Genomic DNA, 51,870 nt, shown 5'->3' on the forward strand with positions numbered 1-51,870 from the left:
TCGCCGCCGCGCCGCCCCCCCCCCCGGGGGGGGCCACTGTGTCCGCCGGCCCCCCCGGGGGGGGGGCCCCCCCCGTGCGCCGGGACGGTCCGGCGACTGGCCGCCGGGCGGCTTCAGTTGACCGCGTCGGCGTCCACCTCTCCCTGGACCAGCTCCACATCGTGCACCAGCGGCTCGTCGGTCACGGCGACGTGCCGGGCCCGCGCCCCGTACGAACGGGCCGTCGCCGACAGCAGATACGTCCCCGGGGCCGGGACCGAGACGATGTAGGAACCGTCGGCCAGCGAGGTCACCCGGTCGAGCTGCCGGCCTCCCTTGGACAGCAGCGTGAGGACCGCCCCGTCGACGGGCTCGCCGTCCGCGTCACGGACGAAGCCGTGCACGGCCGAGGCACCGCCGCCGGCCGGCGCCGCGTCCTTCGACGGCTCCTCCGCGGGCTCGACCGCCAGATGCGGCAGCCGCTTGTCCAGCCACGCGGGCAGCCACCAGTTGGAGTCGCCGAGCAGATGCATCGCGGCGGGCACCAGGGCCGTACGCAGGATGAAGGCGTCCAGGGCGACCGCGGCCGCGAGGCCGACCCCCGCCATCGCCGCTCCCGCGTCCCCGCTCAGGACGAAGGCGAGGAAGACGCACACCATGATCAGGGCGGCCGAGTTGATGACGCGGCCGGTCTCGGCCAGCCCGACGCGCACCGCGCGCGCGTTGTCCTTCGTGTGCACCCACTCCTCGTGCATGCGGCTCACCAGGAACACCTGGTAGTCCATGGAGAGGCCGAACAGCAGCGAGAGCATGATGACGGGCAGGAACGCGTTGATCGGGCCCTCCTTGCCGAGGCCCAGCAATTCCAGGCCCCAGCCCCACTGGAAGATCGCGACCAGGACTCCGAAGGACGCGGCGGCCGCGATCAGGTTCATCAGCGCGGCCGTCAGCGGGACCACCAGGGAGCGGAACGCGATCAGCAGGAGCAGGAAGCCGAGTCCGATGATCGTGGCGACGAACCACGGCAGCCGGTCGCCGGTGATCGTGGCGAAGTCCTTCGACACGGCGGTGACCCCGCCGACGTGGGCCGTCGCGCCGGCGTCCGGGATCACCCGGTCCCGCAGGGTGTCGATGAGCCGGTCGGTCTTCACCGACTGCGGTGACGTCGTCGGCACCACCTGGATCACCGTCACGCCCTTGGCGGGCGGCAGCGCGGCGACCGCGGCGACCCCGGGCGTGCCCTCGATGCTCTTGGCCAGGGCGTCCGTGTCACCGCCGGTCACGACCACCTGCAGCGGACCGTTGAAGCCGGGCCCGAAGCCCTCGGCGAGCAGGTCGTAGGCCTGCCGGGTCGTCGTCGTGCCGTCGTCGTTGCCCTGGTCGGTGGCGCCGAGGTGCAGCGACAGGACGGGGACCGCGAGGACCGCCATCACGGCCAGCGCGAGGGCGGCGATCGTACGGGGCCGGCGCTGCACGCTCATCGACCAGCGGGCCGCGGCCCCGCTCGCCCGCTCCGGCTCCGGGCCCCGCTCCGCCAGTTTGCGCCGCTGGCGGCGGCTGAGCACCCGGGTGCCGAGGACGCCGAGGAGGGCGGGCAGCAGCGTGGTGGCGGCGAGCACGCTGAACACGACGGTCAGGGAGGTGCCGATGACCACGCCGTCCAGGAAGCGGAGGTTCGTCACGAGCATGCCCGCGAGCGCGATGCACACCGTGCCGCCCGCGAACAGCACCGCCCGTCCGGAGGTGTTGAGGGCGACGACCGCCGACTCCTCGGGCGCCAGGCCCCGCAGAAGACCGCGCCGGTGCCGGGTGACGATGAACAGCGCGTAGTCGATGCCGACGCCGAGGCCGATCAGGGTGGCCAGCAGCGGGGCCAGGTCCGGGATGTCCGTGGTGTGGCTCAGCAACTGCGTGGAGAACAGCCCCGTACCGACCCCGAAGACCGCGATGCCGATCGGGAGCAGCATGGCGAACAGCGAACCGAAGGCGAGGAAGAGGACGACCGCCGCGGCCAGGACGCCGACCATCTCGGCGAGCCCGGTGGGCGGCTCCTGCACCCGCTGGATCGCCTGCCCGCCCAACTCCACCTGGAGTCCGGCCCGTTCGGCACCCTGCGCGGTGTCGACGACGTCCTGCACCAGTTCCTTCGGTACGGCGTTCGCCTGCTCGGCGAAGGTGATCTGGGCGTACGCGATCGTGCCGTCACGGCTGATCTGCGCGGCGCCCCGTTCGCCCTGGTACGGACCCGTGACCTGGCCCACACCCTTCATGCCCGCGATCTCGTCCAGGACGGGCTGGATCCGGTCGCGCACGGAGGCGTCCCCGACCTTGCCGTCCGCGACCTTCCACACCACCGTGTCGGTGTCCCCCGCGCTGTCGGGGAAGGCCTTCTCCATCTGGTCGTACGCACGCTTGGAGTCCGTGTTCGGAAGGGAGAACACGTTCGCGTAGTCCGTGCCCGCGGTGGTCGCCGCGAACCCGAGACCGAACAGCGCACCCACCCACAGCAACAGGACCACCAGCCGGTGCCGATAGCACCACCGCGCCAATGCCGCCACGTTCAACGCTCCTTAGTCGGTCGGTCCCCCAGGTCCTGGTCACCAGGATTCGCGGCCGGGCGGGCGGGTGGACACGACCCGCGCATGACTCTCAAGGAACTCCAAGGAGCGAACGGCCCACGCCGTCAACGGCCCCGCCGATACTGGGGACATGACCGCTCACGAGGCAGCCACCGTGCTCGTCGTCGAGGACGAGCCGAGCATCGCGGACGTCCTGACCATCGCGCTGCGCTACCACGGCTTCGAGGTGATGGCCGCGGGATGCGTCCGCGAGGCCCTGGCACTCGCCGAGCGCACCCGCCCCGACGCGGCCCTGCTCGACGTGATGCTCCCGGACGGCGACGGCCGGGCACTCGGCCGTGAACTGCGCCTGCGGCAGCCGGACCTGGCCGTCGTCTTCCTCACCGCGCGGGACGCGCCCGCCGAGATCGTCGGCGCGCTCGGCTTCGGCGACGACTACATCACCAAACCGTTCAACATCGACGAGGTCGTCGCCCGCATCACCGCCGTCCTGCGCCGCACCCGGTCCGACGACGTCCTGCCCCAGCGCCCGCCCCTGCGCTACGGCGACCTGGAGCTGGACGAGACGACCTACCGCGTCCACCGCGCGGGAACCACGGTCGAACTCACCCCCACCGAGTACGCGCTGCTGCGCTTCCTCGTCCGCAACGGCGGCCGGATCGTACCCAAGGAGCAACTCCTGCGCCACGTCTGGCAGTACGAGCACCCCGCCGAGTCGACGGTCGTCGAGACGTACATCAGCTACCTGCGGCGCAAGCTCGAACCGCTGGGTCCACCGGTGATCCAGACCCGCCGGGGCGTGGGATACGGGCTCGCGTGAACCCGCCCGTCCGGCCCGGCTGCCGCCCCACGCGCCGCAGGCACGGAATCCACTCGCTGCGCGGCCAGCTCACGATCGCGAACGTGGGACTGCTGGCCCTGGGCATCGTGGTGGCGACCGCCGTGAGCCTGATGGGCATGCGGCACTACCTGCTCGACCAGGTGGACGCCCAGCTCATCAAGACCCGTGCGTCGCTGGGCGGTTCGCAGCTCACCATGCGCCAGATCGACTCGCTGAGCGCCCTCGCGTTCGTGCACGAGCGGATCGGACCCGCCGCGGACGAGTCGTCGAAGCCGGAATCGATCTTCGCGGCCGTCGACCGGAGCGGCCGGGCCGTCGAGGTGGCCGGCTACGAACCCACCGACACCCAGCACGCGTTCGCCGCCGCCGTGGGCGACCCCGGCGACCTGGCCCGCGCCGTCGAACCGCGCGACGTCACCGTGCGCGGCGCCGACTACCGGGCGACCGGGACACGGCTCGCCGACGGGACCTACGTCCTGTTCGGCAGCTCGACCGACGGACTGCACAAGGGCATCGCGAAGGCACTCAAGCTCGATCTGGCCGTGGGCACCCTGCTGTTGGCGCTCCTCGCGTGCCTGACGATGTTCAGCGTGCGCCGCCGGATGCTGCCGCTGGAGGCCATGGTGGAGACCTCGTCCGCCATCGCCGAGGGCGATCTGACCCGGCGCGTCCCCTCCAGCCAGCATCCGACCCAGGAGGTCGAACAGCTCCGGCTCGCGCTCAACTCCATGCTGCACCAGGTCGAGTCGGCCTACCGGACGCGCGAGGACAGCGCCGCCCAGCTCCGCCGGTTCGTCGGGGACGCCTCGCACGAGCTGCGCACCCCGCTGGCGGCCATCCGCGGCTACCTCCAGCTCTACGAGAAGGGGATGCTGACCGACCCCGTCGAGCGCAGGCGTGCCTGGGACCGGATGAACGGGGAGGCCGACCGGATGGGCCGGCTGGTCGACGAGCTGCTCACCCTGGCCCGCCTCGACCAGCGGCCCGAGCTGCGCTTCAGGAACGTCGACCTGAGCCGGCTCGTGCGGGACGCGGCCGCGGATCTGCGGGCCCAGCAGCCCGGCCGTCCGGTGACCGTGGAGGCCGACGGCACCCTGCTGGTGCAGGCCGACGAATCGGGGCTGCGGCAGGTGCTGGGCAACCTCGTCGGCAACGTACGCACCCACACACCCGGCGACGTGCCCGTGCGGCTCGGTCTGGAGCGCGCGGACGGCGTCCTGCGGCTGTGTGTCGCGGACAAGGGCCCCGGGCTCTCGGAGGAGGACGCGGCGCGTGTCTTCGACCGCTTCTTCCGGGCCGGCGGCGGCGCGGGCAGCGGGCTCGGGATGGCGATCGTGGAGGGCGTGGTGCGGGCCCACGGGGGAAGCGTCGCGGTCCGGACGGCCCCCGGCGAGGGGCTGGCGGTGACGGTGACGCTGCCGGTGCGGGGCCGGTGACACTTCGGAGTCCGCCGCGGCCGCCGAGGAACCTCTCTCACCCTGCTCTGACCTGCGGAAACGGACTTGGACAGAAGCTGACCGAGGCGGTTGAACACGGGCCGCCGCGGCCCCGTACACCTCGATGAGGGCGCTTCGGCCGCTTCCGATCGGCCCGCCACGCCGCCACCGCGCTTCGCACGGAAGGACCGCCGGGTTGTCGTTCAAAACGAGCTCTCGACAGCTACCGAACACCGACGAGACACCTCCGCGCGACGAGCCGACGCAGGAGCCGCACGCGGACACCGACACCGACACGGACACGGACACCGAGACCGACACCGACACCGAGACCGACACGGATGAGGACGCCGCCGCCTCGGGTGAGGGAGAGGCAGCGGCCGGGGCGGCCCCCGACGTCACCACGACCGAGGAGGCCGCCTCGATCGGTTCGGACGAAGCCTTGGACGCGGCCTCGCCCGCGCCCTCGGACGAGGAGGACGCACCCGGTACTCCGGACGTCCCCGACGCCGTCCCGGGGGACGGGGCCGGGGGCGGCGAGGAGCCTCCGGGGGGCGAGCCGTCCGGGTCCGGCCCGGGGAGCGGGTGGCGGGGCCGGCATCCCGTTACCGCCCGCACCCTCGCCTGGACGACCACCCTCGTCGCCGCCGCGCTCGTCCTGTTCGCGCTGCTCATGCCGAGCCGGTCGGACAGTTTCCGTCCGGCGGAATTCCTGCGGCTCCCCGTGGAGGCGATCTTCGGTGGCGCGCTGCTGATCGTCCTGCCCCGCCGGCCGCGGATCGCGCTGTCGGTGGCCGCCGGGCTGGTCCTCGGCGTGCTGACGATCCTGAACATCCTCGACATCGGCTTCAACGAATACCTCGGACGCGGCTTCAACGTCGTCCTCGACTGGTCGCTGTTCGGTGACGCGCAGGCCTACCTCCAGGACACGTTCGGCCACGGCGGCGCGCTCGGCATCGCGGCGCTGGCCGTGACGCTCGTGATCGCCATCCTGGTCCTCATGACGCTCTCGGTCGTCCGGCTCGGCAACCTGGTGGCCAGGAACACCGAGACGGCGACCCGCACGACCCTGGTCCTGGCCATGGCCTGGGTCACCTGCGCGGCGCTCGGCGTGCAGTACACCGGGGTGCCCATCGCCTCCGAGCACGCCGCGCTGGTCGTCCAGGACAGGGCGGCGCGGGTGCGGAACACCCTGCGGGACGAAGCCGAGTTCGCCAAGATCGCCAAGAAGGACGACTTCGCGAACACACCGCCCGACGAGATGCTCACCGATCTGCGCGGCAAGGACATGATCGTCACGTTCATCGAGAGCTACGGCCGCAGCGCCGTCGAGGACCCGGTCATCGCACCGGACGTCGACGCGACCCTGACCGCGGAGAACGAGAAGCTGACCCGGGCCGGTTTCGCGGCGAAGAGCGGCTGGCTCACCTCGGCGACGTACGGCGGCAGCAGTTGGCTCGGCCACTCGACGTTCCTGTCGGGCCTGTGGATCAACAACCAGCAGCGCTACCGCACGGTGACCGCCGGCGACCACCTCTCCCTGATCAGCGCCTTCAAGAGGACGGGCGACTACGACACCGTGGGCGTCATGCCAGGCATCCAGAAGGGCTGGCCCGAGCAGAAGTTCTACGGCATCGACAAGCTCTACGACGCCTTCCACCTCGGGTACAAGGGACCGAAGTTCAGCTGGTCGACCATGCCCGACCAGTACGCCCTGACCGCGTTCGAACGCCTGGTGCACAGCAAGAAGCACGACAAACCGCTGATGTCGACGATCATCCTGACCTCCAGCCACCAGCCCTGGGCGCCCCTCCCCAGGACGGTCCCCCAGGACCAGGTCGGTGACGGCTCGGTCTACGACGCCATCCAGAAGGCCGGCAAGAAGCCCGGCGACATCATCACCAGCTCACAGAAGTCGAAGGTGGAGTACGGCAAGGCGATCTCGTACTCGGTGACGAGCCTGATCGACTACCTGGTGAAGTACGGCAACAAGAACACCGTGCTGATCTTCCTCGGAGACCACCAGCCGATAGCGCGGGTCAGCGGCAGCCACGCCAGCCGCGACGTGCCCGTCTCGATCGTCGCCAAGGACCCCAAGGTGCTCGACAAGATCGCCGACTGGGGCTGGACGGACGGACTCCAGCCCGAGCACAACGCCCCGGTGTGGAAGATGAGTTCGTTCCGCGACCGCTTCCTGACGGCGTACGGATCCACGCCACACCCCTAGGTCGGACACGGCCTAGGTCCCCCGGCCGTGACGCGGACGGCCCTGGTTCCCGGGGCCGTCGTCATCGTCACAGCCAGTTCAGTCGCCAGAGACGGAAGACCCCGGTCCCGTCGGACAGGTACTGGCCGCCGCTGATGTCCTCGGTGCTGATGACGTAGTCCTTGCGCTGCCACAGCGGAATCAGCGGGACGTCCACCGCGACGCGCGTCTGCAGCCGGTGGAACGCGTCCGCCGTGCGGCTTCGGTCGGCGTCGTCCTGCGTCTCCTTGATCAGCCGGTCGACCTCGTTGTTGGTGTAGCCGTTCTTCATGCTGTTGCCGGTGCCGACGAGCTGCGCGCCGAAGGTGTCCGCGTCGGGATAGTCGGCGACCCAGCCGACCGCCCAGGCGTCCAGCCCGCCCTCCGCGTACTTCTTCTGGAACTCGGTCCACTCGAACCCCTCGGTCGTCACCTTGAAGAGTCCGTCGGCCTCCAGTTGCCGCTTGAGCTCGGCCGCCTCCTCGCCCGCGGCACCCCGTCCCTCGGCGAACCCGTAGGTGAAGCGCACGGGCAGGGAGACCCCGGCCTCGGTCAGCAGGGCCCGCGCCTTCTTGGGGTCCGGTTTCGGGTAGGCGTCGAAGAACGAGGTCGCGTGCCCGGTGATACCCGCCGGGATCAGCCCGTACAGCGCGTCGGTGGTTCCGCGGTACGTCCGGTCGACCAGCTCCTGGCGGTCGATCAGCGAGGCGAGTGCCTGCCGGACCCGCCGGTCGTGCAGCGGCGAACTCTCGCGCACGTCGAGGACGAGGTTGCGGGTCTCGGCGCTGTCGGCCTCCGTGACGCGCTGCGCGGGGTCGCTCGGCGAGAGCGCGGCGAGCACGGCGGGCGGTAGCTGACGGGCCACGACGTCGAGCTCCTTCGCCCGCCACGCCACCTGCAGCGCCTCCGAGTTGGCGTAGTAGCGCAGCACGACGGGGCTGCCGGGGCCGTCGACGGCACCCAGATAGCGGGGGTTGGGGGCGAGGACGGCCTTCGAGCCGTGCGCGTACGTCTTCAGGACGTAGGGTCCCGTGCCGTCGACACCGGAGCCGGTGCGCAGGCTGCGCCTGGGGTAGCGGGTGCTGTCGACGATCGACCCGGCGCCGGTCGCCAGCTTGAACGGGAAGGTCGCGTCGGGCGAGGACAGATGGAAGACGACGGTCCGGCCGCTCGCGTCCACGCTGCCCAGGGTGGACAGGAGTGAGGCGGGCCCGACCTCGTCGTTGATGCGCTTGACGCGGTCGAAGGAGAACTTCACGTCCTCGGCGGTCATCGTGCGCCCGCTCGGGAACGCCAGGTCGTCACGGAGCGTGCAGCGGTACGTGCGCAGGCCCGTGTCGCTGAACGCGCAGCTCTTGGCGGCGTCCGGGACGGGCTTGGCGCCGCCGGGCTCGAAGGTGAGCAGCGACTGGAAGACATTGCTGAACAGAGCCCAGGATCCGGCGTCGTAGGCGCCGGCCGGGTCGAGCGAGGTGACGGCGTCCGTGGTGCCCACGGTGATGGTGCGGTTGTCGTTCCCCTTCGCCGGCAGGAGCTGCCAGCCGGCCACACCCGCGCCCGCGACGACGAGCAGCGCCACCAGAATCCATAAGCGAACCGATCGCATCGGTGCCCTCCCCAGGCGCCCCGCACACCACTCCCTTAGTGGCGCGGATCACCTAATCACAGGAGTTTCGACCGGGGAGGCGAATCGGGAAAGTGCCCAGGACCGACGAAAATGATCTTTTCCGCCCCTCTTTCACAGGGGATTCTCAGGCTTCGCGTGAGGCCAGCTCGACGACCGTGATGTCCGAGGGCGCGCCGACCCGGGTGGGCGGCCCCCAGGCTCCGGCGCCCCGGGAGACGTAGAGCTGTGTGTCGCCGTAGCGGTCCAGGCCGGCGACCGTCGGATTGGCGGCGGCCGCTATGAGGTTGCCCGGCCAGAGCTGTCCGCCATGGGTGTGTCCGGACAACTGGAGGTCGACCCCGTGGCGTACCGCTTCATGAATCTGTACTGGCTGATGTGCGAGGAGCACACAGGCGCGTGTCGTGTCGCGGTCTCCGAGCGCCTTGCCGAAGTCGGGTCCCTGTCCCTCGCTCTCGCCCTGGAGGTCGTTCACTCCGGCGAGGTCGAATCCGGCCAGCTCGGTCCGCGCGTTCTCCAGGGGATGGATCCCCAGCTCCCGCACCTCCTGGATCCACTGCTCGGCTCCGGAGAAGTACTCGTGGTTCCCGGTGACGAAGTAGGACCCGTGCCGTGCGCGCAGCCCGGCGAGCGGTGCGGCGGCGGGGCCGAGGTTCTTCACGCTGCCGTCGACCAGGTCGCCGACGACGGCGATCAGATCGGGCTGCGTGGAGTTGATCGTGTCGACGACCTTCTGCGCGAATCCGCGTCCGAGCACCGGTCCGAGGTGGATGTCGCTCACGACGGCGATCCGGAAACCGTGGGCGGACCGGGGCAGTCTGGCGAGCGGCACGGTGACCCGCTTCACCCTGGGCCCGCGCAGCACGCCGTACGTCCCGTGGCCCACGGTCCCGACGGCGACGGCCGCGGCCGTTCCCCCCACGACCCGCGAGACGAACAGCCGCCGCGAGGGCGCGGGCACGGCTTCCGCGGTTTCAGCGGGCCCCGCCGGTCCAGTCGGCTCAGCCGGTCCAGCCGAGCCCGCCGGTCCAGCCGAGCCCGCCGGTTCCGGCGCCTCCGCGGGTCCGGGCCGCTCCTTCCCCGCCGGTGCCACGCCGGAGGCGGATCGCGCACTCTCGCGCGGCTCCGCACCCTCGGCGGCCACGGCGGCCACGGCGGCCACGGCGGCCACGGCCCCGACGGTCTCCTGCCGCCGGGCCGCCCTGCGCGCGTCGGCGCGGAGCAGGAGCGGTCGCACGAGCTCCCCGGCCAGCAGCGCCAGTACGAGGTAGAGGCTCAGCGGCATCCACAGGAAGCCGGGCCAGGCCAGCGTCCGCTGGAGCGCGAAGGGGGCGCCCGCGCGCTCGGCCACGAGGGCGCCGACCATCAGCAGCGGCCCGGCGACGAAGAGGACCGTGCCCAGCCGGCGGGCCGGTCCGGGCCCGCTCGTGGTGTCCCGTACCAGCCGGCGCCAGGCGTACCAGTGCAGGCCGCCGAGCACGGCCAGCACGGTCAGGCCCACCAACACGAACAAGATGACCATGACGCCGTACCCCCCGTTATGACGTCTGGCGCAAAGCGCGTACGCCGCGCAACCCGATGACCCCGACGGCCGTCCCAAGGACAAACGACACGACGGCGAGCGTCAGATGCACCCAGAAGTACGCGGTCGGACCGCCCGCGTCGTCGAACGCGAGCCCACTGGCGTCTTTCCAGAGATTCTTAGCGAAAGTGACCCAAATGACCCAACTCCACACCCCGAAGGCGAGCAGGAACCAGGACACGGGGCGGCTGAGCTTCATGCGTTCAGTATCGCCGTCGGCCAACGTGATCCGGCGCCGGGGTGGAGAGGGCGAGACGGCTCCCCCGAATGGTGACGGGAATTCCGGTCACAACCCCTGTACTTTCTCGATCGTGCCCGCCTCGAAAAAGACCATTCGACGATCCCTGTTGATCACTTCCGCCACTCTGCTGACCGTTTCCCTCGGCGCGCCCGCGTTCGCCGACACCGATGACGCGAGCCCGACGGCGAGCCCCACCTCCTCCCCGTCGGCCACGCCCCCGGCGAACATGTCGAGCCTCGGCGGCGAGCGGCTCGGCCGGCCGGGCAACCAGGTGGACCTCGGCACCGGCGCCCCCGTCCTGCCTCCGGACATCACCGCCCGTTCCTGGATCGTCGCCGACGCGGAGTCCGGCGACGTCCTGGCCGCGCACAACGCGCACTGGCGGCTGCCTCCCGCGAGCACGCTGAAGATGCTGTTCGCCGACACGGTGCTGCCCAAGTTCCCGAGGAGCACCTCGCACAAGGTGACCCCCGCCGAGCTGGCGGGCATCGGCGCGGGCTCCAGCGTGGTGGGCATAAAGGAGAACCAGACGTACACCGTCCACGACCTGTGGCTCGGTGTCTTCCTGAAGTCCGGCAACGACGCCGTGCACGTGCTGTCCGCGATGAACGGCGGCATCCCCGAGACGGTCCAGGACATGCAGGCGCACGCGGACGACCTCCAGGCCCTCGACACGCACGTGGTGAGCCCGGACGGCTACGACGCCAGAGGCCAGGTGTCGTCCGCCTACGACCTGACGCTGTTCGCCCGTTCGGGGCTCCAGAAGAAGGACTTCCGGGAGTACTGCTCGACGGTGCGGGCCGCCTTCCCCGGCGCGACGACCGGGAAGACGGCCGGGAACAAGAAGGGCACGTCCGCCCGCGCGTCCGCCGAGATCCGGAACACCAACCGGCTGTTGTCCGGAGACAGCGACATCACCCCGTACCAGGGCATCGCGGGTGTGAAGAACGGCAACACCACCAACGCGGGCGCCACGTTCACGGGCGTCGCCGAGCGGGGCGGCAAGGTGCTGCTCGTGACGGTCATGAACCCGGAGAAGAAGGAGCACAACGAGGTCTACAAGGAGGCCGCGCAACTGCTCGACTGGGGGTTCCAGGCCGCGGACAAGGTCCAGCCGGTGGGCGAACTGGTCGCGCCCAAGGGCGTGGACACCACGGCCCAGCCGGGCGCGAACGCGTCGGACGGGTCGAGCCCCGGCACGGGCTCCGGTACGGGCACCGCGCACACCTCCACGAAGCCGGTGGCGGCCTCCACCGCGGCGGCGAAGGGCGGTTCGAGCGGCATCGGCATCGCGCTCGGCCTGACGGGCGGTTTCCTCGCCCTGCTCGCGGCGGGCGTCTTCCTCGTCAACCGCCGCTGGCCGCTGCCGGACCTGATGCGCCGCCGCCGTTGACCGCCCGGGACTCGGGCGGCTTCGTCGCGCTCTTCGGATCCCCCGAGTCCCCCCGGTCCTCCGGGCCCGCCGGTTCGCCGTCGCCGGCCGGTTCGCCCTCGCCGGCCGCCTCCCGGTCCTGGCCCTCGCTGGGTGTCGCCGTCCAGGCGGCGGAGTACAGGAGCAGTTTCGAGGTGAAGTTGATCCACAGGAGCAGCGCGATCGGCACGCCGAAAGCCCCGTACATGCTCTTCGACGCCACACCCCGCATGTAGCCGCTGAGCAGCAGCTTGAGCAGCTCGAACCCGACGGCGCCGATCAGCGCGGCCACGATCAGCCGGCGGCGCGGCGGCTCCACACCGGGCAGCAGGGTCAGCACGTACAGCAGGACCAGGAAGTCGGCGAGCACGGCCACCGCGAAGGCGACGAACTGGAGCAGCGTCGTCCCCCAGCCGTGCTCGTCGAGGCCCATGTGCCGCGCGGACCAGCCCATCGCCGTGGACGCGAGGGTGGAGACGGCGATGGTGAGGAGCACGGCGCCGCCGAGACCGACGAGGACTCCGCCGTCCTTGATCTTGCGCAGAAGCGGGTTCTCCTCGCTGTCGGGCAGCTCCCAGACCGCGCGCAGGCACTCCCGCATGGAGCCGACCCAGCCGATGCCGGTGACGAGCAGCAGGGCACCCGCGACGAGCCCGATCGTGCCGGCGTTCTGCACGAGGCTGTTGATGTCGAGCTGGTCGGAGATGCCCGGCACCTGCTCGGCGAGCTTGTCCTGGAGGTCCTTCTGCTGCTGTGTGCTCAGCGTGGCGGCCCCGACCGCCGCGGCCACGGTCAGCAGCGGGAACAGCGCCACGAAGCTGATGAAGGTCATCGCCGCGGCGAGCCGCGTCCACTTCACGCGGTCGAGCCGCTCGTACGACCGCCACGCGTGCGTCGCCATGAGGCGTACGACCCAAGGTCCCACGCCGGGAATCTTTTTCAGCCAGTCCATGATCCGACTCTGCCCTCGCCTCGGAAAACAAGTGACCGGGTACCCCAGAATCGCAGGACCGTGGCGAGCGCCATACCGACTCCCGCGCCGGAGACGGTGTCCGCGCGCGATGAGGTGAACCCGAGCCCGTAGTGACTGACGGCGATGCACAGCAACTGCACCAGCGCGCCCGCGATGTTCACCCCGAAGAAGATCAGGTATTGCCGCGGTCCCCTCGCCGCCGCGTGCCGGTAGGTGCCGAGCGCGTTCCCGGCGTACGCCACCGAGCAGCCCGCGAGGAAGGACAGCGCCTTGGCCGTCAGAGGGCCGAGACCCACCGGGCCGCGGAGCCAGACGAACAGGCCGAGGTCGGCCCCGTAGGCGAGAACCCCGACCGCGGCGAAGCCGAGGAGCTCCCGCAGGAACCGCCGCCGCGGGAAGGCCTCCTCGCGGGCCGTCACCCGTTCCGCGACGGCGGACTCCGAGGCGGCGGGCGCCCCGGAGTCCGCGCCGTGGCCGGCGAGGAGAGCGGGGCCGGGCCGGTCCTCGGTGACGCTCACCAGTTGGCCACCGCGAGCCCGTACATCGCCAGCCACACCAGACCGATGAGGGCGAGCGGACGGTCGCGCAGGACCACGTCCTCCGGCTCGCCCGCCGTGCCCCGGTCGGCGAAGACCGCGTAGCGCAGGACGGCCAGGATGAAGGCGACCATGGAGAGCTGACGCCACGGCAGCAGTCCGGTGCTCGGCACCCCGCCCTCCTCCAGGGCCCACAGGCAGTAGCCGAGGACGGAGACCCCGGCGGCGAGTTGCCAGACGAAACGCAGGTAGCCGGTCGTGTACTCGGTGAGCAGCGCGCGGGTGGCGCCCGCCGTGCCCGCCATCTGCACGGCTTCGGAGTAGCGCTTCGCCGAGACCATGAACAGCGCCCCGAAGCCGGTGGTGATGAGGAACCAGCGCGAGAGCGGGATGCCGAGGGCCAGGCCGCCGATCATGGCCCGCATCAGGAACCCGGTCGTGACGACGACGAGGTCGACGACGAGCACGTGCTTGAGGCTCACGCAGTACGCGAGCTGCATGCCGAGGTACGCGGTCAGCAGCGCGCAGACGGCAGCCGAGGAGAACCAGGCGGCGGCCGCGGGCGCGAGGACCGCGAGGGCGCCGCCGACGGCGTACGCGACCGGGACCGGGACTCGGCCCGCGGCCACCGGGCGGTCGCGCTTCACGGGATGGGCGCGGTCGGCGGCGGCGTCCCGGGCGTCGTTGATCAGATACACGGCGGCGGCGCAGGCCGTGAACAGCACGAAGACCAGGGCGAGTTGAGCGACCGCGTGCTGCGAGAAGAGCCGGCCGGCGGCGGCCGGGGCGGACACGACGAGCACGTTCTTGACCCACTGGCGGGGGCGCGCGGTCCGGACGAGGCCCCGCAGTATCCCGCTCAGGCTCCGCGGTGGCGGGGCCAGGGCCGGGGTGCGCTCCAGCAGCGCCGTGCGCTCAGTCACGGCCGGCCCCGATCCAGCGGGCGCCCAGTCCGGCCGCCGCGGCGCCGAGGGCCGCGCCGGCGGCGACGTCCGTGGGGTAGTGGACGCCGACGACGAGGCGCGAGAGGCACATCGCGGCGGCGAGCGGCGGGACGGCGTACGCGCCGAGCGTGCCGTAGGCCACCGCCGCGGCGGTGGCGGAGGCCGCGTGGGAGCTGGGGAAGGAGTGCCGTCCGGCCGTACGCGCCCGGGGCGCCACGTGCGTGGGGCGCGGGCGGCGCACGATCCGTTTCACGCCCATGCTCGCGAGGTGCGCGCCGGCGGTGAGCGCCGTCGCGCGCAGCCACGCGCCGCGCCGCGCGCGGTCGGCGGCCGCCCCGGCGAGCCCGGCGGCGAGCCACAGGGCGCCGTGCTCCCCGCTCCGGGACAGCGTGCGTGCGACGGCCGCGACGTGCGGATTCCCGCCGTACGCGTGGAGCACGGACAGCAGTCGGCGGTCCAGGTCGCCAGGTGGACGGTCCACGCCGTCAAGCCGCCGATCCATCTCGTCACGGTCGTCAAGGTCGTCCATGTGAGGCCACTCTTCTAGGGAGCGGTCGCAGAACTACGGCAATCTTGGACGACATCCCATTAATCACCCATTTCGGTGAGGAGCCGGGAGCGGTGGGTAGATTGCCCCGTTGTGCACCCTCGGCGGCGCTACGGTCACGGTCATGCCTGCCGACTCCGTCTCCGTCACGGGTTGGGGCCGCACCGCCCCGACCACCGCCCGTCTGGTCCGTCCGCGCACCTACGGGGAGGCGGCGGCCGCCGTCCGGGAGTGCGGGGCTCGGGGAGGGATCGCCCGGGGGCTCGGACGGGCCTACGGCGACGCCGCGCAGAACGCGGGCGGTGCGGTGCTCGACATGACGGGCCTGGACCGGATCCACGCCATCGACGCGGGCGGCGGCACGGTGCTGTGCGACGCGGGGGTGTCCCTGCACCGGCTCATGGAGGTCCTGCTCCCCCTCGGCTGGTTCGTTCCCGTGACGCCGGGGACCCGCTATGTGACCGTGGGCGGCGCGATCGGCGCGGACATCCACGGCAAGAACCACCATGTGTCCGGCTCCTTCGCCCGTCACGTCCTGTCCTTCGAACTGCTGACGGCGGACGGCGAGATCAGGACCGTCGGGCCCGGCACCCCCCTGTTCGACGCGACGGCGGGCGGCATGGGCCTGACCGGGGTGATCCTGACGGCGACCGTCCGCCTCCAGCCGGTGGAGAGCGGCCTGATGTCCGTCGACACCGAACGCGCGGCGGACCTGGACGACCTGATGGCCCGCCTCACCGCCACCGACCACCGGTACCGCTACTCGGTGGCCTGGATCGACCTCCTCGCACGCGGGTCCGGGACCGGGCGCTCGGTGCTGACCCGCGGCGATCACGCGCCGCTGGACGCGCTGCCCCCGCGGGCCCGCAGACACCCGCTGGCGTTCCGCCCGTCGCGCCTGCCGGCCGCGCCCTCGTTCGTGCCGGAAGGGCTCCTCGGGCGGACGACCGTGGGCCTCTTCAACGAGCTCTGGTACCGCAAGGCGCCCCGCGCGCGGACCGGCGAACTCCAGCCGATCCCGGCCTTCTTCCACCCCCTCGACGGGGTGCCGCACTGGAACCGCGTCTACGGGCGCGGCGGCTTCGTGCAGTACCAGTTCGCCGTCGGACACGGCCGGGAGGAGACCCTGCGCCGGATCGTGCGGCGCATCTCCCAGCGCCGCTGCCCGTCCTTCCTCGCCGTGCTGAAGCGCTTCGGAGAGGGCGATCCGGGCTGGCTGTCCTTCCCCGTGCCCGGCTGGACCCTGGCCCTGGACATCCCGGCGGGCCTGCCGGGCCTCGGCGCCTTCCTCGACGAGCTGGACGAGGAGGTGGCGGGGGCCGGCGGGCGCGTGTACCTCGCCAAGGACGCGCGGCTGCGGCCCGAACTGCTGGAAGCGATGTATCCGCGGCTCGGCGCGTTCCGTTCGCTGCGCCGGGAGCTGGACCCACGGGGAGTCTTCACCTCGGACCTGTCCCGCCGCCTCGGTCTGTAGAGCGCCCGCGCCGTTCCCGGCCCGGCCCCGCCCCGCGCCCTCCCGGCCCGGCCCGTACGACGCTGTTCCCGGCCCAGCCCGTACAACGCCGCTCCCGGCCCGCGGAGCGCCCGTTCCCGCACGCCCCTCCGGTTCCCCGTCTTAGGAGCTAGCTGTCATGAAGGACGCCTTCGGATTCCCCCAGTCCCTGCTGGTTCTCGGCGGCACGTCCGAGATCGCGCTGGCCACCGCGCGCCGGATGATCACCCGGCGCACCCGCACGGTGTGGCTCGCCGGGCGCCCGACGCCCGCCCTGGAGGTGGCGGCCGAGCGGCTGCGGGGGCTCGGCGCGGACGTCCGTACCCTCGCCTTCGACGCCCTCGATCCCGAGTCCCACGAGGCCGTGCTCGGCAAGGTCTTCGCCGAGGGCGACATCGACATGGTCCTGATGGCGTTCGGGGTGCTCGGTGACCAGGCCCTGGACGAGAAGGAGCCGGTCGCGGCGGTCCGGGTCGCGCAGACCAACTACACGGGCGCGGTGTCTTCGGGTCTGGTGTGCGCGCGGGCGCTGCAGACGCAGGGGCACGGCTCGCTGGTGGTGCTGTCCTCGGTCGCGGGCGAACGCGCCCGCCGCTCGAACTTCATCTACGGCTCCAGCAAGGCGGGCCTGGACGCCTTCGCGCAGGGCCTGGGGGACGCGCTGCACGGCACGGGCGCGCACGTCATGGTCGTACGCCCCGGATTCGTCCGTACGCGGATGACGGCCCATCTGCCCGAGGTCCCGCTGTCGACCACTCCGGAGGCGGTGGCCGCGGCGATCGAGCTGGGGCTGAGGCGCCGCTCCGAGACGGTGTGGGTGCCGGGGGCTCTCCGGATGGTCATGTCGGCGCTGCGGCACACCCCGCGAGCGGTGTTCCGGAGGCTGCCGGTCTGAGAGCCCTAGAGCGCCGGGAGTGTGGTGTCCCGCTCGGGCGAGGTGGCCTGCGGGGGCACCACGGCGCTGCCGAAGGCGAACTCGCGGAGCTTGCGCCACACACCGTCGGCGCCCTGCTCGTAGAGCGCGAATCCGGTGCAGGGCCACGCGGCCTCGTAGTCGGAGAGCGCCTCGAAGGCGTGGTCCATGGCCTCTTCGTCGATGCCGTGCGCCACGGTGACGTGCGGGTGGTACGGGAACTGCAGCTCGCGGGCGACGGGGCCCGAGACGTCCCGGACCTGCTTCTGGAGCCAGGTGCAGGCCTCGGCGCCGTCGGCGACGCGGACGAACACGACCGGTGACAGCGGGCGGAAGGTGCCCGTGCCGGACAGCCTCATCGGGAACGGGCGCCCGGCGGCGGCGACCTCGACGAGGTGCGTCTCGATCGCGGGCAGCGCGGCTTCCTCGACCTCGGTCGGCGGCAGCAGGGTGACGTGCGTGGGAATGCAGCAAGCCGCGGGGTCGCCGAAGCCCGCGCGCCGCTCCTGGAGCAGGCTGCCGTGAGGCTCCGGGACCGCGATCGACACGCCGATCGTTACGGTCCCCACGTCGTCTCCTGTCGTTGTCGATGGTCAGGGCTGCTGTTCGGTGGTGCTGCGCGCGGGAGGGGGCGATCGCTCCGCCCGCCCCGCTCTCGACTGTACGGCGGTATGACCCGCAATCGGCCGTCGTAAGAGTGTCGCGCTCGTCTCGTACTGACTGCCGAAGGTGGTGTGGTAGGGGCCGTGCCGCCAGCGCGGGGCCGGGGCACGGCCCCGCGTGAGGCGGCGGCCTCGGCCTTCAGTGCTTGGCGGGCAGGAACCCGACCCGCTCGTACGCCTGCGAGAGCGTCTCCGCGGCGACGGCACGCGCCTTCTCGGCACCCTTGGCCAGGATCGAGTCGAGCGTCTCCGGGTCGTCCAGATACTGCTGGGTGCGCTCCCGGAACGGCGTCACGAAGTCGACCATGACCTCGGCGAGGTCCGTCTTCAGCGCGCCGTAGCCCTTGCCCTCGTACTTCTGCTCCAGTTCACCGATTCCGGTGCCGGTGAGCGTCGAGTAGATCGTCAGCAGGTTGCTGACACCCGGCTTGGCGCTCGTGTCGAACCGGACGACGGTGTCCGTGTCGGTGACGGCGCTCTTGACCTTCTTGGCGGTCACCTTCGGGTCGTCGAGCAGATTGATGAGCCCCTTCGGCGTGGACGCCGACTTGCTCATCTTGATCGACGGGTCCTGGAGATCGAAGATCTTCGCCGTCTCCTTGAGGATGTACGGCTTCGGAATCCTGAACGTTTCGCCGAAACGGCCGTTGAAGCGCTCCGCGAGGTCGCGGGTCAGCTCGATGTGCTGGCGCTGGTCCTCGCCGACCGGGACCTCGTGGGCCTGGTACAGCAGGATGTCCGCCACCTGGAGGACCGGGTACGTGAAGAGGCCGACGCTCGCGCGGTCGGCGCCCTGCTTGGCGGACTTGTCCTTGAACTGGGTCATACGGGAGGCCTCGCCGAAGCCGGTGAGGCAGTTCATGACCCAGGCGAGCTGCGCGTGCTCGGGGACGTGGCTCTGGACGAAGAGCGTGCAGCGCTCGGGATCGAGACCGGCGGCGAGGAGCTGCGCCGCGGCGAGCCGGGTGTTGGCCCGCAGGTCCGCGGGGTCCTGCGGAATCGTGATCGCGTGCAGGTCGACGACCATGTAGAACGCGTCGTGGGACTCCTGGAGCGCCACCCACTGACGAACGGCGCCGAGGTAGTTGCCGAGGTGGAACGAGCCTGCCGTGGGCTGGATTCCGGAGAGCACGCGAGGACTGTCAGAGGCCATGTTCACCATTCTCTCAGGTACCGGGGTCCGCTCCGGAACTGGCCGGAAAGAGAGGGGACCCGGGTGCGCCGGCGCCGCGGTACCGGGAACCGCGCCCTTCGAGCCTCCGGCTCACCGGCACAGACGGTGACCATTTCGCTCACCTGAGCGGGATTCGAACACCCACCGTCATGAAAGTGCAACGGTGAGGTGACATTCCGTCCGGAGGGGGTGCTTTCGGCGTCGTGGGCGCTTAACAATGCCGATCCGCCCAGGTAGCCGGATCCGGCAGGGCGGAGCGCTGCTCGGACGACGCCGTCGAGGGGAATTCCCGGCGGGTCCGTCGGCGCACCCAGAAATTGGCACAACGGTGTGCGAGCCGGCTCTGCGCCGGCTGGTTGGGGGTTCCATGCGCGGGCTTCGTGAACTGGTCACGGTGGTGGGGGCGTTGGGGGCGACCGCCGCGGTGGTGGTGTCGGCGGCACCGTCCGCCCTGGCCGGCCCGGCGGCGAGCGGGCCGGTGGCCGCACCGGCGGTCCTGCAGAGCGCGGAGCGCGCCGCGCAGCGCTCCGCGGGCGACAGCCCGGACATCGTCCTGACCGTCGCCGGTGACACGGGACGGACGACCACCCTGCACAGCGGCGATCCGGATTTCGCACTGCTGTGGCGGCTGCTGTCCCCCCGGTACACGGGGCCGAAGAAGACGCCCGCCGAGTGGACGGACGGCCGCCTTCCCGTTCCTGAGGTCACGGTGATCTGGGGAGTCACGGGTGCCGGGGGTGACGTCGCCATCGAGCGCCAGGACCAGGTGTTCCTCACCGCGGACGGCGCGCCGTGGGTGCGGTCGGATCTGGCTCCCGACCTGGTGGGCGGCGACTTCCGCTGGCACCGGGCGCCGCTCTCGGTGCTCGACCAGCTCACGCACGAGGGCAGACTGTTCGGCTCCGGCTCCGGCTCCGCCGCGTCCGCCGTACGGGTGGAGCCGGACCCGGCCGCCTGGGCGCTGCCCGGCCTCGTGGCGGGCCTGGCCCTCGGCGCCGGCGCCACGTGGTTCGTCCGCCGCGCGAAGGTCCGGCAGGTGAACGCCGGGAACACCGGGAACACGGGGAACACGGGGAACACGGGGAACGCCGAGCCGCTGCCGGTACCGCGCCAGGAGCTGGTCGAGGTCTGAGACCCGACCCGCGCGGGGCGTGTGGACACTTCCGTGTCCGACACCTCCGGCCGGCCGGCGACGCCTTGAGCGCGCCGTCGCCGGCGGTCCGGGGCCGGACGGATCCGGCCCCGGCGCGGTGCGGTGCGGTGCGGTGTCTCAGCCGAGGTCGATCTCCGGGTAGAGCGGGAAGCCGGTGAGCAGGTCGCTCGCGCGGTGGGCGATCTCGTCGGCGATCTTCGCGTCCAGCACGTGCTGGGCCTTGGAGGGCGCGCCCTTGGCGGTGGTGCCCGCCTCCGTGGTCGTCAGGACGCGGTCGATCAGACCGGCGATCTCGTCCATCTCGGTGGCGCCGAGCCCGCGGGTGGTCAGCGCGGGCGTGCCGATGCGGATGCCGGAGGTGTACCAGGCGCCGTTCGGGTCGGCCGGGATGGCGTTGCGGTTGGTGACGATGCCCGAGTCGAGCAGCGCGGACTCGGCCTGGCGGCCGGTCAGTCCGTAGGAGGTGGCGACGTCGATGAGGTTCAGGTGGTTGTCCGTGCCGCCCGTGACCAGCGTGGCGCCGCGGCGCATCAGCCCCTCGGCCAGGGCACGGGAGTTGTCGACGACGGCCTGGGCGTAGTCACGGAACTCGGGGCGGCGGGCCTCGGCGAGCGCCACGGCCTTGGCGGCCATGACGTGGGGCAGCGGGCCGCCGAGCACCATCGGGCAGCCGCGGTCGACCTGCTCGGCGAGGGTCTCGTCGCACAGGACCATGCCGCCGCGCGGGCCGCGGAGCGACTTGTGCGTGGTGGTGGTGACGATCTGGGCGTGCGGGACCGGGTCGAAGTCGCCGGTGAGGACCTTGCCCGCGACGAGGCCGGCGAAGTGCGCCATGTCGACCATGAGGGTGGCGCCGACCTCGTCGGCGATCTCCCGCATGACGCGGAAGTTCACCAGGCGCGGGTAGGCGGAGTACCCGGCGACGACGATGAGCGGCTTGAACTCGCGGGCGGACGCGCGCAGGGCCTCGTAGTCGATGAGACCGGTGGCGGGGTCGGTGCCGTACGAGCGCTGGTCGAACATCTTGCCGCTGATGTTGGGGCGGAACCCGTGGGTGAGGTGGCCGCCGGCGTCCAGGGACATGCCGAGCATGCGCTGGTTGCCGAAGGCCTGGCGCAGTTCGGCCCAGTCGGCCCCGGAGAGGTCGTTGACGTTGCGGACGCCGGCCTTGGCGAGCGCCGGGACCTCCACGCGGGCGGCGAGGACGGCCCAGAAGGCGACGAGGTTCGCGTCGATGCCGGAGTGCGGCTGGGCGTAGGCGTGCTCGGCGCCGAACAGTTCGCGGGCGTGCTCGGCGGCGAGGGCCTCGACGGTGTCGACGTTGCGGCAGCCGGCGTAGAAGCGGCGCCCGACGGTGCCCTCGGCGTACTTGTCGCTGAACCAGTTGCCCATGGCCAGGAGGGTGGCCGGGGAGGCGTAGTTCTCGGACGCGATCAGTTTGAGCATGTCGCGCTGGTCGGCGACTTCCTGGCCGATGGCGTCGGCGACGCGGGGCTCCACGGCCCGGATCACTTCGAGGGCGCTGCGGAAGGCGGTGGACTCGGGGGAAAGGGGCTCTGACATGACGGCCTCCGGACGTTGCTTTCAGCGTTCACGGTTCGGCCCAGGCGCACGGCACTCGGTTGCCGCGACTCCCAGCCCGGACACTCCGGGCCCCTCGGGACGGCCTGCCGCTCCGTCCGGAGTCCGGGATCGCCCCGGGAAAGCCACAACGCGGGTGCCGCTCCCCGATGGTCGGTCCCATCCCAGCGCGCCAGTCACGGCCCCGTTCGTCAGCCTACCGGGCGCGCCGGATCACCGGGGTCCACGGTCCACCATGCGAGCGACGATAGGAAATAGGCCAGAAACCCGCCCCGCGCGGACGCCACGCGTCCGGGCCCGGGGAGATCGCGCCGTGCGGCACGCCGGAAGGACCGCGCCGCTTCCCCCTGCCGCTCCCCCCGTGCCGCTCGCCAGAGAACGGAGATCCCGTGACCACCATGGATGCCAGGGAGACGACGGAGGCGTTCATCGCCTCGGCCGACGCGCACAGCGCGCACAACTACCACCCGCTGCCGGTCGTCGTGGCGACGGCGGACGGGGCCTGGATGACGGACGTCGAGGGGCGCCGCTTCCTCGACATGCTGGCCGGATACTCGGCGCTGAATTTCGGCCACGGCAACCCGCGGCTGATCGAGGCGGCCAAGGCGCAACTGGACCGGGTGACGCTGACGTCGCGGGCGTTCCACCACGACCGGTTCGCGGACTTCTGCCGGGAACTGGCCGCGCTGTGCGGCATGGAGATGGTGCTGCCGATGAACACCGGGGCGGAGGCGGTGGAGACGGCGGTGAAGACGGCCCGGAAGTGGGGGTACCGGGTCAAGGGCGTCCCGGCCGAGATGGCGAAGATCGTGGTCGCGGGCAACAACTTCCACGGGCGTACGACGACGGTCATCAGCTTCTCGACGGACCCGGAGGCCCGGGCGGACTTCGGCCCGTACACACCGGGCTTCGAGATCGTGCCGTACGGGGATCTGACGGCCCTGCGGGCGGCGGTCACGGAGAACACGGTGGCCGTGCTGCTGGAGCCGATCCAGGGCGAGGCGGGGGTGCTGGTGCCGCCGGCCGGATATCTGCCGGCCGTGCGGGAGCTGACGCGGGAGCGGAACGTGCTGTTCGTCGCGGACGAGATCCAGTCGGGTCTGGGACGGACCGGCCGTACGTTCGCGTGCGAGCACGAGGGCGTGGTCCCGGACATGTACGTCCTCGGGAAGGCGCTCGGCGGCGGGGTCGTGCCGGTGTCGGCGGTGGTGTCGAGCGCGGCGGTGCTCGGGGTGTTCCGGCCCGGGGAGCACGGGTCGACCTTCGGCGGGAATCCGCTGGCGTGCGCGGTCGCGCTGGAGGTGATCGCGATGCTGCGGTCGGGTGAGTACCAGCGGCGGGCGGCCGCGCTCGGCGAGCGGCTGCACCGTGAACTGGGCCTGTTGAAGGACTCCGGTCATGTCACGGCGGTGCGCGGGCGCGGTCTGTGGGCGGGCGTCGACATCGCCTCCGCGTACGGCACGGGCCGGGAGATCTCGGAGAAGCTGATGGAGCGGGGCGTCCTCGTCAAGGACACCCACGGCGTCACCGTCCGGATCGCCCCGCCGCTGGTCATCACCGAGGAGGACCTGGACTGGGGCCTGGCCCAGCTCCGGGCCGTGCTCGGCGCGTAGGGACCCGGGCCCGGGAGGACCCCACGAAGGGACCCGGGCCCTGGAAGACCCGCGAGCGGGCCTAGAGGATCACGTGGGGCAGGAAGCGGGCGTACTCGTCCGTGATCAGGCCGGAGGACTCCCGGATGCCGAGGCCCGCCGACTCGTCCTCGACGACCCAGGCGCCGAGGACGACACGGTTGCCGTCGAAGGACGGGAGCGGCGCCAGCTCCTGGTAGCAGCAAGCCTCTTCGCGTACGACGGGCGCGGCGCCGGGTTCGTGGATCGTCACCCCGGCGCCCTCGCGGCCGAGCAGGGGCTTGGCGACGTAGCCGTTCGTACGGGCCAGCTCGCGGGGGCCGTCGAGGTAGGCGGGGAGCAGGTTCGGATGGTCCGGGTAGAGCTCCCAGAGGACGGCGAGGAGCGCCTTGTTGGAGAGGAGCATCTTCCAGACGGGCTCGATCCACAGGGTCGTACCGGTGCCGCCGCCGTTGTCGAGGGTGTCCAGGACATGGCCGGCGAACGCGTCGGTGGTCAGCCACTCCCAGGGATAGAGCTTGAAGCAGCTCCGGATGAACGCGAGCCGGTTGTCGACGAAGCGGCCGGACAGGGGGTCCCAGCCGATCTCCTCCATGGAGATCCAGTCCGTGTCGAGTCCCGCCTGCTCCGCGGTCTCCTTCAGGTAGGCGACCGTCATCAGGTCCTCGCCGAGCTCGTCCTCGGCGGAGTGCGCGAAGTAGAGCGGGCCGCCCGGCGGCAGGAGGGCGCCCTGCTTCTTCCAGGCCGCGACGAGGCGTTCGTGGAGGGAGTTCCACTGGTCGGCGCCGGGGAAGCGGTCCTCCATCCAGAACCACTGCGGGCTCGCGGCCTCCACCAGTGAGGTCGGTGTGTCGGCGTTGTACTCCAGGAGCTTCGCCGGGCCTCTTCCGTCGTAGCGGAGGTCGAAGCGGCCGTAGACCGACGGGAGTTCGGCGCGCCGGTGCCAGGCCTCGGCGACGGCGGCCGCGACCCGGGGATCGTCGATGCCGAGGTCGGCGAAGCGTCCCCGCTCGACGATGTGCCCGGCCGCCGTCAGGCACATGGCGTGCAGTTCCCCGACGACCTCCTCCAGCGCCTCCACCTCGGGCAGCGAGAAGGCGTAGTAGGCGCTCTCGTCCCAATACGGGCGCAGGGAGTCGTCGGGGTGACGGGTGAGCGGGTAGATCAGCCCCTGCCCCTCGACGGTCTGCTGCCAGCCGGGACGGGGGGTGATGGTGCGGCGTTCCATGGGGTGTGCGGGTTCTCCGTCTCGGCGGGTGGGGCGGGGCGGGTGCCGGAGCTGTCGCTCCGGCGGGCGGGCGCGGATCAGCCGCCGGAGCCGCCCTTGCCGCCGCCGAAACCGCCGCGGTGGACGCCCCTGCCGCCGGAACCCCCGGAGCCCCCGGAGCCGCTGGGCTTGACGAAGGAGCCGCCCTCGACCCAGCTGCTCTTCCTGCTGCCGCCGTAGTACCAGCCCGTGTGGTGCGAACCCGAGGAGGACTTGCAGTACTTGTCCGCGACGACCTCGTAGCCCTTGGCCGCGCGGTAGCTGTCACGGTCGACGCAGCGCTTGTCGGGGTCCGAGGAGCAGGCGGTGAGCGTCGCCGCGAGAAGTCCCATGCCGCCGAGGACGACCGTGCCCGAGCGCAGTTGACGTCGTACGTCCGCCATGTTCGTTCCCCCGTTTGTTCTCTGTGGTTCGATTTTTGACTGAAGAGGACAGATTAGAGATCCCGCACACGGCGAGTCCACGACGGCCCCGGGCAACGCGCTGTCCCCTACAGTCGCTTCGTGCTCTTTGGAATGATCTGCGCCCTCGGCGCCTCGGTCTGTTTCGGTACGGCGACGGTTCTGCAGGCCATGGCCGCACGGGCCGCGGGCGAGGGCGGGACGGGCGGCGGCGCCGGCGGCGCGGCCGTCCTGCTGCTGCGGGCGCTGCGCCAGTGGCGCTATCTGGCGGGACTGGGCCTCGACGGGGTCGGGTTCGTGCTGCAGATCCTCGCGCTGCGGTCGCTTCCGATCTACGCGGTCGGCGCGGCCCTCGCGGCGAGCCTGGCCGTCACCGCCGTGGTCGCCTCGCGGCTGCTCCATGTGCGGCTGAGCCGGGTCGAGTGGGCCGCGGTGGCGGTGGTGTGCGGCGGACTCGCGATGCTGGGGCTGGCCTCCGGGCCGGAGGGGGACCGGACCGGGTCCCTGGCACTGAAGTACGCGATGCTCGGGACGTCCGTGGCCGTCCTGCTGCTGGCGCTCGTCGGCGGACGGCTGCCCGACCGGGGGCGGGCGCTCGCGCTGGGCCTCGGGTCGGGGTTCGGGTTCGGGGTGGTCGAGGTGGCGGTACGGCTGATCGCCGACCTCGATCCGGGGACGCTGCTGGCCAATCCGGCGACGTACGCGCTGCTGATCGGTGGCGGCGCCGCGTTCCTGCTGCTCACCACGGCCCTGGAACGGGGTTCGGTGACCACGGCCACCGCCGGTCTGGTCATCGGGGAGACCATCGGGCCCGCGCTGGTCGGCGTGGTGTGGCTGGGCGACCGTACCCGCGAGGGGCTGACCTGGCTGGCGGTTCTCGGTTTCGCGGTGGCGGTGGCGGGGGCTCTGGCGCTGGCGCGGTTCGGCGAGGCGCCGGCCAAGGAGCCGTCCGCGCCGGCGTCCTCGTGAACCTCGTGGCCACCGTGCACTCCGGTGAACCCGTTCGAGCGCACGGCCCCTTCAGGGAAGCGCCCGGCACAGTGCGTCCAGGGCGCCCGACCAGGCGTGGTCCGGCGGGGTGCCGTAACCGACGACCAGCGCGTCCTGGTGCGGGACGAGCGCGCCCGGATGGCGGTGGTGGGAGAGGCCGTGCACGGCCAGGCCCTGGAAGGCGGCGGCCTGGACCACGGACCCCTCGGTGCCGGGCGGGAGCCTGAGCACGGCGTGCAGACCGGCCGCGATGCCGGTGGCGTGCACGTCGGGCGCACGGGTGGCGAGCGCCGCGACGAGGGCGTCCCGGCGGCGCCGGTAGCGCAGCCGGGCGGAGCGGACGTGCCGGTCGTAGGCGCCGGACGTGATGAACTCCGCCAGGGTGAGCTGGTCCAGCGCCCCGGTGGACCAGCCGCCCTCCCCCTTCAGGGAGACGACCTCGTCCACGAGCGACGGCGGCAGCACGAGCCAGCCGAGGCGCAGCGCGGGTGCCAGGGACTTGCTGGCGGTGCCCAGATGGACCACGTGCTCGGGGTCGAGGCCCTGCAACGCGCCGACGGGCTGCCGGTCGTAGCGGAACTCGCCGTCGTAGTCGTCGTCCAGGACGAGCCCACCGGTGCGGCGCGCCCAGGCGACGACGGCGGCCCGGCGGTCCGGGTGCAGGGGTACGCCCATCGGGAACTGGTGGGCGGGGGTGAGGAGTACGGCCCGCACTCCCGCCATGTCCCGTGTGTCGGTGCCGAGTTCATCGAAGGGCAGGGGGGTCGTACGCAGACCCGACCGGTGCAGGAGATTCCAGTGCACGTCGAGCCCGTACGACTCCACGGCGATCGAACGGAGCCCCCGCCGCCGCAGGATCACGCCGAGCAGCGTGAGTCCGTCCGAGAAACCGGAGCAGACCACGATGCGCTCCGGGTCGGCGCGCACGCCCCGGGCGCGGGAGAGATAGCCCGCGAGGGCGGTGCGCAGTTCGGGGCGGCCGCGCGGATCGCCGTAGCCGAGGGCCTCGTGCGGGGCGCGGGCCAGGGCGCGGCGGGCCGCCTTGAGCCAGGCGGCGCGCGGGAAGGACGCGAGGTCGGGGCGGCCGGGGACGAGGTCGTAGGCGGGACGGGCCTGCTCGCGGCGGCGCGGCGCGGCCTGCGGCCCCGGTCGTACGACGCTCCGCTCGGCGACGCGCGTGCCCGAGCCCTGGCGCGCGGTGAGCCAGCCCTCGGCGACGAGGTCGGCGTAGGACTCGGCGACCGTGTTGCGGGCGATGCCGAGGTCCGCGGCGAGGGAGCGGGAGGACGGGAGCCGGGTCCCGGGGGCCAGCCGGCCGCCGCGGACGGCCTCGCGCAGCGCCTCCGTCAGCCCCTTGCGGATGCCGGACCCGGTCGGTTCGACATGGAGGTCGACTCCCAGAGTGGCCCATGTTTTCCCCATGGGAATGGACCATACTCCTGGGCTATTCCCCTCGTAGGGTCGATCGTATGACGACGCAGGACACGACCACGCAGCCCACCACGACCCCCGCGACCCCCGCCGGCTCTCCCTCCCCGGCGTCCGCCCCGCCCGCCGCCGGCCCCGCGCGGTACGCGCCCGAGCACCCGCCCCGGCTGCCCTGGGCCGAGCTCGCCCCCGACGTCTACAAGGCGATGGTCAGGCTCGACGCGGCGGCCCGGCGCGGGGTGGATCCCACGCTCCTCGAACTGGTGAAGATCCGTGCCTCGCAGCTCAACCACTGCGCGTTCTGCCTGGACATGCACACCAAGGACGCGCTCGCGGCGGGCGAGAGCGTCGAGCGGATCGTGCAGCTCGGCGCTTGGCAGGAGTCGCGGCACTTCTACACGGAGAAGGAGATCGCGGCGATCGAGCTGACCGAGGCCGTCACGGTGATCACGGACGGCTTCGTGCCGGACGAGGTGTACGAGCGCGCGGCCCGGCAGTTCGAGGACGCCGACCTGGTCCAGCTCATCGCCTCGATCACGATGATCAACGCCTGGAACCGGTTCGCCGTGACCTGCCGCATGGTGCCCGGCCACTACCGGCCGGGCGGGCACAAGTGACGACCCGGCCGGCCGTGGGCGGGGAGCACGCGGCACCGGGCGGGGCCGAGCGGTTCCGGGCGCTGCACCACGGACGCGTGCCGGGCGATCCGCTGGTGCTGCCCGGGCCCTGGGACGCGGCGAGCGCCCGGGTGTTCGCGGACGAGGGGTTCCCCGCGCTCGCCACGCCCAGCGCCGGGGTGGCCGCCTCGCTGGGGTACGCGGACGGGGAGACGCCCGCCGCGGAGATGTTCGCCGCCGTCGCCCGGATCGTCCGGGCGGTCGACGTGCCGGTGTCGGCGGACGTCGAGGGCGGCTACGGGCTGGCGCCACGGGAGCTGGTGGAGCGGCTGCTGGATGCGGGGGCCGTGGGCTGCAACGTCGAGGACTCCGAGGGCGGGGTCCTCAAGGACGCGGCCCGGCACGCCGACTGGCTGGCCGAGGTCCGCGGGGCGGCGGCCGGCCGGCTCTTCGTGAACGCCCGGGTCGACGTCTTCGCGTACGGCGACGGCGATCCCGGGCGGGTCGTCGAGCGGGCCGCGCTGTATGTCGCGGCGGGGGCGGACTGCGTGTACCCGATCGGCGCCCCGACGCAGGTGCTGCCGCTGCTGCGGTCCGGTATCCAGGGGCCCCTGAACGTGTTCGCCCGGCTCGACGGGGCGTCCCCCGCCGAACTGGGTGAACTGGGCGCCACACGCGTCACGTTCGGCCCCGGCCTGCAACGCCGGGCGACGGAGGCGCTGGCCGGCATCGCGGCGAAGCTGCGCTAGGCGGTGGCGTCGGGGGTGGTCCGGGTCAGGACGGCCCGTCGACTTGCCCCGCCTCCGCCCCGCCGCGCCGCCGACCACCTGGACGGTGTCGCGGGGGCCGGTCTCGGGCCACATCGGACGGCCCGGGACCGGCGACGCAGGACCCCCGCCGGTCGGGTGAACCCCGCCGGTCGTGCGGGCCCCCGCCCGGCCGCACGGGGCCTCACCCGACCGCACGGGGCCTCACCCGGTCGCGCGGTGGCTCACCCGGTCGCGCGGTGGCTCAGTCGACCGGCTGACCCGGTCACGCCGGCAGCCACGCCTTCCAGGTGGACCGATGACGGTCCGCCCATTTCCTCGCCGCCTCCTGGGGCGTCAGCTTGTCGTCGGCGATCATCAGGGAGACCTCGTTCTGGTCGGCGGTGGTCCACCTGAACTTCTTCAGGAAGGCGGCCGCCTTCCCGCCGGTCTTCGCGAAGTCGGCGTTCAGGTACTTCTTCAGCGGGGTGTACGGGTAGGCGCAGGCGACCTTCGCCGCGTCGGCGTCGCAGCCCTCCTTGTAGGCGGGCAGCTTCACCTCGGTCATGGGGACCTTCTCGAACAGCCACTGCGGGGAGTACCAGTACGTGAGGAAGGGCTTCCCCTCCTTCGCGAACTGCTTCATCTGCGTGATCTGCGCGGCCTCCGAACCGGCGAACACCACCTGGTAGTTCAGCTTCAGGTTGGTCACCAGCGCCTTGTCGTTGGTGACGTACGACGGTGAGCCGTCGAGGAGCTGGCCCTTGCCCCCGCTCTCGGGGGTGCGCAGCCGGCCGGCGTACTTGTCGAGGTTCTTCCAGTCCGTGACGTCCGGGTGCTGTTTCGCGAAGTACGTCGGGACGTACCAGCCGATGTGCCCGGTCACGCCCAGGTTCCCGCCGGACGTGATCGTCTTCTTGTCCTCGACGTACCGCTTCTCCTGGTCGGGGTGGCCCCAGTCCTCCAGGATCGCGTCGACGCGGCCCTGGCTGAGCGCGTCCCAGGCGGGCACCTCGTCGACCTGGACGGTGTCGACGCGATAGCCCAGCTCGTGTTCGAGGAGGTACTGCGCCACGGCCACGTTGGACTGGGCGCCGACCCACGACTGCACGGACAGGGTCACCGTCTTCGCGCCCCGGGCGCCCGCGAAGGGCGAGGCCTGCTTGGTCATGTCGGCGGCGCCACAGCCGGTGAGCAGCAGCAGGGCCGAGGCCCCGGCCACCGCGGATGTCGTACGAACACGCATGTCAGGCTCCCTTCTTCGCGCGGCGCCCGGTCGGCTGGGTCACCCGGTCGAGCATCAGTCCGAGGCAGACGATCGCGGCGCCCGCGACCAGGCCGGTGGCCAGGTCGCCCTGAGCGAGGCCGAACACGACGTCGTAGCCGAGCGCGCCGCCGCCGACCAGACCGCCGATGATGACCACGGCGAGGACCAGGACGACACCCTGGTTGACGGCGAGCAGCAGCGCGGACCGTGCCAACGGAAGCTGGACCTGGCGCAGTTGCTGCCCCGCGGTGGCACCGAGGGAGCGGGCCGACTCCAGTGCGGCCGGGTCGACGGCGCGCAGCCCCTGCGTGGTGATGCGGACCACGGCGGGCAGCGCGTAGACGACCGCGGCGGCGACGGCGGGGGCGCGGCCGACGCCGAACAGCGCGACCACGGGGATGAGGTAGACGAACTGCGGCATGGTCTGGAAGACGTCGAGGACGGGCCGGAGCAGGCGCTCGAACCGTTCGCTGCGGGCGGCCGCGATCCCGGTGGCGAAGCCGATCACGAGGGTGACGGCGACCGCGGCCAGCACCTGGGAGAGCGTGTCCAGCGCCGGCTTCCATTCGCCCAGGACGCCGATCGCGGCCATGGCGAGGACGGCGGTCAGGGCGGTGCGCCAGGTGCCGATGAGCCAGGCCAGGGCGGCGACGGTCAGCAGCACGGCCCACCAGGGCAGCCACTGGAGTCCGTCCCGGAGCGGGTCGAGGACCCAGGTGGTGAAGTGGCCCGCCCAGTCGGCGGTGCCGCCGATGTACGGGACGCCGGAGTAGAGGTGGCCTGTCATCCAGTCGACGGCGCTGTTCACCGGCTCGGCGAGGTTCACGGCCCACGCGCCGGGCCATTCCGCCCGGCCCGTGAGGCGGCCGGCGAGCAGGACGGCGAGGACGGCCGAGGCGGCGAGCGCCACGTACAGCCGGGGAGTGTTCTCGCGGGGTGCTCCGAGCCGCTCGCCCACCGCGGCCGTGACCCGGTCGAGGACGACCGCGAGGAGCACGATCGGGATGCCGGCGGAGAGCGCGGCACCCACGTCCACGGAGGCGAGGGCCTGGTAGACGCGGTCACCGAGACCGCCGGCACCGATCACGGAGGCGATGACGGCCATGGACAGCGCCATCATGATCGTCTGGTTGAGGCCGAGGAGGAGTTCCTTGCGGGCCAGCGGAAGGCGGGCGGTGAACAGGCGCTGGCGGGCCGTGGCGCCGAGCGAGGCGACGGCCTCCATGACGCCCTCGTCCGCGTCGCGCAGGCCGAGCGCGGTGAGGCGGGCCATGGGCGGGGCTGCGTAGACGACGGTGGCGAGCACGGCCGCGGGCACACCGATCCCGAAGACCAGCACGACGGGCAGCAGATACGCGAACGCCGGAAGCACCTGCATGGTGTCGAGGACGGGGCGCAGCGCGCGGTGGGTGCGGTCGGAGAGCCCGGCGGCGAGGCCGAGCAGCATGCCCAGGACGACCGAGGCGAACACGGCGACCACCATGACCGCCAGCGTCTGCATGGTGGGCACCCACATGCCGAGCAGTCCGCAGACGAGGAACGCGGCGCCGGTGCCGACGGCCTGCCGCACTCCGGCGGCCCGCCAGGCCACGAGGGCGGCCAGGCCGGTCACTCCGGCCCAGCCGGCCGCGAGGAGCAGCAGATAGACGGCGCGTACGGACAGGACGACGGCGTTGCTGACGTAGCCGAAGAAGTACAGGAACAGCGGGTGGCTGTCCCGGTTGTCGATGATCCAGTCGCCGGCTCTGCCGAGCGGTCCGGTCAGGTCGACGGTCAGGGCGTGCGGCCAACTGCCGCCGGACCAGCGGGCGACGGCGAGGGGAACGAACACCGCCGCGAGGACGGCGAGCAGCACGAGTTTGCCGACGGCGGGGTGCCGCAGGCGGGCGGGCAGGACGGTACGGGGAGCGGACGCGGTGACTGCGGCCATCACACCGCCTCCTTCCGCGGGCCTGCCCCGGCACGTGGGTCCGATCCGGCGCTCCGGTCCGATCCCGTACCCAGGTCCGCTCCCGTACCCAGGTCCGCTCCGGCGACGACGGCGATCAGCCGCTCGTGGTCGACGACGCCGAGGCAGCGGCCGTCGTGGACGACGCAGGCGGCGCGGCCGGTACGGGCGACGGTCTTGATCGCGTCGGCGACCACCGTGTCGGGGGCGAGCGCGCCGGGATGGTCCGGGCCGCCGCAGTCCCCGGCCCGCATGGCCGTGCGGACCGTCATGACCTGCTCGCGGGGCACGTCGCGGACGAACTCGCGGACGTAGGCGTCGGCCGGGGAGCCGACGATCTCCTCGGGGGTGCCGAGCTGGACGATCCGGCCGTCGCGCATCAGGGCGATGCGGTCGCCGAGGCGCAGTGCCTCGGTCAGGTCGTGGGTGATGAAGACCATCGTGCGGCCCTCCTCGCGGTGCAGCCGGACGACCTCCTCCTGCATGTCGCGCCGGATCATCGGGTCGAGCGCGCTGAACGGCTCGTCGAAGAGCAGGACCTCGGGGTCGACGGCGAGCGCGCGGGCCAGCCCGACGCGCTGCTGCTGACCGCCGGACAACTCGCCCGGCTTGCGCTGTTCCAGGCCCTCCAGACCGACCTTGGCGACGACCTCGGCAGCCCTCGCCCGGCGTTCCTCGCGCGGGACGCCCTGGATCTCCAGGCCGTAGGCGACGTTGTCGAGGACCGTGCGGTGCGGCAGCAGGCCGAAGTGCTGGAAGACCATGGCGGCGCGGTGGCGGCGCAGTTCGCGCAGCCGGCCCTTGTCCATGGCGAGGACGTCCTCGCCGTCCATCGCGAGGCTGCCCGAGGTGGGTTCGATCAACCGGGTGAGACAGCGCACCAGGGTGGACTTGCCCGAACCGGACAGGCCCATGACGACGAAGACCTCCCCCTTGCGCACATCGAAGCCGACGTCCCGGACGGCGGCGGTGCAGCCGGTGGCGGCAGCCAGCTCGGCGGCGTCGAGGGAAGCGAGTTCGGGGTCGTGGGGGACGCGGTCGGCCTTCGGGCCGAACACCTTCCACAGGCCGCGTACGGAGAAGACGGGGCCGGCCGTGTCGGTCGCGCCCGGGGCGCCGACAGGCGTGTTCATCGCGCTCGGGGTACCGGTGGACGTGTTCATCGCGCGTCACCTCCGATGAGGTCGGCGGCCTTCTCGCCGACCATGAGCACCCCGACCATGGGGTTCACGGCGGGCATGGCCGGGAACACGGAGGCGTCGGCGACGCGGATGCCGTCGAGGCCACGGACGCGCAGTTCGGGGTCCACCACGGCGAGTTCGTCCAAGAGGCCACCCATCCGGCAGGTGCCCGCCGGGTGGTACACGGTGTGCGCGACCTGGCGCGCGTACGCGCTCAGTTCCTCGTCGCCGGTGACGTCGGGTCCGGGGCACACCTCGCGCTTGAGCCAGCCGGCGAGCGGCTCGGCCGCGGCGATCTCACGGGCGATCCTGATGCCGTCGACGAGGGTGCGGCCGTCGTAGTCGTCCTCGTCCGTGAAGTACCGGAAGTCCAGGGCGGGTTTGACGGTCGGGTCGGCGCTGGTGAGGTAAAGACGGCCGCGGCTGCGTGGCTTGGGGATGTTGGGGGTCATCGAGACGCCGTGCGCCGGGCGTTCGTAGCCGATGCGCTCCGGGTTGTCCGTGAAGGGGATCTGGTAGAAGTGGAACATCAGGTCGGGACCCGGCTGTTCGGGGTCGCGGCGCACGAACAGGCCCGCGTCGGAGTCCATCGCCGAGTTCTCCGGGATCGGCCCGTTCGTCTCCCAGACGATCACCGACTCGGGGTGGTCGAGCAGGTTCTCGCCGACGCCCGGCAGATCGTGCACGACGGGGATGTCCAGCTCCTCCAGGTCACCGGCGGGCCCGATGCCGGAGTGCAGCAGCAGCCGCGGCGAGTCGACGGCGCCCGCGCACAGCAGGATCTCGTGGCGCGCGCGGACGAGGACGTCCTCGTCGTCCTTCGTGCGGACGTGCACGCCCGTGACCCGCTTTCCGTCCAGTTCCAGCTTGTACGCCCATGTCTCCAGCAGGAGCGTCAGGTTGGGCCGCTCGTCCATCACGGGGTGCAGGTACGCCACCGAGGCGCTCGACCGCTTGTTGTCCTCCGGGTGGTAGGCGAGGTCGAAGAAGCCGGCGCCCTCGGTGAACGGCTGCCGGTTGAAGCCCTCGACCAGCGGCACGCCGAGGGCGGAGCGGGCGGCGTCCACGAAGTCCCGCGCGATGGCGTTCCGGTCCTTCGCGTCGACCGGGACGATGTTGTTCAGAAGCCGCGTGTAGTACGCCTCCATCGGCGCCGCGCCCCAGCCCTTGGCACCGGCCGCCTCCCACTCGTCCCAGTCGGACGGCAGCGGCTTGAACGCGATCAGCGTGTTGTGCGACGAACACCCGCCGAGCACGCGGGCGCGGCTGTGCCGGATGTGCGAGTTGCCGCGCGGCTGTTCGGTGGTCGGGTAGTCGTAGTCGAGCTCCCCGCCGAGCAGGCCCATCCAGCGGCGCAGGGTGAGGACGTCGTCACGTCCTACGTCGCTGGGGCCGCCCTCGATGACGGCGACGCTGACATCCGGGTTCTCGGTGAGGCGGGACGCGATCACGGAGCCCGCTGTGCCGCCGCCGATGACGACGTAGTCGTACGTGTTCTCGTGCTGGGACATGAAGGGGTGCTCCCAAGTGCTGTGAAAGGTGGGGGGACGCCGGAGCCGGCGCGCGAACCGACGTGCCGACGGACCGGCGAACCGGGCAACCGGGCAACCGGGCAACCGACGGGCTGATGCCTGCTGGCTGCCTGCTGGCTGCCTGCTGCCTGCTGGCTACCTGCTGCCTGCTGCCTGCTGCCTGCTGCCTGCTGCCTGCTGCTGGCAGCCGAAGTCAGCCGGCTACCGGCAGCCGGAGTCAGCCCGAGTCAGCCGGCGAACCAACGGACGGGCGTCGGCGCGAGGTTCTGGTAGACGTGCTTGGTCTCGCGGTACTCGGCGAGCCCGGCCGGGCCGAGTTCGCGCCCGACGCCGCTCTTGCCGAAGCCGCCCCACTCCGCCTGCGGGAGGTAGGGGTGGAAGTCGTTGATCCAGACGGTGCCGTGGCGCAGCCGCCCCGCGACACGGCGGGCGCGGCCGGCGTCGGCGGTCCAGACGGCGCCCGCGAGGCCGTACTCGGTGTCGTTGGCGAGCGCGACGGCCTCGTCCTCGGTGGTGAACGTCTCCACGGTCAGGACGGGCCCGAAGACCTCCTCGCGGACGACCCGCATCCCGCGGTGGCACTGGTCGAGCACGGTCGGCTCGTAGAAGAAGCCGCCGACGGGCCGGACTTCGGACGGCTCGGGCCGCTTGCCCCCGGACCGCAGCACGGCGCCCTCGGCCAGCGCGGAGGCGACATACGCCTCGGTCTTCTCGCGCTGCTGCGCGGAGACGAGCGGGCCGCACTCGACACCGTCCTCGGTGCCGCGCCCGAGCCGGATCGCACCGGCCCTGCGGGCGAGTTCGGCGACGAAGCGCTCGCGCAGCGACTCCTCGACGATGAGCCGGGAGCCGGCCGAGCACACCTGGCCACTGTGGATGAAGGCGGCGTTGAGGGCCTGATCGACGGCGGTGTCGAAGCCCTCCTCGGTGGCACAGGCGTCGGCGAAGACGACGTTGGGGTTCTTGCCGCCGAGTTCGAGGGCAACCTTCTTGACGGTGTCGGCGGCGGCGCGCGCCACCTTCGTGCCGCTGACCAGGCCGCCGGTGAAGGAGACGAGGTCGACGTCGGGGTGTTCGGCGAGGCGGGCGCCGACGGTGTGTCCGGGGCCGGTGACGAGTCCCGCGACACCGTCGGGGAGGCCGGCCTCGGCCAGCAGCCGGAGCAGGGCGACGGTCGTCAGCGGGGTGATCTCGCTCGGCTTGACCACGAAGGTGTTGCCGGCGGCGAGAGCCGGGGCGATCTTCCAACTGGCCTGCAGCAACGGATAGTTCCAGGGCGCGATCAGCGCGCACACGCCCACGGGCTCGTGCACGACGACACTGTGGACGTCGGCCGAGCCGGCGTCCACCACACGCCCGCCGCCCTCCCCCACCACGAGGTCGGCGAAGTAGCGGAAGGCGTCGGCGACACAGTCGATGTCGATGCGCCCTTCCTCCACCGTCTTGCCCGCGTCCCGGCTTTCGAGCAGGCCGAGTTCCTCGCGGTCACGGACGAGGAGGTCGGCGACGCGGCGCAGCAGCGCCGCGCGCTCGGTGACGGGGGTGTGCGGCCAGGGCCCCTCGTCGAAGGCGCTACGCGCGGCGGCGACCGCGAGGTCCGCGTCCTTCTCGTCGCCTTCCGCGACCACGGCGAACGGCTCGGCATCGGCGGGGTCGAGGATCTCGCGCGTCGCGCCGGAGAGCGCCGCGCGCCACTCGCCGCCCACGTGGATGGTCTGTTCTGCCTGCTGTCCTGCCTGCTGCCCTGCCTGCTGTCCTGCCATGGTCGGTGTTGCCTTCCGTTCCTGTTCGATCCCCCTGCGTCACGCGGGTGTCGCCCCCGTGAGCTGTGAGCACCTGCCCCTCGGCCCCGGCCACATGCGCGATCGGGTACCGGAAGTGCGCCGGGTCACTGAAAAACCAAACGAAAAGCGACAAATCAGTCGACGGGCAGCGATGGACAGCCTCTATCCCTTTGACTAAAGTCAAAGAAAAAGGGGCGCGATTCCGACGGAGCCGAACCGAGAGCCGAAGGACGGTGGAGCCAGTGCCGACGAACGAAGAACGGAAGGTCCTCGTGCGGGCGGACGAAGCGCCGACGGTCCCCGTGCGGGCGGAGCAGGTGACGGCGCTGCGGCGGTTCAACCGCTACTTCACGCGGCGCATCGGAGCCCTCGACGACCACTACCTCGGCCAGGACCGCCCGCTCGGCGAGGCCCGGCTGCTGTTCGAGATCGGTCCGTCGGGAGCCTCCCTGCGCGAACTGCGGGCCCGACTGGGCCTGGACGCCGGGTACTTGAGCCGGATGGTGCGGGCCCTGGAGAGGCAGGACCTCGTCCGGGTGAGCGTCCATCCAAGGGACAGCAGACTGCGGGTCGCCGACCTCACGGCCGCCGGACAGGCCGAGATCAAGGAGCAGAACCGGCTGGCCGACGCGCTGGCCGCGGGACTGCTCAGCGGTCTCGACGCCCGGCGGCGGGCGGAACTGGCCAAAGCCCTGGACACGGCGCACCGGCTGCTCCGGCTCGCCGCGATCACCGTCGAGACGGTCGACGGCGCCTTCCCCGACGCCCGCGCCTGCCTCGACGCGTACGCGGCCGACATCGACGCACGATTCCCCGAGGGCTTCGACCCCGCCACCCTCGTCCGCCCCCACGAGGTGTCGGGCAACGCGGGCGCCTTCATCGTGGCTTACGAGGAGGGCCGCCCCGTGGGCTGCGGCGCGCTGCGCCGTCTCGGTCCCCGGGAGGGCGAGATCCGCCATGTGTGGGTGGACCCCGGGGCCCGTCGGCTCGGACTCGGACGCCGCCTCCTCGACGGGCTCGAACAGCGGGCCGCGGAGCGCGGGTTCACCGTCGTACGACTCGACACGCACGCCGCGCTCGTCGAGGCCCAGGAGATGTACCGGGCGTGCGGATACATCGAGATCCCGCGCTACGACGACAACGTGTACGCGGCGCACTGGTTCGAGAAGCGACTCCGCGCCGCTGGCACGCGGCAACCGCCCCCGCGGTAGGGGCGGTTACGACCTCAGGTGCCGTTCGCGCAGTTGAACCCGGTGGGGCAGAAGGAGTTCACGGCCGTCGTGAGCTGCTCGGTCATGTCCGTGCCCGGCGGCGAGTACACGATGATGGCGTACGGCGTGCCGTCGGCGGCCTGGAAACGATGATCGACGGTCTGGGTCGGCCCGTACTGCTTGCTGTCGTAGCGGTAACTGAACTGCGTCCAGTCGGTGCCGGTCTGCCGGTCCAGGTACTGGTAGCCCCGGAACCCCTCCGCGATGGACTGGGCCTGCGCCGAGGACTCCGTCACGGAGACCTCTTTGACCTGGAACACCATGAGCCTGCGATTGCCGCCGGGTGCCGTGTAGGTGACGACGGGCGCCAGCTTGCCCTGCGCCTCCTCGCGCGCCCAGCCGTTCGGCACGTCCACGGTGTAGCCGAGCGGATCGACGGAACGGCTGTAACCGGGAGCCGGCGCAGGGGCGGTGGTCACGGCCGGGGCGGTGTACGTGCCCTCCCCGCCCGAGCTGTTCGAGGTGCCCGGGGCCGCGCCGGGCTGAGACGGCGTGACGCTGACCGAGGGACCGGAGGAGTGCGCCTCCGGATGCTTTGCCGAGTCACCCCGGGTCACCGCCCACAGTCCGCCGCCCACACCGCCCGCCAGGACGGCCACGGCCACGATGACCAGAAGGAGCCGCCGCGCGTCACCGGAGCCGCCCGGCCGTCCACCACCCGGAGGCGGCACGACGCCACCCGGCCAGGTCTGCGGCTGTGACTGCTGGTGCGACCAGGCCGCCTGGGCCTGCTGCTGGGAGTGGGCCCATTGCTGCTGCTGTTGCGGCGGCTGGGGTGGCTGCGGCGGCGCGGAGCCCGCGGGCGGATAGACCTCGGGCCTCAGCGGACCCGCCTGAGTCGCCGCCGCCCACCACTGCTGATCCCCGGCCGGCGGCACCCCGCCGGCGTCCACGCCGTCCTGAACCCCACCGTTCGTCGGACCCGTACCGTCGTCGACCCACTGCCGACGTTCCGCGTCCCATCGCTGCGCCATCCCGCCACCCCCCGCTCCGTAACGACGATAGTGAGGATTCCGCCATCAGCACCCACTTTTATGGCGACAAAGCACATACGTTCGCTACGTACTTTCCGTACGCTCAACGCCCTCCGCATGACGACGGACACCGCACGAGGCCCCGCCCCCGAACACAGCGATGCCCGGGTGGTGATGACCACCCGGGCAAAGCCACGCACTACGTCGGATGAGACCGGTCGAATGAGACCGGTCGGATCAGACCGCCCGAAACCAGACCGCTCGGGATCAGACCGCTGGGGATCAGATCAGGCCGAGAGAGCGAACGGCCTCGCGCTCCTCCTCGAGCTCCTTGACGGAGGCGTCGATGCGGGCGCGGGAGAACTCGTTGATGTCCAGGCCCTGGACGATCTCGTACCGGCCGTCCTTCGTGGTGACGGGGAAGGAGGAGATGAGGCCCTCCGGCACACCGTACGAACCGTCGGACGGGATACCCATGGAGGTCCAGTCACCCTCGGCGGTGCCGTTGACCCAGGTGTGGACGTGGTCGATGGCGGCGTTGGCGGCCGAGGCGGCCGAGGACGCGCCACGGGCCTCGATGATCGCCGCACCACGCTTGGCGACGGTCGGGATGAACTCCTCCGCCAGCCACTTCTCGTCGTTGACGACCTCGGCGGCGTTCTTGCCGGCGACCGACGCGTGGAAGATGTCGGGGTACTGGGTGGCCGAGTGGTTGCCCCAGATGGTCAGACGCTTGATGTCGGCGACCGTGGTGCCCGTCTTCTTCGCGAGCTGGGTCAGCGCGCGGTTGTGGTCCAGACGGGTCATGGCGGTGAAGCGCTCGGCGGGTACGTCCGGAGCGGCGGCCTGGGCGATCAGCGCGTTGGTGTTCGCAGGGTTGCCGACGACCAGGATCTTGACGTCGTCCGCGGCGTTGTCGTTGATCGCCTTGCCCTGCGGCTTGAAGATGCCACCGTTGGCCGAGAGCAGGTCGCCGCGCTCCATGCCCTTGGTACGGGGGCGGGCGCCGACGAGCAGACCGACGTTGGTGCCGTCGAAGGCGACGTTCGGGTCGTCCGTGATGTCGATGCCCTGAAGAAGCGGGAAGGCGCAGTCGTCGAGCTCCATCGCGGTGCCCTCGGCGGCCTTCAGCGCCGGCGTGATCTCCAGGAGGCGCAGCTTGACCGGCACGTCCGCGCCGAGCAACTGGCCGGAGGCGATGCGGAAGAGGAGGGCGTAACCGATCTGGCCGGCCGCGCCGGTGACGGTGACGTTCACGGGAGTGCGAGTCATGGCGTTCTCCGTATGACAGCAGGCGGTGGGGCGTCCCTGCCCCGGGTGCAGGATCGTCCCCTGCAACCACCGCAATGATCGATCAAGTGTCCCGATGATCGATCTCTCGGCGTCAAGAGAGATCCGCCGCCAGGCTATCGCGCATCCGGGACGCCGGACGTCAGGGTCCGTGTGGCCCACCCCACAGATGGCCCGCGGATCCCCCGGGCAGGCGGTCGCCGGGCTCGGGAGAGGGTGAACTCGGCGACCGCCAAAGGGGTTACCAGACACTCCGGGAAGGGATCTCCCCCCTTCCCGACAGCTCCGGATCCCGTGGGGGTAGGGTCCGCCTGCCCCCTCAGAACCATCTCAATCCCCCAAACCCAAAGTTTTCTCCGGGCCTCCACAGCCTTCTTTCGCCCCCTCCGCCCCAACCCCCGCTCCTCAAACGCCGGAAAACGCCGGAGGGCTGGATTTTCGGGCCGGGGCTGAACTTCGCGGCCGGGGATGAAAGCTTTCCCCGGCCGGGGCTGAAGCTTCGCCGGCCGGGGCTGAAATGCGGACCGGCCACCACGACGCACCCGCAGTCGGCCACGCACCGTCGGGGACGTGCCGGTACATCGATGCCCGTCGCCACCGACGCCCACCCCTCACCCAACGGCGACGGGCTGATGCACCGGCACGGCCCCGACCCACCCACCGGACGCTAGGCCGTGCACCCCGCCTGCCCCGACCCCAGCGTCACGCATGCCCTCACATCACCGGCGTCCTTCACGGCGACCATCGGCGTGTACGTATCGACGTCCGTGCCCACCACGGCGGTCTGCTTCGCAGAGGCCGAGGCCGAGGCCGAGCCCCCGCCCCCCGCCGACACCTCGACCCGGTCCCCCACCCCGGCCCGCGTGACCCGAGCCCAAGCCGCCCCGCACGTCTCGCTGTACCGGACCTCCACCAGCGCGCCCCCCACCGTCACGCTGGTCGCCGTTGTGGCGAACCGCCCGCCGCAGCCCATGGTCTCGGGGTCCTTACCGGCACAGGAGGCCCCCCTGCATTTGACCCCAGGCGGCAGATCGAGCCGAGGACTCGCGGAGACCACCGGAGTCTTCGGCGTACCGGCCACGTCCTGCTCGCCCCCGCCCCGGGTGAAATAGACAACGGCCGCGACAAGGACCAGGACACCCACGACACCGGCGACAGGTAGCACCGGCCCCCGCTTCCGCCGCGCAACCCCCTCCCGCGAGCCGACACCGACACCAGCACCAGCACCAGCACCAGCACCAGCAGGCCGCGCATCCTCGGGCTCCGTCCCGAACATCTCCGATCGGCTCCAGGTCCGTTCGGCCAGCTCCCACATCGTCACCAGATGCACGGGACTGGCCCCGGTCACCTCGGCCAGCGCGACAACCGCTCCCTTGGGCGCGAGCAGCCCGGCGGACAGGTAGCGCTCCCAGGACGCCTTGCTGTACCCCGTACGGTCGGCCACGGCCGCGATGCCCAGCCCGCTCCGGTCGACGAGCAGCCGAAGCTGTCCGACGAACTCGGCGACCCGCGGATCGAGTTCGTTCGGCAAAGCCTTCCAGCGCGGCATTCTGTCCCCCAACTTCCCCTGGTGGGACCAGTGTTCCACCCGCCGACCGCCGACCACCGACCGGAGTTGAACGATTGCCGTCATACGACCCGCACACCGTGCCGGAATGGTCACTTCCGTGCCACAGGGGGCCGAGAGCTGTTGAACAGCGCGTTCCCGTGCACAAGGGTTGACCCCGGGCGGAACAACCGCCCGAGCGCGGCCCGTCCTTGACTCGGGGGAGAGGACGGGCCGTCGTCATTCCCGGGAACGACAGGGCCCGCCCTCTCCGGAAGAGAGGACGGGCGACCGGTAGGCAGAGGCGGGCCGGCAAGCGCGTGCGTGCCGGCCGCGGTTCAGCGGACCGTGAAGTGCAAGGTGTCGTCGAGGAACGGGATCACCAGCACCGGGTTGGGCTGGACCATCAGCGCGAGCAGCACGATGGCGACGCCCAGGACGCTGTAGGTGACCATGTCCGTGAAGCGGGAGCGGACCGCGAGCATGCCGACGCTGGGCAGCATCCATCGCATCACGGCCCCCGCGAGCAGCGCGGCGCCGATCAGGATCGTGCCGACGCGGAACACGTCGAGCGCGGTGAGCAGCAGGCCGAGCGCGACGGCGGACAGCACGGTGAGGATGGGCCACTGACGCGCGGGCGCCGGGGCGTCTCCGGGCGCGGCCCGGCCACCGCCCTCGGGCCGAGCCGTGTCCCGCGTGAACAGCGGGAAGCGCCGTGTGGTGCGCCGCGGCTCGCCCTGGGCATCGGGAGCACTGATGGCGTCCCGAACGGTCACTTCCTCACCCTCAGGCCGCCCTGAAGCCTCAGCCTCGGACACAGCCCCGGACTCAGCCTCAGCCTCAACCCCGCCCTCAGCCTCAGCCCGAACCCCGGTCTCCACCCCAGCAGAGCCCCCGGCCCCACCCGCGGACACAGCCCCACCCGCGGACACAGCCCCAGCCTCGCGCACAGCCTCGGTCTCGGACACAACCCCACCCGCGGACGCAGCCTCGGCCTCGGACGCAGCCCCAGCCTCGGGCACAACCCCGCCCGCAGACACAGCCTCGTCCCCGGACACAGCCCTGTCCTCGGACACAGCCCCGGCCTTGGACACAGCCCCGGCCTCGGTCTTCACCCCGGCTCCGATCTCAGCCTCCTCAGCGGCCCCGGCCAGGGCCCCGGCAGCGGCCCCCCGGCCGGCACGCCCCGCGCCGGCCCCGGACTCATGGGTGTTGCCGTCAGCCGACACTTCGCTCCGCCGCTTCCACCACGTTGACGAGAAGCTGGGCCCGCGTCATCGGGCCGACACCGCCCGGGTTCGGGGAGATCCAGGCGGCGACCTCGGCGACGTCCGGGTGGACGTCGCCGACGATCTTGCCCTCGGCGCTGCGCGAGACACCGACGTCGAGGACGGCGGCGCCCGGCTTCACGTCCTCGGCCCGGATGAGATGGGCGGAGCCGGCGGCGGCGACGATGATGTCGGCTCGCTTGAGGTGCGCGGAGAGATCACGGGTGCCGGTGTGGCACTGGGTGACCGTGGCGTTCTCGCTGCGCCGCGTCAGCAGCAGCGGCATCGGCCGGCCGATGGTCACACCGCGGCCGACGACCACGACCTCGGCACCCTTGATCTCCACGCCGTAGCGGCGCAGGAGCGTGAGGACGCCGTTGGGGGTGCAGGGCAGCGGGGCGGGCTCGTTCAGGACGAGACGCCCGAGGTTCATCGGGTGCAGGCCGTCCGCGTCCTTGTCCGGGTCCATCAGTTCCAGGATGCGGTTCTCGTCGATGCCCTTGGGGAGCGGCAGCTGGACGATGTAGCCGGTGCAGGCAGGGTCCTCGTTCAGCTCGCGGACCACCGCCTCGATCTCTTCCTGCGTGGCGGTCGCGGGCAGTTCGCGCTGGATGGAGGCGATGCCGACCTGGGCGCAGTCGCGGTGCTTGCCGGCGACGTACTTCTGGCTTCCGGGATCGTCCCCGACCAGGACCGTCCCGAGGCCGGGCGTGACGCCCTTCTCCTTCAGGGCCGCCACGCGGACGGTCAGGTCGGACTTGATCGCGGCTGCGGTGGCCTTGCCATCGAGAATCTGGGCGGTCATGGCCCCATCCTCCCGGATGACGCGGTCAAGGTTCCAATCCGGGGCCGCCCCGCCCCCCACAACGGCCTTCCCCCGGCCTCCCGGCCACCCTGCGACAGCCGCAGAGCGCCCGATTCACCCGTATCCGGCCATGATCGCCGATGTTGCACTTGCACAACACATAGGGAAGTTCGCTGGACAAGTAAGAGTCTGCTAAAGAACGATGAGCACACACAGTGTCGCGGGCAGTACCGGGGGGACGGACCGCTCTGTAGAAATTCCTCCGAACCGTGCCGCGCGTAGTCCCCGCAAGAGGCAACGGAGGAAACCCGCCATGAGTTTCGGCGACCCGAACAACCCCTACGGCCCGCCGCCGCAGCAGCCTCCCGCCGCCCCGCCGGGTGCCCCCGGCTACGGGTACCCGCAGGCCCCGCCGAACGTCCCCCCGCAGGGCTACGGCTACCCGCAGCAGCCGGCGTACCCCGGCTACCCGGGCGGCAACATGATGCCGCAGACCATGCCGGGCCTGATGACGACAGCCCGTGTCCTGCTCTACATCGTGGCGGCCGTCCAGATCCTGATCGGCATCTTCGCCATCTTCGGCGCCGCGACCATCAACGACGCGTCCAACGCGGGCGAGGACACCTTCGGCAACAACGGCCTGTCCGACCTCGGCCACGACTCCGCCGGCATCATCCTCGTGATCGCGCTGCTCTTCCTCGCCCTCGCGGGTCTTTCGATCACGCTGGGGGTCAAGTTCACCAGAGGCGGGCAGGGCATCCGGATCACCACCATGGTCTACGGGATCCTGGGCTCCCTGTTCGGCGTCCTCGTCCTGATCTCCGCGGCGAACGCCAACTCCTCCGCCGCGCTGGTCTGGGCGCTGCTGTGGATCGGCTTCGGCGGCGTGATGGCGGCGGCGATGATCGCGCCGTCCGGCGTCGCGTGGTTCAACCGCCCCCGCTACTGAAGGTCGGGTACGACCGAGTACTGAAGGTCCGGTACGCACTGAGGGCCGTGTCCCACCCCTGACCGGGGGGACACGGCCCTCGCGTCTTCCACGCGATCAACGGGATCAGTGGAAGAAGTGCCGCGTCCCGGTGAAGTACATCGTGATGCCGGCCTTCTTCGCGGCCTCCACGACCAGCTCGTCGCGGACGGAGCCGCCGGGCTGGACCACGGCCTTGACGCCCGCGTCGGCGAGGATCTCCAGGCCGTCGGGGAACGGGAAGAACGCGTCCGAGGCGGCGTAAGAACCGCGGGCGCGCTCGGCTCCGGCCCGCTCGACCGCGAGCTTCGCGGAGTCGACACGGTTGACCTGGCCCATGCCGACGCCGACCGAGGCGCCGTCCTTGGCGAGCAGGATCGCGTTGGACTTCACGGCACGGCAGGCACGCCACGCGAAGGCCAGCTCGTCGAGCTCGCCCTCGCTCAGGGCGTCACCGGTCGCCAGGGTCCAGCTCGCCGGGTTGTCGCCGGGGGCCTGGAGCCGGTCGGTGACCTGGAGGAGCGCGCCGCCGTCGACGGGCTTGATCTCGACGGGGGCGGCCGGGGCGTTGTGTGCGCGCAGCACACGGATGTTCTTCTTCTTGGCGAGGGCTTCGAGGGCGCCGTCCTCGTACTCGGGCGCGACGATGACCTCGGTGAAGATCTCCGCGACCTGCTCGGCCATCTCCTTGGTGACCGGGCGGTTGACCGCGATCACGCCGCCGAACGCGGACAGCGGGTCACAGGCGTGCGCCTTGCGGTGCGCCTCGGCGACGTTCGACGCGACGGCGATCCCGCACGGGTTGGCGTGCTTGATGATCGCGACGCAGGGGTCCTCGTGGTCGTACGCGGCACGGCGCGCGGCGTCCGTGTCCGTGTAGTTGTTGTACGACATCTCCTTGCCGTGGAGCTGCTCGGCCTCGGCGAGGCCGCCCGTGCCGGAGGTGTAGAGGGCGGCGGGCTGGTGCGGGTTCTCGCCGTAGCGGAGGGTGTGCGCGCGCTCCCAGGTGGCACCGAGGAAGTCGGGGAACCGCGAGTCGTCGACCGGCGCGTAGTCGGAGGCGAACCAGGAGGCGACGGCGACGTCGTACGCGGCCGTGTGCTGGAAGGCCTCGGCGGCGAGCCGCTTGCGGGTGCGCAGGTCGAAGCCGCCGCTCTGGACGGCGGTGAGGACGTCGCCGTAACGGCCGGGGCTGGTGACGACGGCGACCGAGGGGTGGTTCTTGGCCGCCGCGCGGACCATCGAGGGGCCGCCGATGTCGATCTGCTCGACGCACTCGTCGGGGCTCGCCCCGGACGCGACGGTCTCCCGGAACGGGTAGAGGTTGACGACGACGAGGTCGAACGGCTCGACGCCGAGCTCGGCGAGCTGCTGCCGGTGGCTCTCGAGACGCAGGTCGGCGAGGATCCCGGCGTGGACCTTGGGGTGCAGGGTCTTGACCCGGCCGTCCAGGCACTCGGGGAAGCCGGTCAGCTCCTCCACCTTAGTGACGGGCACCCCGGCCGCGGCGATCTTCGCGGCGGTGGACCCGGTGGAGACGAGCTCGACACCGGCGGCGTGCAGCCCACGCGCCAGCTCCTCAAGGCCGGTCTTGTCGTACACGCTGACGAGCGCGCGCCGGATCACCCGCTTGGTGCCCTCGGTGCTCTCGGCCGTGGCTGTGCTGTCGGCGGTCACTGGATAACTACCTTTCGTCCCTCAATGCGATAGCCGTGGCGGGCGAGCCGCCCCACGACATCGACGAGCAGTCTTCGCTCGACTTCCTTGATGCGCTCGTGCAGAGCGCTCTCGTCGTCCTCGTTGCGGACCTCGACCACGCCCTGGGCGATGATCGGTCCGGTGTCGACGCCGTCGTCGACGAAGTGGACGGTGCAGCCGGTGACCCGGGCTCCGTACGCGAGCGCGTCACGGACGCCGTGGGCGCCGGGAAAACTGGGCAGCAGCGCGGGGTGCGTGTTGACGAACCGTCCGCCGAAACGGGCGAGGAATTCCTTCCCCACGATCTTCATGAACCCGGCGGACACGACGAGATCGGGCTCGTACGCCGCGGTCGCCTCGGCGAGCGCCCGGTCCCAGTCGTCCCGGCCGGCGTGGTCCTTGACCTTGCACACGAAGGTCGGGAGCCCGGCCCGCTCGGCCCGAGCCAGCCCCTCGATGCCGTCCCGGTCGGCACCGACGGCCACGATCTCGGCCCCGTAGGCCGCCGCGCCCGCCTCCGCGACGGCGTCGAGCAGTGCCTGCAGATTCGTACCTGATCCGGAGACCAGCACGACGAGGCGCTTGGTCTTGGCCACGAGGGGGCCCTTTCTCGGGGGAGCGTTTGTATGGTCGTACGAATGCTTCGCGCCCCGGGATACGGGGAAGTCTACGAAGCGGCCGACCGTCAGCAACGATACCGGCACACCGGGCGGCCCCCACGGGACGGGGGCGAGGCCGGAAGGTAGCGTCTGGGGAGGATCCACCCGGGAACGCCTCCGGCACGGGGAACGCCCCGTGTGCGCGGGACGTTGACCTGGGACGAGAACGAACGTCCGGGGCATGACCCCGGCACCACCCGCGGCACGGGTTCCGGAGACATCCGGAACACGCGTCCGGGGCACGAAACTCGGGACGCGAGTCCGGAGTGCGAAGCTCGGGGCGTGAGTCCGGGGCGGACCGGCCCGAGGCTTCAGCCCGGGAGGACCGGCCCGGGGCGCACGTCGCGAGCGCGACGTTGTGTGGACCCACCGCCTGCCAGAACCACCAAGGGGAAGACGCTCACCTGATGCCGGACCGCAGTCTCCGACTCCCTCCGCTCCTGCTGCGCGAGCGGCGCTCTTCGTCCACCCCGCCGAGGCCGGGCGAGGACGGCTCCACCGGCGGGCCCGGCTCCGCGGACGGGAACGGCGGCGGCTCTGCGGGCGGAAGCGGCGGCCCCTCGGGCGAACGCGAACCCGACGCGCCCGGCACTCCCCCGTCCGGCCAGGCCTCCGGCGAGGAGGACAACCCGTTCGCGCCGCCGCCGGAGGGAACACCCGACCGGCCCTGGCAGCCGCGCCGGCACGGACAGGACTCCGGCGGGAACGACGGGGACGGACAGCAGGGCTCCGGGCACTCGCCCTGGGGCAGCCAGTGGAGCGACCGGCAGCCCGGCGCCTCCAGCGGTGGCGGTTTCGGCGACCGGCCGGGCGCCCCGCAGGGGCAGGGCGGTCCCGAAGGCGGTCCCGGCGGGACACCCGGCGGAGGCATGCGCTGGGATCCCACGGACCCGGCCCAACGCCGCGCCCGATACGCACTGCTCTCCGGCATGTGGGCGTTCTTCTTCGTCCTCTTCGGCTGGCCGTACGTGGCGCTGCTGCTCGGCGCGCTCGCCCTGTACTGGGGCAGCAGCGCGCTGCGGTCCAGGTCGCGTACGCCGGACCCCGACGCCCCGGCCCCCGATCCGAACGTCCGCCCGCAGCTGACCGCCGCGGTGAGCGGCATCGTCACCGCGTCGCTGGCCATCGTGCTGGTCGCCGGGGTCTTCACCGCCCACCTCGTCTACAGCGACTACTACTCCTGCGCGAACGACGCCCTGACGACCGCCGCGAAGAAGTCCTGCAACGACCTCCTCCCGAAGGACCTGCGCGGCATCCTGGGCACCCGCGACTGACGACGGCGGCCTCCCCAGGTCAACAGGCCTCCCCAGGTCAGCCCGCCGTCCCGGATCAGCAGGGCCGCTCCAGGTCAGCGGGGCGAGCCGCTTCCCGGGGTGTCCGAGGCGGGGTCCTGGGGCGCGCCGTCGGTTCGGGGCCACTGCCTCTCCGGGCTGCCGGAGAGGTCCCCGTACTCCGGTCCGTTCCGGTGTTCCGGACCTCGCCGATTCCCGTCGTCCGCCGGGTCCCCGCGCCCTTCGGGGCTCTCCGGATCCTCCGGGTGTCCGGGGCCGTCAGCGTCCTCCGGCTCCGGCTCCGGAGGCCCGCCCGCCTTCTTCAGTGCCTCCCATCGGGTCTCCCTCGGCACTTCCCCGTGCCGGCCGCCCCCCGTGGGCTCCCCCGGCAGCGGGTCGTACGGCTCGAAGGGGTCGAAGGACTCGTACGGGTCGTACGCCTCGTACGGGTCGAAGCTCTCGACGACCGACGCCGGGACCGTGGGGTCCGCCTGGCCGGACATGGACGCCAGCCCCTGGTGCGGAACCGGCGTCGGCATCGCGAAGGTGCCCCCGCGCCCCGGCATCCAAGCACGCAGCCGCGGCCGCCACCACGAAGCCCGCCCGATCCCACGCGCGTCCCGGCGGACACCCGCGCCCCCGGCGGCCGCGCGCCCCCGCTCCCGCTCCCGCCATTCGGCCGCGCCCGCCGCGACGGGAATCCCGACGACCGCCGTCCACACCGCCGTCGCAGGCCCCACCTGCCACCACACCGGCCCGAAATGGGTCAGGGCGCGGACCCCGAGCGGCCCCCCGGCCAGCCCGGCGAGCACACCGAGCGCGAGGCCGCACCATCCGGCGGCGATCGAGACGGCGGCCACCGTCCGCCCGAGCGGCCAGGGTTCCTCCCGGCCCGTGGTTCCCCGCGCGGCCCCCGCCTTCACCGCGAACCACGCCACGGTCACCCCGGCGGCCAGCGGCACCAGCGCGCTCGGCCAGGGCGACGGCGCCCCGGACCCCGCCTGCGGCAGTGCCGCGAGCAGCGGAAGCGCGGGGAGCAGCTCGGCCGGCGCGTGCGCCCCCGAGACGGCCGCGGTCAGCGGACCGGCGACGTGCCCGGCGCTCAGGACGACTCCGGGACCGAGCCCGTAGGCCGCCCCCCACACGGCCGCGTTCGGCACCAGGACCAGACACAGCAGCAGGACGGCGAACCGGCCCGACCACCCCCCGGTGAGCTGCGTGAACGAGGCGTGGGCCGTGTCCCCGTGCCACACGAGCGACGCCGCCACGAGCAGGGCCCCGCCCACGACGAGCACCGCGATCCCGGCCGCGGCGGCCCGCGCCGCACCGCCGAGCACCCGGTCGTCGGCGGCGACGAGACGGCGTACGGCCGATACCGGGCGCCCCCCTGTCCGCGGACGCACCTTCGCGGCCCGCCGTCCCCGGAACGGGCCCGGCCCCCACGGCCGCCCGTGCGCCGTCCAGACCCCCGCTCCCGCGGCGATCACCGCGAGGAGCGGCAGGCAGACCGCCGCCCAGGCCCAGGAGGGACGCAGTGTCCCGCCCGACGCGTACGCCGCGGCGGCCCACCCGACGGACAGATAGCCGGCCACGACCCCGGCCCACGCCGTGCGGGGCGACGACTCCGACGTGACGTCGGCCGCCTCGCGTGCGGCCCGGTGCAGCAGCCACACCGGGAGGGCGAGCAGGAGCAGCGGTGTCACCCCCACCGGCATCGGCAGGCCGGAGAGCGTGTCGGTGCGGATCAGCTCCACCCCGTGCGCGAGCAGCCAGAGCCCGGCGGCGACGTGCAGCGCCCCGTCCGGCCCGCTGTCCGGGTAGGGCGAGCTGATCCACAGCACCACGACGAGGAGGGCGAACGCGGCGAGCCCGAGCCCCGCGGCGAGGGCGCCGCCCAGGAGGCTCGCGGCCAATCCGGGTGAACGGTCGCGCATCCGGGTGAGCAGGTGCGACAACGAGAGCCCGCGGTGGGTGATTTGGGTCACGGCTCCCATGCTCCCAACGACACGCGCTTTCTCGCCGTAACAGGCGATCCATGGATGTGTCGCTCAATATGCAGCTATGTACTTTTTCGCACGAAGGGGCATTCTGTGGAACCCGACCTGACACAGAGCCCCGCCACCCCGCTGCCGGCGCCCAAGGAGCGCCGCCGTCTGCGGGAGCGCCGGTCGCTGACCCAGACCGACGTGGCCACCCGGCTCGGCGTCAGCCGGTCGACGGTGCGCTCGTGGGAGACCGGCCGTTCGGCCCCGCGCGGCCGCGTGGGGGAGGAGTACGCGAGGCTGCTCATCGCCGATCCGTCCGCCGCCCGGCCGGAGGTGACCGTCCCTCAGGAGGTCATCAGCTCCGAACTGGTGGGCGCGGGGACGAGCCGCGAAGACCGGTCCGGTACGGGAAAGAAGCGTTCCGCCCGAGTCGGGGTACGGCCGGGCCGGAAGCGGGCCGAGGGGCGGCTCACCGAGGGGCTGCCCACCGAGGAGTGGCTCGCCGAGGACGCCCACGCCGGACTCTCGGAGCCTTCGCTGACGCCCGCTCAGGCCTTCGACGCGCTCTACGCGTTCTGCGCCCCCGCCCTCGTACGACAGACCTATCTGCTGACCGGGCGGCGCGAACTGGCCCGCGAGGCCGTGGAACGGGCGTTCCAGCAGGCCTGGTACCGCTGGCCCGAGGTGGCCGTGGACCGGGATCCGGCCGGGTGGGTGCGCGCCACGGCGTACGAGTACGCGCTCTCCCCCTGGCACCGGCTGCGCCCCCGCTACCGTCACCCGGAGGCACCACCCGCCGACGCGGCCGACCGTGCCCTGCTCGACGTACTTCTCGAACTGCCCCCGGTGTACCGACGCACCCTGCTGCTGTACGACGGCGTGGGGCTCGGGCTGCCGGAGACCGCGGCCGAGACGGAGGCGAGCACGCCCGCGGCGGCCAACCGGGTGCTGCACGCGCGCGAGGCCGTCGCCGAACGGCTGCCGGAGCTGGCGTCACCGGAGGACCTGCACCGGCGGCTCACCGAGCTCGCGAGCGCGGAGCGGCTGCGCGCGGCGAAGCCCCGCACGGTCCGCTGGTACGGCGAGCGGCGGGCCCAGCAGTGGACCCGGGCGGCCATCGCGTTCACGATTCTGCTGATCGGGGTGACCGCCCTGGCGCTGGGCACGGCTCCGGACCACTACGAGGAACCCCTCGCGCCGCCGGAGACCATCCGCGGCCTGCCGCCCAAGGCCGCCCCCGGGCCGCTGTCCGCGGCGGAGCTGAGGCTGCGCGCCCGGCTGAGGTCCCAGGAGATGAACGGCCCGGAGCGGCTGATCCCGGAGAACCGCTGACTCGGAACGCGGGTGACGCGCGTGACGCGGAACGCCGGCGGGCCGGACGCCGGTGACACGGAACGCCGGTGGGCCCGCACCCTCGAAAGGGTGCGGGCC

The 51,870-nt window shown here is 72.2% G+C and carries 42 protein-coding genes; 15 read left to right on the forward strand and 27 right to left on the reverse strand.

Going from position 1 to position 51,870, the window contains the following annotated elements:
• Nucleotides 1-113: 113 nt before the first annotated feature.
• Nucleotides 114-2,528 carry an MMPL family transporter gene (locus tag ACFXGX_RS21270; RefSeq protein ID WP_384793503.1) on the reverse strand — a complete coding sequence of 805 codons (2,415 nt, stop codon included), beginning with the start codon at nucleotides 2,526-2,528 and terminating at the stop codon, nucleotides 114-116.
• Between the two features lie 160 nt (nucleotides 2,529-2,688).
• Here ACFXGX_RS21270 and ACFXGX_RS21275 point away from each other — a divergent pair, with 160 nt between their 5' ends.
• From ACFXGX_RS21275 to ACFXGX_RS21285, 3 genes are all read left to right on the forward strand, one after another.
• Entirely contained in the window at nucleotides 2,689-3,378 is a 690-nt protein-coding gene (locus ACFXGX_RS21275) for a response regulator transcription factor (protein ID WP_384793398.1), read from the forward strand.
• Nucleotides 3,375-4,835, forward strand: a complete 1,461-nt coding sequence (locus tag ACFXGX_RS21280; protein ID WP_384793401.1) for an ATP-binding protein — start codon at nucleotides 3,375-3,377, stop codon at nucleotides 4,833-4,835. The genes ACFXGX_RS21275 and ACFXGX_RS21280 overlap by 4 nt, the downstream gene beginning before the upstream one ends.
• A 196-nt stretch (nucleotides 4,836-5,031) precedes the next feature.
• Nucleotides 5,032-7,062: a sulfatase-like hydrolase/transferase gene (locus tag ACFXGX_RS21285; RefSeq protein ID WP_384793404.1), complete on the forward strand. Its 2,031-nt coding sequence runs from the start codon at nucleotides 5,032-5,034 to the stop codon at nucleotides 7,060-7,062.
• A gap of 67 nt (nucleotides 7,063-7,129) precedes the next feature.
• Here ACFXGX_RS21285 and ACFXGX_RS21290 read toward each other — a convergent pair whose 3' ends face one another.
• The 3 genes from ACFXGX_RS21290 to ACFXGX_RS21300 form a co-directional block, all read right to left on the reverse strand.
• The gene (locus ACFXGX_RS21290; protein WP_384793407.1) at nucleotides 7,130-8,686 is read right to left on the reverse strand and encodes an ABC transporter substrate-binding protein; all 1,557 of its coding nucleotides are present in this window, start codon (nucleotides 8,684-8,686) and stop codon (nucleotides 7,130-7,132) included.
• Nucleotides 8,687-8,831: 145 nt separating this feature from the next.
• Entirely contained in the window at nucleotides 8,832-10,226 is a 1,395-nt protein-coding gene (locus ACFXGX_RS21295; RefSeq protein ID WP_384793410.1) for a metallophosphoesterase, read from the reverse strand.
• A gap of 16 nt (nucleotides 10,227-10,242) precedes the next feature.
• On the reverse strand, nucleotides 10,243-10,485 hold the full coding sequence (locus tag ACFXGX_RS21300; RefSeq protein WP_384793413.1) for an SCO4848 family membrane protein: 243 nt from the start codon (nucleotides 10,483-10,485) through the stop codon (nucleotides 10,243-10,245).
• A gap of 112 nt (nucleotides 10,486-10,597) precedes the next feature.
• Between ACFXGX_RS21300 and ACFXGX_RS21305 the strand changes: the two genes are divergently transcribed.
• Nucleotides 10,598-11,920, forward strand: a complete 1,323-nt coding sequence (locus ACFXGX_RS21305) for a D-alanyl-D-alanine carboxypeptidase family protein (protein WP_384793415.1) — start codon at nucleotides 10,598-10,600, stop codon at nucleotides 11,918-11,920.
• On the opposite strand, the gene ACFXGX_RS21310 is transcribed toward ACFXGX_RS21305, so the two are convergent.
• From ACFXGX_RS21310 to ACFXGX_RS21325, 4 genes are all read right to left on the reverse strand, one after another.
• On the reverse strand, nucleotides 11,874-12,890 hold the full coding sequence (locus ACFXGX_RS21310) for a YihY/virulence factor BrkB family protein (protein WP_384793418.1): 1,017 nt from the start codon (nucleotides 12,888-12,890) through the stop codon (nucleotides 11,874-11,876). The two genes, ACFXGX_RS21305 and ACFXGX_RS21310, sit on opposite strands and share 47 nt — an antisense overlap.
• Nucleotides 12,878-13,330 (reverse strand): GtrA family protein, encoded by a 453-nt coding sequence (locus tag ACFXGX_RS21315; protein WP_384793507.1) that lies wholly within the window; start codon nucleotides 13,328-13,330, stop codon nucleotides 12,878-12,880. The genes ACFXGX_RS21310 and ACFXGX_RS21315 overlap by 13 nt, the downstream gene beginning before the upstream one ends.
• Nucleotides 13,331-13,425: 95 nt before the next feature.
• A complete protein-coding gene (locus tag ACFXGX_RS21320; RefSeq protein ID WP_384793421.1) occupies nucleotides 13,426-14,370 on the reverse strand; it encodes a decaprenyl-phosphate phosphoribosyltransferase in 945 nt (314 codons plus the stop codon).
• Nucleotides 14,363-14,893 (reverse strand): phosphatase PAP2 family protein, encoded by a 531-nt coding sequence (locus ACFXGX_RS21325; RefSeq protein WP_384793510.1) that lies wholly within the window; start codon nucleotides 14,891-14,893, stop codon nucleotides 14,363-14,365. The genes ACFXGX_RS21320 and ACFXGX_RS21325 overlap by 8 nt, the downstream gene beginning before the upstream one ends.
• 169 nt (nucleotides 14,894-15,062) lie before the next feature.
• On the opposite strand from ACFXGX_RS21325, the gene ACFXGX_RS21330 reads away from it, so the two are divergent.
• Together ACFXGX_RS21330 and ACFXGX_RS21335 are read left to right on the forward strand one after the other, a co-directional pair.
• Entirely contained in the window at nucleotides 15,063-16,412 is a 1,350-nt protein-coding gene (locus ACFXGX_RS21330; protein ID WP_384793424.1) for an FAD-binding protein, read from the forward strand.
• Nucleotides 16,413-16,569: 157 nt separating this feature from the next.
• Nucleotides 16,570-17,325: a decaprenylphospho-beta-D-erythro-pentofuranosid-2-ulose 2-reductase gene (locus ACFXGX_RS21335; RefSeq protein ID WP_384793427.1), complete on the forward strand. Its 756-nt coding sequence runs from the start codon at nucleotides 16,570-16,572 to the stop codon at nucleotides 17,323-17,325.
• Between the two features lie 5 nt (nucleotides 17,326-17,330).
• Here the strand turns inward: ACFXGX_RS21335 and ACFXGX_RS21340 are convergent, their stop codons facing one another.
• Together ACFXGX_RS21340 and trpS are read right to left on the reverse strand one after the other, a co-directional pair.
• Nucleotides 17,331-17,912: a 2'-5' RNA ligase family protein gene (locus tag ACFXGX_RS21340; protein ID WP_384793430.1), complete on the reverse strand. Its 582-nt coding sequence runs from the start codon at nucleotides 17,910-17,912 to the stop codon at nucleotides 17,331-17,333.
• A gap of 232 nt (nucleotides 17,913-18,144) precedes the next feature.
• On the reverse strand, nucleotides 18,145-19,158 hold the full coding sequence (gene trpS / locus ACFXGX_RS21345) for a tryptophan--tRNA ligase (protein ID WP_384793433.1): 1,014 nt from the start codon (nucleotides 19,156-19,158) through the stop codon (nucleotides 18,145-18,147).
• A gap of 388 nt (nucleotides 19,159-19,546) precedes the next feature.
• On the opposite strand from trpS, the gene ACFXGX_RS21350 reads away from it, so the two are divergent.
• A complete protein-coding gene (locus ACFXGX_RS21350; RefSeq protein ID WP_384793436.1) occupies nucleotides 19,547-20,311 on the forward strand; it encodes a hypothetical protein in 765 nt (254 codons plus the stop codon).
• A 138-nt stretch (nucleotides 20,312-20,449) separates the two neighbouring features.
• Here the strand turns inward: ACFXGX_RS21350 and ACFXGX_RS21355 are convergent, their stop codons facing one another.
• Nucleotides 20,450-21,895 (reverse strand): glycine hydroxymethyltransferase, encoded by a 1,446-nt coding sequence (locus ACFXGX_RS21355; protein WP_384793439.1) that lies wholly within the window; start codon nucleotides 21,893-21,895, stop codon nucleotides 20,450-20,452.
• A 416-nt stretch (nucleotides 21,896-22,311) separates the two neighbouring features.
• Between ACFXGX_RS21355 and rocD the strand changes: the two genes are divergently transcribed.
• Nucleotides 22,312-23,526, forward strand: coding sequence for an ornithine--oxo-acid transaminase (gene rocD, locus ACFXGX_RS21360; protein ID WP_384793513.1), 1,215 nt, complete (start codon nucleotides 22,312-22,314; stop codon nucleotides 23,524-23,526).
• 61 nt (nucleotides 23,527-23,587) lie between these two features.
• Here the strand turns inward: rocD and ACFXGX_RS21365 are convergent, their stop codons facing one another.
• Entirely contained in the window at nucleotides 23,588-24,772 is a 1,185-nt protein-coding gene (locus ACFXGX_RS21365) for a glutathionylspermidine synthase family protein (RefSeq protein ID WP_384793442.1), read from the reverse strand.
• Between the two features lie 77 nt (nucleotides 24,773-24,849).
• Nucleotides 24,850-25,194, reverse strand: coding sequence for a hypothetical protein (locus tag ACFXGX_RS21370; protein WP_384793445.1), 345 nt, complete (start codon nucleotides 25,192-25,194; stop codon nucleotides 24,850-24,852).
• Nucleotides 25,195-25,326: 132 nt separating this feature from the next.
• On the opposite strand from ACFXGX_RS21370, the gene ACFXGX_RS21375 reads away from it, so the two are divergent.
• Nucleotides 25,327-26,181, forward strand: coding sequence for a hypothetical protein (locus tag ACFXGX_RS21375; RefSeq protein ID WP_384793516.1), 855 nt, complete (start codon nucleotides 25,327-25,329; stop codon nucleotides 26,179-26,181).
• 51 nt (nucleotides 26,182-26,232) lie between these two features.
• Here the strand turns inward: ACFXGX_RS21375 and ACFXGX_RS21380 are convergent, their stop codons facing one another.
• Nucleotides 26,233-27,624: a PLP-dependent aminotransferase family protein gene (locus ACFXGX_RS21380; RefSeq protein ID WP_384793448.1), complete on the reverse strand. Its 1,392-nt coding sequence runs from the start codon at nucleotides 27,622-27,624 to the stop codon at nucleotides 26,233-26,235.
• Between the two features lie 47 nt (nucleotides 27,625-27,671).
• On the opposite strand from ACFXGX_RS21380, the gene ACFXGX_RS21385 reads away from it, so the two are divergent.
• Nucleotides 27,672-28,247, forward strand: coding sequence for a carboxymuconolactone decarboxylase family protein (locus ACFXGX_RS21385; RefSeq protein WP_384793451.1), 576 nt, complete (start codon nucleotides 27,672-27,674; stop codon nucleotides 28,245-28,247).
• Nucleotides 28,244-28,996: an isocitrate lyase/phosphoenolpyruvate mutase family protein gene (locus ACFXGX_RS21390; protein ID WP_384793454.1), complete on the forward strand. Its 753-nt coding sequence runs from the start codon at nucleotides 28,244-28,246 to the stop codon at nucleotides 28,994-28,996. The genes ACFXGX_RS21385 and ACFXGX_RS21390 overlap by 4 nt, the downstream gene beginning before the upstream one ends.
• Nucleotides 28,997-29,279: 283 nt before the next feature.
• Here the strand turns inward: ACFXGX_RS21390 and ACFXGX_RS21395 are convergent, their stop codons facing one another.
• The 5 genes from ACFXGX_RS21395 to ACFXGX_RS21415 form a co-directional block, all read right to left on the reverse strand.
• Nucleotides 29,280-30,239, reverse strand: coding sequence for an ABC transporter substrate-binding protein (locus ACFXGX_RS21395; protein WP_384793457.1), 960 nt, complete (start codon nucleotides 30,237-30,239; stop codon nucleotides 29,280-29,282).
• Nucleotide 30,240: 1 nt separating this feature from the next.
• Nucleotides 30,241-32,190, reverse strand: coding sequence for an ABC transporter permease (locus ACFXGX_RS21400; RefSeq protein WP_384793460.1), 1,950 nt, complete (start codon nucleotides 32,188-32,190; stop codon nucleotides 30,241-30,243).
• Nucleotides 32,190-33,341: a glycine betaine/L-proline ABC transporter ATP-binding protein gene (locus tag ACFXGX_RS21405; protein WP_384793519.1), complete on the reverse strand. Its 1,152-nt coding sequence runs from the start codon at nucleotides 33,339-33,341 to the stop codon at nucleotides 32,190-32,192. Before ACFXGX_RS21405 ends, ACFXGX_RS21400 begins: the two co-directional genes overlap by 1 nt.
• 26 nt (nucleotides 33,342-33,367) lie before the next feature.
• Nucleotides 33,368-34,900: a GMC family oxidoreductase gene (locus tag ACFXGX_RS21410; RefSeq protein WP_384793463.1), complete on the reverse strand. Its 1,533-nt coding sequence runs from the start codon at nucleotides 34,898-34,900 to the stop codon at nucleotides 33,368-33,370.
• Nucleotides 34,901-35,148: 248 nt separating this feature from the next.
• The gene (locus tag ACFXGX_RS21415) at nucleotides 35,149-36,684 is read right to left on the reverse strand and encodes an aldehyde dehydrogenase family protein (RefSeq protein WP_384793466.1); all 1,536 of its coding nucleotides are present in this window, start codon (nucleotides 36,682-36,684) and stop codon (nucleotides 35,149-35,151) included.
• Between the two features lie 338 nt (nucleotides 36,685-37,022).
• Between ACFXGX_RS21415 and ACFXGX_RS21420 the strand changes: the two genes are divergently transcribed.
• Complete coding sequence (locus ACFXGX_RS21420) at nucleotides 37,023-37,916, forward strand: GNAT family N-acetyltransferase (RefSeq protein WP_384793522.1); 894 nt, start codon at nucleotides 37,023-37,025, stop codon at nucleotides 37,914-37,916.
• A gap of 14 nt (nucleotides 37,917-37,930) precedes the next feature.
• On the opposite strand, the gene ACFXGX_RS21425 is transcribed toward ACFXGX_RS21420, so the two are convergent.
• The 5 genes from ACFXGX_RS21425 to ACFXGX_RS21445 form a co-directional block, all read right to left on the reverse strand.
• Nucleotides 37,931-38,950 (reverse strand): hypothetical protein, encoded by a 1,020-nt coding sequence (locus ACFXGX_RS21425; protein ID WP_384793469.1) that lies wholly within the window; start codon nucleotides 38,948-38,950, stop codon nucleotides 37,931-37,933.
• Between the two features lie 282 nt (nucleotides 38,951-39,232).
• A complete protein-coding gene (locus ACFXGX_RS21430) occupies nucleotides 39,233-40,222 on the reverse strand; it encodes a malate dehydrogenase (RefSeq protein ID WP_384793472.1) in 990 nt (329 codons plus the stop codon).
• Between the two features lie 685 nt (nucleotides 40,223-40,907).
• Nucleotides 40,908-41,789: an XRE family transcriptional regulator gene (locus tag ACFXGX_RS21435; protein ID WP_384793476.1), complete on the reverse strand. Its 882-nt coding sequence runs from the start codon at nucleotides 41,787-41,789 to the stop codon at nucleotides 40,908-40,910.
• A 335-nt stretch (nucleotides 41,790-42,124) separates the two neighbouring features.
• Nucleotides 42,125-42,604 (reverse strand): DUF3017 domain-containing protein, encoded by a 480-nt coding sequence (locus tag ACFXGX_RS21440; protein WP_384793479.1) that lies wholly within the window; start codon nucleotides 42,602-42,604, stop codon nucleotides 42,125-42,127.
• A gap of 400 nt (nucleotides 42,605-43,004) precedes the next feature.
• Nucleotides 43,005-43,859, reverse strand: coding sequence for a bifunctional methylenetetrahydrofolate dehydrogenase/methenyltetrahydrofolate cyclohydrolase (locus tag ACFXGX_RS21445; protein ID WP_081218974.1), 855 nt, complete (start codon nucleotides 43,857-43,859; stop codon nucleotides 43,005-43,007).
• Between the two features lie 313 nt (nucleotides 43,860-44,172).
• Here ACFXGX_RS21445 and ACFXGX_RS21450 point away from each other — a divergent pair, with 313 nt between their 5' ends.
• Nucleotides 44,173-44,808 carry a hypothetical protein gene (locus ACFXGX_RS21450; protein ID WP_384793483.1) on the forward strand — a complete coding sequence of 212 codons (636 nt, stop codon included), beginning with the start codon at nucleotides 44,173-44,175 and terminating at the stop codon, nucleotides 44,806-44,808.
• A 105-nt stretch (nucleotides 44,809-44,913) separates the two neighbouring features.
• Here the strand turns inward: ACFXGX_RS21450 and purH are convergent, their stop codons facing one another.
• Both purH and purN read right to left on the reverse strand, forming a co-directional pair.
• Entirely contained in the window at nucleotides 44,914-46,503 is a 1,590-nt protein-coding gene (gene purH, locus ACFXGX_RS21455) for a bifunctional phosphoribosylaminoimidazolecarboxamide formyltransferase/IMP cyclohydrolase (RefSeq protein WP_384793486.1), read from the reverse strand.
• Nucleotides 46,500-47,120, reverse strand: coding sequence for a phosphoribosylglycinamide formyltransferase (purN, locus tag ACFXGX_RS21460; RefSeq protein ID WP_384793489.1), 621 nt, complete (start codon nucleotides 47,118-47,120; stop codon nucleotides 46,500-46,502). Before purN ends, purH begins: the two co-directional genes overlap by 4 nt.
• A gap of 470 nt (nucleotides 47,121-47,590) precedes the next feature.
• Here purN and ACFXGX_RS21465 point away from each other — a divergent pair, with 470 nt between their 5' ends.
• A complete protein-coding gene (locus tag ACFXGX_RS21465) occupies nucleotides 47,591-48,457 on the forward strand; it encodes a hypothetical protein (protein ID WP_384793492.1) in 867 nt (288 codons plus the stop codon).
• Between the two features lie 74 nt (nucleotides 48,458-48,531).
• Here the strand turns inward: ACFXGX_RS21465 and ACFXGX_RS21470 are convergent, their stop codons facing one another.
• Entirely contained in the window at nucleotides 48,532-50,448 is a 1,917-nt protein-coding gene (locus ACFXGX_RS21470; RefSeq protein WP_384793495.1) for a DUF6350 family protein, read from the reverse strand.
• A 108-nt stretch (nucleotides 50,449-50,556) separates the two neighbouring features.
• On the opposite strand from ACFXGX_RS21470, the gene ACFXGX_RS21475 reads away from it, so the two are divergent.
• The gene (locus tag ACFXGX_RS21475; protein ID WP_384793525.1) at nucleotides 50,557-51,771 is read left to right on the forward strand and encodes a helix-turn-helix domain-containing protein; all 1,215 of its coding nucleotides are present in this window, start codon (nucleotides 50,557-50,559) and stop codon (nucleotides 51,769-51,771) included.
• Nucleotides 51,772-51,870: the final 99 nt, after the last annotated feature.

Origin of the sequence: Streptomyces sp. NPDC059371, from assembly GCF_042751995.1 — a bacterium.
Classification (GTDB): Bacteria; Actinomycetota; Actinomycetes; order Streptomycetales; family Streptomycetaceae; genus Streptomyces.

What these genes read in the sequence shown, in the direction of transcription:
- ACFXGX_RS21410 (WP_384793463.1), bottom strand. Translation starts at nt 34,900, where the DNA reads ATGTCCCAGCACGAGAACACGTACGACTACGTCGTCATCGGCGGCGGC.
- ACFXGX_RS21330 (WP_384793424.1), top strand. Translation starts at nt 15,063, where the DNA reads ATGCCTGCCGACTCCGTCTCCGTCACGGGTTGGGGCCGCACCGCCCCG.
- ACFXGX_RS21355 (WP_384793439.1), bottom strand. Translation starts at nt 21,895, where the DNA reads ATGTCAGAGCCCCTTTCCCCCGAGTCCACCGCCTTCCGCAGCGCCCTC.
- ACFXGX_RS21385 (WP_384793451.1), top strand. Translation starts at nt 27,672, where the DNA reads ATGACGACGCAGGACACGACCACGCAGCCCACCACGACCCCCGCGACC.
- ACFXGX_RS21430 (WP_384793472.1), bottom strand. Translation starts at nt 40,222, where the DNA reads ATGACTCGCACTCCCGTGAACGTCACCGTCACCGGCGCGGCCGGCCAG.
- ACFXGX_RS21275 (WP_384793398.1), top strand. Translation starts at nt 2,689, where the DNA reads ATGACCGCTCACGAGGCAGCCACCGTGCTCGTCGTCGAGGACGAGCCG.
- ACFXGX_RS21310 (WP_384793418.1), bottom strand. Translation starts at nt 12,890, where the DNA reads ATGGACTGGCTGAAAAAGATTCCCGGCGTGGGACCTTGGGTCGTACGC.
- ACFXGX_RS21450 (WP_384793483.1), top strand. Translation starts at nt 44,173, where the DNA reads ATGAGTTTCGGCGACCCGAACAACCCCTACGGCCCGCCGCCGCAGCAG.
- ACFXGX_RS21435 (WP_384793476.1), bottom strand. Translation starts at nt 41,789, where the DNA reads ATGCCGCGCTGGAAGGCTTTGCCGAACGAACTCGATCCGCGGGTCGCC.
- ACFXGX_RS21335 (WP_384793427.1), top strand. Translation starts at nt 16,570, where the DNA reads ATGAAGGACGCCTTCGGATTCCCCCAGTCCCTGCTGGTTCTCGGCGGC.
- ACFXGX_RS21395 (WP_384793457.1), bottom strand. Translation starts at nt 30,239, where the DNA reads ATGCGTGTTCGTACGACATCCGCGGTGGCCGGGGCCTCGGCCCTGCTG.
- ACFXGX_RS21405 (WP_384793519.1), bottom strand. Translation starts at nt 33,341, where the DNA reads ATGAACACGCCTGTCGGCGCCCCGGGCGCGACCGACACGGCCGGCCCC.
- ACFXGX_RS21380 (WP_384793448.1), bottom strand. Translation starts at nt 27,624, where the DNA reads ATGGGGAAAACATGGGCCACTCTGGGAGTCGACCTCCATGTCGAACCG.
- ACFXGX_RS21325 (WP_384793510.1), bottom strand. Translation starts at nt 14,893, where the DNA reads ATGGATCGGCGGCTTGACGGCGTGGACCGTCCACCTGGCGACCTGGAC.
- ACFXGX_RS21290 (WP_384793407.1), bottom strand. Translation starts at nt 8,686, where the DNA reads ATGCGATCGGTTCGCTTATGGATTCTGGTGGCGCTGCTCGTCGTCGCG.
- ACFXGX_RS21425 (WP_384793469.1), bottom strand. Translation starts at nt 38,950, where the DNA reads ATGGCGCAGCGATGGGACGCGGAACGTCGGCAGTGGGTCGACGACGGT.
- ACFXGX_RS21365 (WP_384793442.1), bottom strand. Translation starts at nt 24,772, where the DNA reads ATGGAACGCCGCACCATCACCCCCCGTCCCGGCTGGCAGCAGACCGTC.
- trpS (WP_384793433.1), bottom strand. Translation starts at nt 19,158, where the DNA reads ATGGCCTCTGACAGTCCTCGCGTGCTCTCCGGAATCCAGCCCACGGCA.
- ACFXGX_RS21375 (WP_384793516.1), top strand. Translation starts at nt 25,327, where the DNA reads ATGATCTGCGCCCTCGGCGCCTCGGTCTGTTTCGGTACGGCGACGGTT.
- ACFXGX_RS21415 (WP_384793466.1), bottom strand. Translation starts at nt 36,684, where the DNA reads ATGGCAGGACAGCAGGCAGGGCAGCAGGCAGGACAGCAGGCAGAACAG.
- ACFXGX_RS21400 (WP_384793460.1), bottom strand. Translation starts at nt 32,190, where the DNA reads ATGGCCGCAGTCACCGCGTCCGCTCCCCGTACCGTCCTGCCCGCCCGC.
- ACFXGX_RS21300 (WP_384793413.1), bottom strand. Translation starts at nt 10,485, where the DNA reads ATGAAGCTCAGCCGCCCCGTGTCCTGGTTCCTGCTCGCCTTCGGGGTG.
- ACFXGX_RS21295 (WP_384793410.1), bottom strand. Translation starts at nt 10,226, where the DNA reads ATGGTCATCTTGTTCGTGTTGGTGGGCCTGACCGTGCTGGCCGTGCTC.
- rocD (WP_384793513.1), top strand. Translation starts at nt 22,312, where the DNA reads ATGGATGCCAGGGAGACGACGGAGGCGTTCATCGCCTCGGCCGACGCG.
- ACFXGX_RS21370 (WP_384793445.1), bottom strand. Translation starts at nt 25,194, where the DNA reads ATGGCGGACGTACGACGTCAACTGCGCTCGGGCACGGTCGTCCTCGGC.
- ACFXGX_RS21445 (WP_081218974.1), bottom strand. Translation starts at nt 43,859, where the DNA reads ATGACCGCCCAGATTCTCGATGGCAAGGCCACCGCAGCCGCGATCAAG.
- ACFXGX_RS21350 (WP_384793436.1), top strand. Translation starts at nt 19,547, where the DNA reads ATGCGCGGGCTTCGTGAACTGGTCACGGTGGTGGGGGCGTTGGGGGCG.
- ACFXGX_RS21465 (WP_384793492.1), top strand. Translation starts at nt 47,591, where the DNA reads ATGCCGGACCGCAGTCTCCGACTCCCTCCGCTCCTGCTGCGCGAGCGG.
- ACFXGX_RS21470 (WP_384793495.1), bottom strand. Translation starts at nt 50,448, where the DNA reads ATGGGAGCCGTGACCCAAATCACCCACCGCGGGCTCTCGTTGTCGCAC.